The organism is Tsukamurella paurometabola, from assembly GCF_900631615.1.
In the GTDB taxonomy this organism is placed as follows: Bacteria; Actinomycetota; Actinomycetes; order Mycobacteriales; family Mycobacteriaceae; genus Tsukamurella; species Tsukamurella paurometabola_A.
In genome coordinates this window covers 504,590-559,986 of record NZ_LR131273.1, presented here as the reverse complement: position 1 = coordinate 559,986, position 55,397 = coordinate 504,590, and the positions used below count along the sequence as shown (strand labels likewise).

Below are 55,397 nucleotides of genomic sequence, written 5' to 3'. Positions count from 1 at the left end.
CGAGCGGGGATTCCTGTTCTTCACCACGCACGTCAGCGACCCGATGGTCGCGGCCGTCGCGACGACGGTGCTGGACGTGCTGGGCGACGGGGCCGCCGACGGCGTCGCGCGGGACGTCGCCGCCCGCGGGGCGCGGCTGCGCGCCGGGCTCGACGAGCTGGCGCAGCGCCACGAGGCCATCGGCGACGTGCGCGGCCGCGGCCTCATGCAGGGCATCGAGCTGGTCCGCGACCGCGAGTCGAAGGAGCCGGCGAACGAGCTGGGCCTGGCGGTCACGCAGCGCTGCTACGACCGCGGCCTGCACATGAACGTGGTGCAGCTGCCGGGCATGGGCTCGATCTTCCGGATCGCGCCGCCGCTCACGGCCTCCGACACCGAGATCGACGAGGGGCTGGAGATCCTCGACGGGGCGCTGCGGGGGTAACCCCCGGAGGCCCGGCGGAAAAAATTTTCGGCGGGACCGATGAGTTCCGGTGACGAGGCCCGTCTAACCATGTGACGGTGTTCGAGAGCGGATGCCGCAGACCCCAGGAGCGACGCCATGCACAAGATGATCTTCGTGAACCTGCCCATCGCTGATATCCAGCGCTCGCGCGACTTCTTCACCGCCGTGGGCTACACCATCAACGAGCAGTTCAGCGACGAGAACGCCGTCGCCGTGGAACTCGGCGAGAACATCGCTGCGATGCTGCTCAAAACCGATTTCTTCGGCACCTTCCACGAGTCCACCACCGCCGCGCCGGGCGTCAAGGAGACCCTCATCGCGCTCAGCGCGGAGAGCCGCGAGGAGGTCGACGAGATCGTGAACCGGGCCGTCGCCGCCGGCGGTAAGGAGGGCCGCTCGGAGGACCACGGCTTCATGTACGGCCGCGCCTTCGACGACCCCGACGGCCACGGCTGGGAGATCATGTGGATGGATCCTGCGGCCGCCGCGGGCGATCCCGAGGGCGCGCAGGGCTGACATGACGGTCACCGACACCGGCTTCGACGAGGTCACCGCGCCGCTGCGCGCCGAGCTGCTGGCGCACTGCTACCGCATGTCGGGCTCCGCGTCCGATGCGGAGGACCTCGTGCAGGAGACCTATCTCCGCGCGTGGAAGGCGTTCCACCGTTTCGAGGGCCGGAGTTCGGTGCGCACGTGGATGTACACGATCGCCACCAACGTGTGCCTCTCGGCCGCGAAGGCCCGGCGGGTGCTGCCCGTCGGGCTCGGCGGCGAACCGTCCAACCCGCTGGAGCCGGTCGCGCCGTCGACCGAGGTCCTGTGGCTGCAGCCGCTCCCGGACGCCGCGCTCGGCGATCCGGGGGAGGCCGCCGTCGCCCGGGAGGGCATCGGGCTCGCGATGGTCGCGGCGCTGCAGGTGCTGCCCGCCAAGCAGCGGGCCGCGCTGATCCTGCGCGACGTCCTCGAGTTCTCGGCCGCCGAGACCGCGGCGGCGCTGGAGACCACCGTGGCGTCCGCGAACAGCGCGCTGCAGCGGGCCCGGGCGTCCATCGGCGACGGTGCCGCCCGCGACGGCCGGAAGGCCGCAGAGCTGGATGAGCGCGAGAAGCAGGTGTGGGACGAGTTCTGCGCCGCCTTCGAGCGGCACGACATCGACGGGGTGGTGCGCATCCTCGCCGCCGACGCCACGTGGGAGATGCCCCCGATCCCGGGCTGGTACCGCGGTGCGGAGGCCATCGGCGAGCTCTCGCGCACGCAGTGCCCGGCGCAGGTCGCCGGCGATCTGCGGATGATCCCGACGGTGTGCAACGGCCTGCCCGCCGCGGCGATGTACCTGCGCGATCCCGGCGCAGATGTCTGGTTCCCCTTCCAAATGGACGTGCTGACGTTCACCGACGGCGCGCTCACCCACGTCTCCGCCTTCCTCGACCCGGCGGAGCTGTTCGCGCTCGCCGGTCTGCCCGCATCGCTGGGGCCGGCCGAGCTGCGCTGAATCAGGGGCTGCGCCGGCCCCGCCCGAGCCGCTGCGAGAGGAGCGTGGCCGTCTTCTGGTCGACTCTCGGATCCTGTCCGTTTCGGACATCCGGTCCGAAACGGACAGAATCCGAGAGTCCGCGGATCGGCGCACTGTACCCTTGCGGCTCGACCTCGTCGGCGCCGCGTATTTCGCGGTCCTCGCCCGGTCGGTGGCCCATGGTCGTACCGTGACCAGCGGCACGTGGACTTCGGGGGGAGCCATGCAGAACTTCCAGGAACGGGTGATGCCGCTGCGCGATCGGGCGCTCCATGCGGCGGCGGTGCGGGTCGGGCTCGAGTTGGTCGCACGCGACGGACTCGACGGCGCGACCTTGACGGAGCTCGCGCGCCGCCTGCGCCTCCCGGGCGAGGAGCGGGTCTCCGAGCGCACGCTGCGCCGGAAGTACGGCAACACCGCGCGGCTCCTGTTCGGAACGCCGTGGTGGCTGCCGGAGCCCGCCGACGCGGTGCGCGCCGTGCTCGCCCCGCGCCCGCGGCGCACCGAGGGCCCGGTGTGGCCGAGCGGGCCGGAGGCCGACTCAGCGTCGGCCGTCGTCGACGACTGCCGCTGCGAGAACGGCATTCCCGCGCGCGACCCGCGGGGCCGACCGGCGTGGTGCGCTTGCGAGGACGGGCGCACCGACGACACGTGGCCGGACGCGGCGTTCTTCACCGACGCCGGCCTTGACGATCCCCTCGGGGACCTCGCTCGCACCTCGCCGGAACCGATAGCGCTCCGCGACCTCCTCCACGACCTGCACGTGGTGCTCACCGGACACCTCGTCGCGACCGGGTGGGCGGCGAACCTTCCCTGGATCCTCGACCTGCGGGAGGAGCGGCCGGAGGTCGCGGCGTGGCTCGCGCTCGCGGAGGCGACGTGGGCGGAATCCCTGGGTCGGACCATCGCCCGCGTCTTCGACCTCGACGCGACCGGGGGCGCCGCGGCGGCGGCCGCCTTCGGCGCGGTCGCGCGGGAGCTCGCGCCGCTGGTCGGCGAACTCGGCGCCGCCCACCACCGCGCCGCGCGCGGCGCGCGACCGGTCGCGGCAGCCACATCGGCCGAGACAGACCTGGGCGCGGCCCGCGCCCGCGCGTTCGACGTCCTCGGCACCGTGGTGTCCGTTCCGGACAGAATCGGAGAGTCGCGCGGCAGGAGCACCGTCGTACCCGGCGGGATGTACGCCACGCTCCCGAACCGTGCCCGCCGCCCGGGCGCTACGGGATGAAGCGGTAGCCCATCCCCGGCTCGGTGACGAAGTAGCGCGGGTGGGACGGGTCCGGCTCCAGCTTGCGGCGCAGCTGCGCCATGTACACCCGCAGGTAGTTGGTCTCGCGCGAGTACGACGGCCCCCACACCTCGTGCAGCAGGGTCTGCTGCGAGACGAGGCGGTCGGCGTTGCGGACCAGCACGTCCACGATCTTCCACTCGGTCGGGGTGAGGCGCACCGTCGCGCCGTCGCGGGTCACCGTCCGGGCTTCGAAGTTCACCTCGAAGGCCTCGGTCTTCGCGGGGGCCGGGGCGTCGACGAGGCCCGTCCGCCGGACCTGTGCGCGCACGCGGGCGAGGAACTCGTCCATCGCGAAAGGCTTGGTCACGTAATCGTCGGCGCCGATGTCCAGCGATTCCACCTTGTCGTCGCTGCCGTGCCGCGCCGAGAGCACGATCACCGGCGACGTGCAGAACTCCCGCAGCTTGGCGAGCACCGCGGTGCCGTCGAGGTCGGGCAGGCCCAGGTCGAGAACAACCACGTCGGGCGTCCGCTCCCGCGCGATCTGCAGCGCCGAGCGACCGTCGGACGCCGTCTCCACCTCGTAGCCGCGGGCCTTGAGGTTGATCCGCAGGGTCCGCAGGATCGCGGGTTCATCGTCGACCACCAGAACGAACGTCACGAGATCACCTCATCACTCGACACCGGCTGCGCGGCGGGCAGGTCCACGATCATCGTCAGGCCACCGCCCGGGGTGTCCTCCGCCGTGAGTGTGCCGCCCATCGCCTCGGTGAGCCCGCGGGCGACCGCGAGCCCCAGCCCGATACCGTTGCCCGCCGGGGCGTCGCCCATCCGCTGGAAGGGCTTGAACATCGCCTCGCGCTGCTCCTGCGGCACGCCCGGACCGTGGTCGCGGACGTGCACCTGCAGCCGGTCCCCGTCCGGGGTGTGCACACCGGAGACGCCGACGGTGACGGGGCCACCGCGCGAATGCCGCACGGCGTTCTCCACGAGATTCGCCAGCACCCGCTCCAGCAGGCCGGGATCCGCGAGCGCCGTGGGCGTCGCATCCGTGTCGTCGCAGGCGAAGTCGAACGCCAGGTCGGCGTCGGGGAGTGCGGTCCAGATGGCGGGCAGCACCTCCTCGATCCCCACCTCGCGGGTGAGCAGCGTCAGCGAATCGGACTGCAGGCGCGACATGTCGAGCAGGTTCCCCACGAGCGAGTCCAGGCGGTCGGCGCTCTCCTCGATCGTCGCGAGCAGTTCGGCCTCGTCCTCGTCGGACCACTCCACGTCGTCGCTGCGCAGCGACGAGACCGCGGCCTTGATCCCGGCCAGCGGCGTCCGCAGGTCGTGCGAGACCGCGCTGAGCAGGGCGGTCCGCGCCCGGTTGCCCTCGGCGAGGGCCCGGGCCTGCTTCGCCTCGGCGCTGAGCGCCTCCCGGTCCAGCCGCGCCGCCGCGTGCGCCGCGAACGCGACGAGCAGGCCGTGCTCGGAGGCGCTGAGGCGGTCGCCGTCGACCACGAGCGCGACGGTGTCGCCGACCATCGCGGCGTCCGTGCCGTCCTCCGGCGTGAGGGGCGACTCGCGCCGCCCCGCCACCAGCTGCCAGGGGGAGTCGGCGTCGTCGCGCCGCAGCAGCGAGGCGCCGCGCAGCCCGAAGGTCACGATGGCCTCGTCCAGCAGGGCCGGGATCTCCTCGTCGGCGCTCTCGGCCGCGAGCAGGGTGTCCGCCAGGCCGCTGAGCACGTCCGCCTCGGCGCGCGCCCGCGCGGCCCGCGCGGTCTGCCGGGCGGCCAGCGACACCACCGACGCCACCGCGATCGCCGTCAGCACGAACATCGCCACCGCGAAGACGTTCTCGCCCGACGCCACCGTGAACGTGTAGAGCGGCGGCGCGAAGTAGTAGTTGAGCAGCACCGAACCGAGGAGCGCCGCGGGCACCGCCGGGCGGATACCGCCGACGAGGGCCACCGCCACCGTCAGCATGAGGAACAGCATCAGCTCGGTGGGCAGCGAATGCCACTGCCGGGTCTGCGCGAGCAGCGCCGTGAGGATCACCGGCCCGGCGATCGCCAGCGCCCAGCCCGCGACGGTGCGCCGCCGGCCGAGCAGCGCGGGATCCGGGCCGTCGATGCGGGGGAGCAGCCGGCGGCGGCCGGCGCCCGCGGCCCGCTCGTGCGTCACCACCTGCACGTCGATGTCGCCGGAACCCTCGATCACCGCGTCCGAGACCGGCCACCGCACTAGCGAGGTCAGCGCGCGGTGCCGCGACTTGCCGAGGATGATGCGGGACGCGTTCACCGACGTCGCGTACTGCAGGATCGCGGCGGCCACGTCGTCGCCGGTGACGATCTGGAAGGTGCCGCCCAGCGACTCGGTGAGCTGCCGCAGCTGCGTCAGCGCGGCGGGGGAGGCACCCGACAGTCCGTCGCTGCGCGCCACGTACACCGCCCGCAGCTCGCCGCCCGCGCCCCTGGCCGCGATCCGGGCGCCGCGGCGCAGCAGCGTCCCGCCCTCGGGCCCGCCGGTGAGCGCGACGACGGTGCGGTCGCGGGTGGGCCACGCCGCCGAGATGCCCTGCTCGGAGCGGTACTGCTCGAGCCGCTCGTCCACGCGGTCGGCGAGCCACAGCAGCGCGAGCTCCCGCAGCGCCGTGAGGTTGCCGACGCGGAAGAAGTGGGAGAGCGCGGCGTCGACCTTCGACGGGTGGTAGATGTTGCCGTGCGCCATGCGCCGCCGCAGCGCCTCGGGCGTCATGTCGACGAGTTGCACCTGCTCGGCGCGGCGGACCACGGTGTCGGGGATCGTCTCGCGCTGCCGCACGCCGGTGATCGACTCGACCACGTCGCCCAGGGACTCGAGGTGCTGGATGTTCACCGTGGTGATCACGGTGATCCCGGCGTCGAGCAGCTCGGCGATGTCCTGCCAGCGCTTGGAGTTCTTCGAGCCGGGGGCGTTCGTGTGCGCGAGCTCGTCGACGAGGACCACCGTCGGATGCGCGGCGATCACCGCGTCGACGTCCATCTCCTCGAGTACCGCGCCGCGGTACTCGACCCGCCGCCGGGGGATCACCCGCAGGCCCTGGACCTGTGCCTCCGTCTGCGGCCGCCCGTGGGTCTCCACGTAGCCGACCACCACGGACGTGCCGCGGGAGGCGCGGCGCGCGCCCTCGGTGAGCATGGCGTAGGTCTTGCCCACCCCGGGCGCGGCGCCCAGGTAGACGCGCAACTGCCCCTTCGGCATCTGTCCCCTCCTGTCGGGCCGGGCTACTTCGCCGTCGCGAGATCGGTGAGCGCGAGGTTCAGGTTCACCACGTTAACGCGCTCCTCGCCCAGGTAGCCGAGCTGCCGCCCCTGCGTGTGCGCGGTGACCAGCGCGGTCACCCGCTCCGGGGCGAGGCCGCGCGCCTTCGCGACCCGCGCCGCCTGCTGCCGCGCGTAGGCGGGGGAGATGTGCGGGTCCAGGCCGGAGAAGCTCGCCGTGACCGCGTCCGTCGGGACGTCCGACGGTGCCACCCCGTCCTCGGCGGCGACCTTGGCGCGCCGCTCGGAGATGAGCGCGAGCAGTTTCTCGCTGTTCGGCCCGAGGTTGGTGCCGCCGGAGGCGAGGGTGTCGTACTCGCCCGCGGAGGGACGCGGGTGGAACCACTGCGGACCGTCGAACTTCTGCGCCAGCAGCTCGGACCCGACGACGGTCCCGTTCTGCTCGACCTGCGAGCCGTTCGCCTGCGCGCTGAAGGCGACCTGCCCCACGCCCCAGATCGCCAGGGGGAACAGGGCGCCGAGGACGACGGTCATGACGATCAGCATGCGCAGGCCGGCGAGCAGCTGGCGCGGTGTGGAACTCAACATGTCAGTGCCTTTCGCGATGATGCGTTAGGAGAGGCCGGGCAGGAGCTGGACGACGAGGTCGATCAGCTTGATGCCGAGGAAGGGGACCACGATGCCGCCGAGGCCGTAGATCGCGAGGTTGCGGGCCAGCAGCTTGTCGGCCGACTTGGCGGTGTACTTCACGCCGCGCATGGCCAGCGGGATCAGCGCGACGATGATGAGCGCGTTGAAGATCACCGCCGAGAGGATCGCCGACTGCGGGCTGTGCAGGCGCATCACGTTGAGCACGTCGAGGCCCGGCGCCAGGGGCACGAACATCGCGGGGATGATCGCGAAGTACTTCGCGATGTCGTTGGCGATGGAGAACGTGGTCAGGGCGCCGCGGGTGATGAGCAGCTGCTTGCCGATCTCCACGATGTCGATGAGCTTCGTCGGGTCGGAGTCCAGGTCGATCATGTTCCCGGCCTCCTTCGCGGCGGAGGTGCCCGTGTTCATCGCGACGCCCACGTCGGCCTGCGCGAGCGCCGGCGCGTCGTTGGTGCCGTCGCCGGTCATCGCGACGAGGCGGCCGCCCTCCTGCTGCTGCTTGATCAGCGCCAGCTTGTCCTCGGGCGTGGCCTCGGCGAGGTAGTCGTCGACGCCCGCCTCCTCGGCGATGGCCTTCGCGGTGAGCGGGTTGTCGCCGGTGATCATCACGGTGCGGATGCCCATCTCGCGCAGCTGCGCGAAGCGTTCCCGCATGCCCGCCTTGACCACGTCCTTGAGGTGCACGACGCCCTGCAGGGTCGGGGCCGCGCCCGGCTCGGCGTGCGCGACGACGAGCGGGGTTCCGCCGGACGCGGAGACCTCGTCGACGGCGAGCCGCACGTCGACGGTGCCGATCGCCTCCGCGACCGCCTCGCCGAGGGTCTCACCCGGCCCGTCGACCCGGTGCTCGGCGGCGACCCAGGCCAGCACGGCCGCCGCGGCGCCCTTGCGGATGCGGGTGCCGTCGGGCAGGTCGACGCCGGACATGCGCGTCTGGGCGGTGAACGGCACGACGGTGCCGAGGCGCACCGTCGGGACCTCGTGGCCGTGCGCCTGAGCCAGATCGACGATCGACCGCCCCTCGGGCGTCTCGTCGGCCAGCGAGGCGAGCAGCGCGTGCCCGGCGAGGGCGTGCTCGTCGACCCCGGCGACGGGGTGGAACGACGTGGCGCGACGGTTGCCGTAGGTGATGGTGCCGGTCTTGTCGAGCAGCAGCGTCGAGACGTCGCCCGCGGCCTCGACGGCGCGGCCCGACTTGGCGATCACGTTGCGCTGCACCAGGCGGTCCATGCCGGCGATGCCGATAGCGGAGAGCAGCGCGCCGATCGTCGTGGGGATGAGGCAGACGAGCAGCGCTACGAGCACCACCACGTCGACCGCGCCGCCCGAGTAGATCGCCATCGGCTGCAGCGTCGCGACGGCCAGCAGGAAGATGATCGTGAGCACCGTGAGCAGGATGTTCAGGGCGATCTCGTTCGGCGTCTTCTGCCGGTTCGCGCCCTCGACGAGGCCGATCATCCGGTCGATGAAGCTCTTGCCGGGCTCGGTCTTGATCTCGACGACGATGCGGTCGGACAGCACGCGGGTGCCGCCGGTGACGGCGCAGCGGTCGCCGCCGGACTCGCGCACGACCGGGGCGGATTCGCCGGTGATCGCCGACTCGTCGACGGTCGCCATGCCCTCGACGACGTCGCCGTCGCCGGGGATCACCTCACCGGCCTCGACGATCACGAGGTCGCCCACGTGCAGCTGCGAGCCGGGGACCTGCTCCTCGCCGGACGCGGTCCTCCGGCGCGCGACGGTCTCCGTCTTGGCCTTGCGCAGCGACTCCGCCTGTGCGCGGCCGCGGCCCTCGGCGACGGCCTCCGCGAGGTTGGCGAAGAGCACCGTCGCCCAGAGGAAGACGGCCACGGACCAGGCGAACACGGACGGGTTCACGATCGCCAGCGCGGTGGTGTACACCGAGGCGATCCACACCACGAAGACGACGGGCTGCCGGATCTGCGTGCGCGGGTCCAGCTTCGCGGCCGCGCGGGGCAGCGCCGACTTCAGCTCGGCGAGCGAGAACGCGGAGCGCCGCTTCGGTGCCGGGGTGACGGCCTTCGGGTCCGACGGGGTGGGGGTGCCGGTCAGCGTGTGCGTCACTGGGTGACCTCCGAGATCGGTGCGAGCGCGAGTGCGGGGACGAAGGTCAATCCGGCCACCAGGACCACGACGCCCACGGTGAGGCCCACGAACAGCGGGCGGTGGGTGGGGATGGTGCCCGCGGTGGCGGGCACGGGGTGCTGCTCGGCGAGCGCACCGGCCAGGGCGAGGATCGCGACCATCGGCGCGAACCGGCCGAGGAGCATCGCGGCGCCCAGCGTGTAGTTGAACCACGGGGTGTCGACGGCGAGGCCGGCGAAGGCGCTGCCGTTGTTGTTCGCGGCCGAGGCGTAGGCGTAGAGGACCTCCGACAGGCCGTGCGCACCGTCGTTGGTCATGGCGGCGACGCCCTGCTCCTGGACCACGGTGGCAGCGGTGCCGACCAGCACGAGGGCGGGCATCACGAGGATGTACAGCGCGGCGAGGGTGATCTCGGGGCGGCCGATCTTCTTGCCCAGGTACTCGGGGGTGCGGCCCACCATCAGGCCGCAGAGGAAGACGGTGAGGACGGCGATGACGAGCATGCCGTAGAGGCCGGATCCCACGCCGCCGGGGCTGATCTCGCCGAGCAGCATGTTCACCAGCGCGGCACCGCCGGCGCCGGGGGTGAGGCTGTCGTGCGCGGCGTTCACGGCGCCGGTCGACGTGCTGGTGGTGGCGGTCGCGAACAGGCCGGTGCCCCACTGGCCGATCCGCAGCTCCTGCCCCTCGAGGGCGGCGCCGGCGGCCCTGCCGGCCGCGCCCTGGTTGCCCAGCTGGGAACCGACGGAGATCGCGGTCGAGGCCGCGAAGATCACGGCCATGGAGCCGAGGATCGCGTAGCCCTGCCGGTGGTTGCCGACGAGGTTGCCCAGCATGCGGGGCATCGCGACCGGGATGAGCAGGATGAGGAAGATCTGGAACAGGTTGGTCGCGGCCGTCGGGTTCTCGAAGGCGTGCGCCGAGTTGGCGTTGAAGTAGCCGCCGCCGTTGGTGCCGAGCAGCTTGATGACCTCCTGGCTCGCGACGAGGCCGCCGGTGAGCACCTGCTTCTGCCCGTCGAGCCCGACGATCTCGTGCCGCTGCCACAGCGTCTGCACCACGCCCTGGGCCAGGAGGATGACGGCGCCGATCACGGCGATCGGCAGCAGCACGCGCAACGTGATGCGGGTGAGGTCCACCCAGAAGTTGCCGAGCCGGTCGGTGCGGGAGCGGACGAAGCCGCGGATCAGCGCGACGGCGACGGCGATGCCGACGGCCGCGGAGACGAAGTTCTGCACCGCGAGGCCGATCGCCTGCGCGATGAGGTTCATGGCGCTCTCGCCGGAGTACCACTGCCAGTTGGTGTTGGTGACGAAGGAGATCGCGGTGTTGAGCGCCTCGTCGAGGCGCCACTGCTTCGGGGAGACGCCGGGCAACCAGCCCTGCACCAGCAGCAGGATCGTGAGCGCGACGATGCTGACGGCGCTGAACGCGAGCGCGGCCACCGCGTAGACGCGGTAGCCCTGCTCGGCCTCGGGGTCGACGCCGACGAGACGGTAGACGACGCGCTCGACGCGCCAGTGCTTCGGCGTGGTGACGACGTGCGCCAGATAGTCGCCGAGCGGACGGTACGCGATCGCCAGTGCGGCGACGAGGGTGCCGATCGTCAGCAGACCGGAGAGGGTGCCGCTCATCAGAAGCGCTCCGGGCGCAGCAGGGCGTACAGGAGGTACGCCAGGGTGAGGATCGTCGCGGCGAGCGCCAGCGCGTTGGAGATGTCCATGGGCTCCACCAGACCACCGGGAACGATGGTTCTCCTGCCGCGTTAACGCCCCCGATGCGGGTCTTGACGCGTTCTTAGCGGATGATGTTTCGGTGACTGAATCACCCGCCGCAGGCTCCACGCAGACGACGCAGCGGGTGCCCCCGGAGGTCTGGGTCCTCGTCGCCGCGAGTTTCGTGATCGCGCTCGGCTACGGCGTCGTCGCGCCCGCGCTGCCCGCCTTCGCCCGCACCTTCGACGTCGGAATCGGCGCCGCCTCCGCCGTCGTCAGCGCCTTCGCGATCATGCGGCTGGCCTTCGCCCCGGCCACCGGCCCGCTGGTGAGGGCGTTCGGCGAGCGCTGGATCTACATGACGGGCCTGCTGATCGTCGCGGCATCGACCCTCGCGGTCGCCTTCGCGCAGAGCTACTGGCAGCTCATGCTCTTCCGCGGACTCGGCGGCGTCGGCTCGGTGATGTTCACCGTCTCGGCGATGGGCCTGATGATCCGCATCGCGCCCGCCGAGATCCGTGGCCGGGTCAGCGGCGTGTACTCGTCGAGCTTCGTGCTCGGCGGCATCTGCGGCCCGCTGCTGGGCGGCGCACTCGTCGGCTTCGGCCTGCGGGTGCCGTTCGTCGTCTACGCCATCGCGCTCGTCGTCGCGACGCTCGTCGTGGGCATCGCCCTGCGCGGCAGCACCCTGGCCGGGCGCGCCGAGGAATCCTCCGAACCGGGCACGACGGTGCGCGAGGCCCTCGCGGACTCCGCCTACCGGGCCGCCCTGTTCACCGCGGTGGTGTTCGGCTGGGTCTACTCGATGCGGGTCTCCCTGCTGCCGCTGTTCTTCGCGGCGGTGCTGGATCAGCCCGCCGCGATCGCCGGCTACGCGCTGGCCGCCTACGCCGCGGGTGACGTGCTCGCCATGTTCCCTGCGGGGCGCGCCTCCGACCGCTACGGCCGCCGCCCGTTCATCGTGACCGGCATGCTCGTCATCGCGGCGGGCACGGTCGCGCTGGGCTTCACCGACTCCGTGCTCGTGGCGTTCCTCGTCACCGTCGTCGCCGGGATCGGGACGGGCCTCGTCGCGCCGACGATGCAGGCCTCCCTCGCCGACGTGCTGCAGGGCAAGGGCCGCAGCGGCGGCGCGCTCTCGACGTACCAGATGGCGCAGGACGCGGGCACCATCTCCGGGCCGCTGCTCGCGGGCGCGATCGCCCAGTACCTCGGCTTCACCTGGGCCTTCGCGATCACCGCGGGACTATGCGTCCTCGCCGCCATCGCCTGGACGCTGGCGCGGGAGACCCGCGTCGCCGCGGCGGACTGACGACGACGCCCGGCGGGCCGCGTCAGCTCTCGTGTCGTGCAGCCCTCGCACCGGATCGGCGACTCTCGGATTCCGTCCACTCCGGACGTCCAGTCCGAACCGGACAGAATCCGAGAGTCCGGTTGTGCGACGGTCGTCCGAGCCACGTGCCACCGCGGGGGCGAACGCCCACCACGCCACGACGCTCGCGAGGAGCAGTCCGGCGCTGCACGCCAATACCGCGACCTCGAATCCGGCGGCAAAGGCGTCCCGTCCGCTGCTGTGCAGGAAGGAGGGGAGGGTGTCCGTCCGCCCGCTCACCGGAGCGGCCGTGTCGACTCGGTGCGCGGGCTCGACCAGGCGGCACTGTCGGACGCGAGAGAGCAGGTCTACTGCCAGCTGGGCAACCAGAGTTCGAGGCGCCACCACCACATCGGTATGGGGGTCGCGGTGAGGATCGGCCACAGCCAGGCGAAGTTGAGCACCACGATCGTCGCGTACAGCACCACCAGCCAGCGGCCGAGCTGCAGCCGCTCGAAGCCGAAGTAGCGCGCGCGTCCGTCCAGGCCCAGTACCTCGCGGCAGATCAACGCGATCATGATGCACAGGAAGGGCATGAGGGTGAGCGCGTAGAAGTAGTACATCTGCCGGTCGAGGTTGACGAACCAGGGCAGGTACGTCGCGAAGTACATGGTCACGGGCGCGGCGTAGGCCCAATCCCGCTTCACGAACATCTTCCACAACGCCCACAGCACCACCGGCACCGCGATCCAGGTGAGCGCGGGCGTGCCGACGGCCATCACGGCGCGGACGCACGGCCCGTCGCCGCACATGCCGCCCGACTGGTCCGCGGTGTAGTGGTAGAGCATCGGCCGCAGGCCCATCGGCCACGTCCACGGCTTCGACTCCCACGGGTGGTGGTTACCGGCGGAGTTGGTCAGGCCGTCGTGGAAGTCGAGGATCGTGGTCTCGTAGTAGAACAGGGAGCGCAGCGCTGCGGGCACCCAGCCGAAGGGCCCGTCCGCACCGACCTGATTTCCCACCGCGTACCGGAACACCGAGGTCTCGGAGGTGAACCAGGGCCAGAAGGTGCCGAGGTAGACCAGGATCGGGACCACGCCGAGCGACATGCCCGACGGGATCAGGTCGCGCAGCAGCACCCCGCGCCACGGGCGCAGTACGCCGTACTCGCGGCGGTTCGCCACGTCGAAGGCCAGCGACAGCGCCAGGACGCCGATGAGGAAGTAGAGGCCCGACCACTTCACCCCGCACGCCAGGCCCACCATGATCGCGGCGGAGAAGCGCCACCAGCGGAAGCCCAGCCGCGGCCCGTACAGCGAATCGGTGATCCGCTCCTCGAGGGCCGCGCGGTGCAGCCGCTCCCGCATCTGGTCGCGGTCCACCAGGATCATCGAGAACGCGGCGAAGCCGAAGAACACGAGGAAGATGTCGAGCAGCGCGACGCGCGAGGAGACCATCGTCAGGCCGTCGCAGATGAGGAACAGCCCCGCCAGGCCGCCGATCAGCGTGGACCGCGACAGCCGCCGCGCCGCGCGGATCACGAGGAACACGAGCAGCGTGCCGCACACCGCCGACATGAACCGCCAGCCCAGCGGGCTGTACCCGAACAGCCACTCGCCGATCGCGATCATCCACTTGCCCACCGGCGGGTGCACGATGAGCCCGAAGCCGGGATTGTCCTCGATCCACTGCCCGCCCGAGAGCACCTGCCAGCCCTGCGGCGCGTAGTGCTTCTCGTCGAAGACGGGAGTCTGGACGGGCGTGCTGCCGATGAACCCGTCGTTGCTGGGATAGCCCAGGTTGAAGAACCGGGTGGCCGCCGCGACCGCGGTCAGTACCAGCGTCACGGTCCAGCCGAAGGCGCGGTCGGTGGCACCGAACACGGCGGGTGGGAGCCGCGGCCCGGGGCTCACCATCTCGCGGTCCTCGCTACGCCCCTCGGGCATCGCCACAGCTGTCACGCGACCCATCGTAGGGTGTGTGCTGTGGGAGCAGAGGACGCGCGCGGCGCACTGATCGTCGCCGGAGTGCCGATGGGCAACCCGGGTGACGCCACCGCGCGACTGGTCGCGGCACTCGGTTCCGCCGACGTGATCGCCGCCGAGGACACGCGCCGCGCCCGCTCCCTGGCCGCGTCCCTGGACGTCGAGCCGCGGGGCCGGATTCTCAGCTTCTACGACCACAACGAGGCCGGTCGCATCCCACAACTGCTGGCCGCGCTCGACGCCGGCGAGACCGTCCTGCTCGTCACCGATGCGGGCATGCCGTCGGTCTCCGACCCCGGGTATCGCCTGGTCGCGGCGGTCGTCGAGGCCGGGCACCGGGTCACCTGCCTGCCCGGTCCGTCGGCCGTCACCACCGCGCTGGCCCTGTCCGGGCTGCCCGTCGAGCGGTTCCTGTTCGACGGTTTCGCCCCGCGCAAGCCCGGTGCCCGCCGGTCGTGGCTCACCGAGCTCGTGACGGAACGTCGCGCGGCGGTCTTCTTCGAATCGCCGCACCGCCTGGCCGAGACCCTCGCCGACGCTGCGGAGGTCCTCGGAACCGGGCGGCGCGCCGCGGTGTGTCGCGAGCTCACCAAGACCTACGAGGAGGTCCGGCGGGGCACGCTGGGTGAACTCGCCGCGTGGGCGGCCGACGGGGTGCGGGGCGAGATCACCGTCGTGGTCGAGGGCGCCGCCGCCGTCTCCGCGAACCCCGAGGACCACGTCGCCGCGGTACTGCGCCGCGTCGAGGCGGGGGAGCGGCTCAAGGACGCCTGCGCCGCTGTCGCCGCGGAGACCGGGGCCTCCAAACGCGAGCTCTACGAGGCGGCGCTCGCCGCCCGCTGAACCTCCGACTCGGGCGCCGCCGGCCGGGTCAGGATCAGGCGCAGCACCCCGACCACGACGATGCCGCCCACCGCGAGGTCGAGGTAGTGGCAGGCCATCGCACCGAGGTAGGTCGGGCCGCCCCACGCGTTGACGGTGAAGTTCGGGTCCAGCCCGGCCAGCACCTGCACGCCCGCCCGGAACGCGGCGAAGACCAGCAGGAACAGCAGCGGCGAAGCCAGCACCAGCCGCGCCGGCGTGAGGGCGGGCGTGCGGGCCGGCCACCGTCGCGCCCGGATCCCGAGCACGAGGAACGCCCCGACCACCGCGACCACCGCGTGCTGCGGCCACGCCGCGGTCCACGGCACGAAACCGGCCACCACCGGGTCGCGCCGGGTGTAGAGGTAGCCGCCGAAGACGAGCCCGGCGGCGAAGGCCACCGCCAGGAGCAGCAGGAAGCGGCGCAGGGCCGGGGAGCGCAGGTCGATCATGCGGCCAGTGTCGCCGCCCGTGGCGCGGCGCGTCGTCACCCGTACGGGGGAGATGCCCGATCGGCGCGGCCCGCTCGCTCCGCTCCCGGCGCCGGGTACCCGACGATCGACGCCGCCTTGTCGAGGCACTCGCGCCACTCGGCGTCCGGCTCGGAGTCGATGGTGATACCACCGCCCACGCCGAGCCGCAGGGCACCGTCGCGCGCTTCGACGGTGCGGATCGCGACGCTCAGGTCCAGGCCCGTCAGCGGGTGGTCGATGCCGATCGCTCCGCAGTACGTGCCCCGCGTGTGCCGCTCCCACGCGGTGATCCGCTCGCGGGCGGAGAGCTTCGGGGTGCCGGTGACCGACGCAGGTGGGAAGGTCGCGTCGAGCAGATCCGCCCGGGTGGTGCCGGGCCGCTGCCGGGCGGTCACCGTCGAGACCAGGTGCCAGACACCGGGCGCGGGCTCGACCCGCAGGAGTTCCGGGGTCCGGACGGTGCCGGTCTCCGCGACGCGGCTGAGGTCGTTGCGCACCAGGTCGACGATCATCACGTTCTCCGCGACGTCCTTGACGCTCGCGCGCAGGTCCTCCGGCGGCCGGGTGAGCGGCAGCGTGCCCTTGATGGGCCGCTCGATCAGGAGCCCGTCGCGCTCGGAGAGGAAGGTCTCGGGGGAGAAGGAGGCGACGGCGCCCCAGTCGCCCTCGAGGTAGGCGGCCTTGGCGGGGCGCGTGCCGGCGGCGACGTCGGCGAACAGGTCCAGCGGGTCGCCGGTGAGCGCGCCGTCGAAGCGGGTGCACACGTTCACCTGGTAGACGTCGCCGGCGCGGATCGCCTCCTGGCAGGCGAGGACGGCCGCACGGTGATCCGCGCGGTCGGGAGCGGTCCAGGTGGCGGACCACGGGCGCGCGGCGGGCGCGGCGTCGGGAACGGGGAACGCCGGATCGGTGCAGGTCCACCGGCCGTCGTCGTCGAGGAGGAGCAGCGGCCCGGGATCGCCGCCGAGGACCTCCGGCACCAGGCGGGGCTCGTCGGTGGTGTCCGGGTACCCGACGATGCCGAGCCACGGCGCACCGTCGGGCGCGATGCCGGGCTCCACGCGGGGCGACGGAGCGATCACGGCGCGGAAGCCGCCCCACGCGCCGAGCAGCGCGCCGGGCCGGTGGCCGCGGTCGCGGAGCGCGCGCAGCATGTCGACCGGATGCACCGAGCCATCCTGTCACGCCGCACCGCGGCGATCCGGGGGAGGAATGGGGGTTTCACCGGATGTGCCCGGACGGGTCGGGGCGGAAGAGTGGATCTCGGCCGGCGGATCTCTCCCACCCACCCGATCCGCCCGCCACCCGAACCACGGAGGAGGAACGATGAACCCGGTGATCGACGGCGGCACGGCCCTCGGCGGGCGGCTCGCGTGGGTGCACGTCGCCCACGGCGACCGCAGCCAGGTGCGGTTCTACGCGGAGGGCGAGTACGCCGGTACCGCGACCGCGGTGCCGACCGTCGACACCGAGGTCATCGGCGTGGACTACGACGTGGTCTACGTCCGCTACGGGCGCGACATCGCCCGCTTCCGCCTCGATGAGACCGGCGCCGTCATCGCGCTGGACGCGGTGCCGGCGTCCGTCCTCGCCGGCTGACGGGCAGTCCGCGCTCGTGAACGCCTTCCGGCTACGCGCGCAACGTCGGACATAGGCGCTGTATGCGCTGAGATGAGTTGCTGAGCGGCGCGACCCCCGCGATGTCGATGGGCGGCGCCGCTGTGGCGCACATTTCAGCGGGTATCCCGGGTAGCTGGGCGTCACGGCGTGAAGTCGACCGGCCGGCGGTGATCGCCGGCGACGATCTTGCGGGCGATCGCCGCTTCGACCTTCGGGAACTGGTGGAACACCTGCTGGTAGGACAGACGTAGCACCTCGAATCCCAGGATGTGCAGGGCCAGGTCCCGCTCGCGATCCGCCTCGATCGCTTGGCCCGAGTGGTGCTCCTCGCTATCGCATTCGATCACCAGGCTCCGCCCCACCAGGATGTCCACGTAGCCGACGCCGGGAAGGAACACCTGCGTCCGGTACTCCAACCGCTTGCGCCGCACGTGCAGACGAACGCGGGTCTCGGTGCCGGAATCTGCACTGCCGTCTACGGCGGCGAGGGCCCGGTGCACCCGGCGCGGCGCCTCGCGCAGGACACCGGCCAGCTCGGCGGGCTGCATCAGTTTCCGGTGCAGGATCGAGTCGAGGACGGCGACCAAATCATCGCCCCGGATGCAGCCGACGACTGCACGGACTGCGGTCTCGAGATCGTCCACCGCGCGGGGCGGATCGCCCAGTCCGCTGCCGCAGGCGTGGTACGTGCTGTGAGGTCCCGACGACTTCCGTCGGCACAGCCGGACGTGCAGTCCGCGCGCCGACTCGGGCACCCAGACCTTCTCGCGCGCCAGGACGGACATGCAGCTCAGCGCGCCGCCCAGCCGGACGGCGCGGGCGACATCCGGATCCGCCCCGGTCTCCGCGTACCACCCCGGGCGCAGTCGCTCCAGGCGTTCGGCATGGACGGCGACCCGGATCGCCCTGTCGGTCCAATCCGAATCCAGGAGCTCCTCGCGTGTGTGCACCCCGTGTTCCCCCATGGGGTGATGCTGGCGCAGCGGACCCGGGCGGACAGTTCCACCGGACGCCGCCTGTGGAAGGACTCGGAGTTTCCACAGGGGGTTGACGCGCGCCCGGGAAACGTGCTTGCCGGACCGCCTCCGGGCACCGATAAGCTGGGCGCACCATGGCTGCAGACAAGGCTTTCTACATCACCACGGCGATCGCCTACCCGAACGGCGTGCCCCACATCGGGCACGCCTACGAGTACATCGCCACCGACGTGATCGCGCGGTTCCAGCGCCTCGACGGCTACGAGGTCTTCTACCTCACCGGCACGGACGAGCACGGGCTGAAGATGCAGCAGACCGCCGCCAAGGAGGGCATCGAGACCAAGGCCCTCGCCGACCGCAACGCCGCTGCCTTCGAGGCGCTGCAGCGGGCCGTCGGCTCGACCTTCGACCGGTTCATCCGCACCACCGACGCCGACCACTACGAGGCGTCGAAGGCCATCTGGCAGAAGATGGTCGACGCGGGCGACATCTACCTCGGCAAGTACTCCGGCTGGTACTCCGTGCGCGACGAGGCGTACTACGCGGAGGACGAGACCACGGTCACCGAGGACGGCACCCGCGTCGCCACCGACACCGGCACCGAGGTCGAGTGGACCGAGGAGGCGTCCTACTTCTTCAAGCTGTCCGCGTACCAGGACCGGCTGCTGGAGCTCCTCGATCGCGAGGGCGGCTACCTGGAGCCGGCCACCCGCCGCAACGAGATCGTCAGCTTCATCAAGGGCGGCCTCAAGGACCTGTCGATCAGCCGCGACACCTTCGACTGGGGCGTCCCTGTGCCCGGCGACCCCGACCACGTCATGTACGTCTGGGTCGATGCGCTGACCAACTACCTGACCGGTGCCGGCTACCCGGACACGGACTCCGAGCGGTTCCGGACGTTCTGGCCGCCGAAGCTGCAGATCATCGGCAAGGACATCATCCGCTTCCACGCCGTCTACTGGCCCGCGTTCCTCATGAGTGCGGGGATCGAGCTGCCCGAGCGCGTCTTCGCCCACGGCTTCCTGTTCAACAAGGGCGAGAAGATGAGCAAGTCGGTCGGCAACGTGGTCGACCCGCACGCCCTCATCGCCGAGTACGGCCTCGACGCGCTGCGCTTCTTCCTGCTCCGTGAGGTCAGCTTCGGCCAGGACGGCAGCTACAGCCACGAGGCCATCGTCGGCCGCATCAACGCCGATCTCGCGAACGAGCTCGGCAATCTCGCGCAGCGCTCGCTGTCGATGATCAACAAGAACTGCGCGGGCACGGTCCCCACACCGGGCCCGTTCACGCCCGACGACGAGGCCCTGCTCGCCCGGGCCGACGGTCTGCTGGCGACGTCCCGGCGGCACGTCGGCGACCAGGCCCTGCACCTCTACCTCGAGGCGATCTGGGAGGTGCTCGCCGAGACCAACCGGTACTTCTCCGCACAGGAGCCGTGGAAGCTCAAGGCGAGCGACCCCGAGCGCATGGGCACGGTGCTCTACGTCACCGCCGAGGTGGTCCGCCAGGTCGCGCTGCTGCTGCAGCCGGTGATGCCGGAGTCCGCGGAGGAACTGCTCACCCTGCTGGAGCAGCCGAAGGACCAGCGCACCTTCGAGGCCGTCGGCACCCGCCTCGTGCCCGGCACCGCCCTGCCCAAGCCCCAGGGCGTCTTCCCGCGGTACGTCGAGCCCGAGCCGGAGGCCTGAGCGGTCGTGGGGAAGAAGAAGCCGCCGCCTCCGCTGCCCGCACCGCTGCCCGGCCTGGTCGACGCGCACACCCATCTCGACGGCTGCCGCGCCCGCACCCCCGAGGCCGTCCGCGAGGTGGTCGACCGCTCGGCGTCCGTCGGCGTCGACCGGGTCGTCACCGTCGCCTGCGACCTCGAGCAGGCGCGGTTCGTCATCGAGGCGAGCCGCTGGGACGAGCGGGTGTTCGCCGCCGTGGCCCTGCACCCGACGGACGCGCACCAGCTGGAGCTCGACGGTGCGCCGGCGGAGCTCGAGCGCCTCGCGTCCGATCCGCGCTGCGTGGCGATCGGCGAGACCGGGCTGGACTGGTACTGGCTCGGGAAGCGGGAGGACGTCGCGACGCCGGCGCAGCAGCACGCGGCCTTCGAGTGGCACATCGACCTGGCGAAGCGGCTGGGCAAGCCGCTGATGATCCACAACCGCGAGGCCGACGCCGACATCCTGCGTGACCTCGAGCGCGTCGGCGCCCCGGAGACGGTGATCTTCCACTGCTTCTCCGGCGACGCGGCGATGGCGCGGGAGTGCGTGGACCGCGGCTACGTCCTGAGCTTCTCGGGCACGGTCACGTTCACCAACGCGACCGAGCTGCAGGAGGCTGCGCGTCTCGTTCCGGACGGTCAACTGCTCGTCGAGACCGACGCGCCGTATCTCACACCCCACCCGTACCGGGGTACGCCCAACGAGTCGTACTGCATCCCGTACACCGCCCGATACCTCGCTGACCTGCGCGGAGTCGCCCCGGAGGAGATCGCGGCGGCGACGACGGCGACCGCGGAGCGTGTGTTCGGCGCCACATTCGCGGGCGCGAAATGAACAGAAGCTGGCACGTCTCCGGCTTCTCCGTTACCGTACTGTGATGTAACGGCGACCGAAACGTCGCCGACCGCCATACCTGCAGTCCACCCATGGGAAGTCACCAGTGCCTGAGCTCGACGCAGACGACAACACCACCACGGTGGATCAGCCCACCTCGCACGCACGTCGCGGCGCCTTCGGCGCCACCCGGGAACGCACCGCGGAGTTCGACGTGACCCAGGTCTTCGCCCGGTTCAGCGACATCGAGGCGCGTCCCCTCGATCCGGCGACGGACCGCGAGATCATCGACCTCGAGGCCGAGGTCTACGGCGACGACGCCGTCGCGGAGGCCGAGAGCCTGGCGCTCGAGGCCGAGGAGAAGTACAACGCGGAGCACCCGCAGCCCGAGGCGCCCGCCGTCCTCGACGCCGACGCCGACGGGGCTCCCGAGCCCGCCGCGCAGGCATCGGCGGACGACGGCAAGTCCGGCGTCCTCGACGGGCTCTCCGCCAAGCTCGAGAACACCCCGGTCCGCGCCGTCACCGGCGCCATGCTCGTCGCCCTGATGGCCTCCGGTGGCACCGCCGCCGCGCTGTACCAGGACTTCACGGTCACCGTCGACGGGCAGACCCGCGAGGTCTCCACGATGAGCCGCTCGGTGAAGTCGATCCTCGGCTCCGCGGGCATCGCCGCCGGCGCCGACGACCGGGTGAGCCCCGGCCTCAGCGAGACCGTCAAGCCCGGTCAGCCGATCTCCGTGCAGCACGCCCGCGACATCGCCGTCAACGTGAACGGCAAGGTCCGCACCGTCAAGACCACCGACACGACGATGGGTGCCGCGCTCGCCGCCGCCGGCCTCGGTGATGCGAAGAACTTCGTCTCCCTCCCGCTCGACGCGCAGGTCCCGCTCGACGGTGCCGCCGTCTCGGTGGTGACGCCCGTCGCCGCCACCGTGATCGACGCGGGCGGCAAGGTCTCCGCGAACGCGGCCGGCCGCACCGTCGGCGAGTACCTCGCCAAGATGGGAGTGCCGCTGATCCAGCAGGACTCCGTCAAGCCCAGCGCCAACACCCCGGTCACCCCCGGCATGACCATCTCGGTCAACCGGAACCGGACCGCCACCGTCACGGTCACCGAGCCGTACACGGCGCCGCCGAAGAAGGTCGACGACCCGAAGCTGATCAACGGCAAGACCGAGATCAAGGACCCGGGCAAGCCGGGTAAGCAGGAGGTCCAGTACCGCGAGAAGGTCGTGGACGGCAAGGTCGTCTCCCGCGAGCGGATCGGGTCCAAGGTCCTCGACGCGGGCGTCGCCGGCGTCACCGCCGTGGGGACCGCCCCCGGCGCGCCCTACGTCCCGCCGGGCTCGGTCTGGGACCGCCTCGTGCAGTGCGAGTCGACCGGTAACTGGTCGATCAACACGGGCAACGGCTTCTACGGCGGCGTCCAGTTCGACTACGGCACGTGGCTGCGCCACGGCGGCGGCAAGTACGCCCCGCGCGCGGACCTCGCCACCCGCGAGGAGCAGATCGACATCGCCCGCAAGACGCTCAAGGCGCAGGGCTGGGGCGCGTGGCCGTCCTGCTCGGCGCGCCTCGGACTGTCCGGCAATTCGGAGTAGCTCGGTAGAGTCACACCGGTGACCGGCGCCGAATTCAAGAATCAGGCACGACTGCTCGGCCCCGCGGAGATCCGCGGCCTGGCCGAGCAGTTGTCCGTTCGTCCCACGAAGACGCTGGGGCAGAACTTCGTGCACGATCCGAACACGGTCCGCAAGATCGTCGCCGCGGCCGACGTGCGGCCCGACGATGTCGCGCTCGAGGTGGGGCCGGGCCTCGGGTCGCTCACCCTCGCGCTGCTCGACGCCGTCTCCTCCGTGACCGCCATCGAGATCGATCCCGTTCTCGCGGAACAGCTCCCGAAGACGGTGGCCGAGCGCGCCCCCGAACTCGCCCGCAACCTCACGGTGATCGGCGAGGACGCGCTCACGGTGACCGGTGCGCAGGTGTCCGCCGCGGGGTCCCCGACGGTGCTCGTCGCGAACCTCCCGTACAACGTCTCGGTGCCGGTGCTGCTGCACCTGTTGGCGGAGGTCCCGACGCTGCGCACCGTGCTCGTGATGGTGCAGCTCGAGGTGGCGGACCGGCTCGCCGCGGCGCCGGGGTCGCGCGTCTACGGCGTCCCGTCGGTCAAGGCGGCGTACTACGGGCGCGTGCGTAAGGCGGGCACCGTCGGGCGGGCGGTGTTCTGGCCCGAACCCAACGTCGAATCCGGGCTGGTGCGGATCGACCTGCACGGCCCCGACGGCCGGCCCGACGTGGACCGCGCCCGCCTGTGGGCGGCGGTCGATGCGGCCTTCGCGCAGCGCCGCAAGACCCTGCGCGCCGCGCTCGCGGGCTGGGCCGGATCTCCCGCCGCGGCCGAGGAACTGCTGGTCGCGGCCGGTATCGACCCGCGTGAGCGGGGCGAGAAGCTCTCGGTCGAGCAGTTCTCCGCGCTCGCCGCCGCTCGGCCCGCGGCGCCCGCCCCGTAGTCTGGACCGCGTGCTTTCCGTGGTTCCGACCCCCCTGACCGTGCGGGCGCCCGCCAAGGTGAACCTTCACCTCGGGGTGGGCGACGTGCGGCCCGACGGCTTCCACGAGCTGGTCACCGTCTTCCAGGCGCTCTCCCTGCACGACGATGTGACCCTCACCCCGTCGGACGCGCTGTCGCTCCACGTGACGGGCGACGGGGCCCGCGACGTGCCGACGGACCCGACCAATCTCGCCGCGCGGGCCGTGGTCGCGCTTGCCGAGCGGTACGACCGGGACCCGAACATGCGCATCGACATCGCCAAGGGCATTCCCGTCGCCGGCGGCATGGCCGGCGGTTCCGCGGACGCCGCGGCCGCGCTGCTCGGCGCCGCCACGCTGTGGGGGCTCGACATCGGCCGCGACGAGCTCGACGAGGTGGCCGCGACGCTCGGCTCCGACGTGCCCTTCTCCCTGCACGGCCACACGGCGCTCGGCACCGGCCGCGGCGAACGGCTCATCCCCGCGCTCGCCCGCGGCGAGTTCCACTGGACGCTCGCCCTCGCGCGTGACGGGCTGAGTACCCCCGCGGTGTATCACGAGCTCGACCGGCTGCGGGAGGCCGGCGATCCGCCGCGCGCGGGTAGCCCCGACGCGTTGCTGGCCGCTGTGGCCTCGGGCGATCCGCACCGCCTCGCGCCGCTGCTGGTCAATGACCTGCAGGCCGCGGCCCTGTCGCTGCAGCCGGGCCTGCGGCGCACGCTGCGCGCGGGCATGGAGGCGGGCGCGCTCGCGGGCATCGTCTCCGGCAGCGGCCCCACCTGCGCCTTCCTGTGTGCGAGTGCCGACGACGCGGTCGACGTGGGCACCGAACTCGCCGGCGCCGGCGTCTGCCGGACGGTGCGTGTGGCCTCCGGTCCCGTGCCGGGCGCCACCGTCGTGCCGTAGGCGCGCGCTCCCTCTCGTTCTCTCCTCTGATCGGGGTCGTCGCGGCCTTGCGTGATACCCCTAGGGGGTATACATTCAGGTTCAGATACCCACTAGGGGTACCCCTGACCGAGGAGGAATCATGGACGGCCGGACGACGCGGCGATCGATGAACCCGGCGGCGAAACTCGCGATCTACGGCGCTGGCCTCGTGGTGGCCTTCGGCGGCGCGTACGGCATCGCCGGCGCGGTGGTGCCCGACGGCGCCGTCGCGCAGTGGAACGCGCAGGCGGACCAGGGGCACGGCGGGCACGGCGCCCCGGCGGCGGCCGCTCCCGGCGCCGCGGCCCCGCTCAAGGGCGTCGCCCTCAGCACCGACGGGCTCACCCTGTCGCCCGTCGGGGCGCCGCGCGCCGTGGGCGAGGCGGGCACCCTGAGCTTCCGCATCGAGGACGCCGCCGGTGCCCCCGTCACGGCGTACACGACGACGCACGAGAAGGACCTGCACCTCATCGCGGTCCGCTCCGACGGCACCCTGTTCCGGCACGTGCACCCGACCCTCGACCGCGCTACGGGCACCTGGTCGGTGCCCTGGAGCTGGGCCGACGCGGGCACGTACCGGCTCTACGCCGATTTCGCGCCCGCCTCCGGCTCCCCGGTCACGCTCTCGCGCACCGTCGAGGTCGCGGGTCGGTACACCCCCGCCGACCCGGCGCCCTCGCGCATCGCCCGGGTCGACGGCTTCACCGTCGCGCTCGACGGCGACCTCGTCGCCGGCGCGTCGAGCCCCGTCACGCTGCGGGTCACGCGCGACGGCGCGCCCGTCACGGCGCTGCAGCCCTACCTCGGGGCCTTCGGCCACCTCGTCGCGCTCCGCCAGGGCGACCTCGCGTTCCTGCACGTCCACCCCGAGGGTGCCGAACCGAAGCCCGGCGACACCGGCGGGCCCGCCATCGCCTTCCAGGCGCAGGCCCCCACCGCGGGGCGCTACCTGCTCTACCTGGACTTCCAGGTCGACGGGGTGGTCCGCACCGCGAGCTTCGTGCTCGACGCGGCCGCGCCCACCGCGCCGCAGACCCCGGCGTCCGCACCCGCATCCGCCGCGCCGGCCGACGGCCACGGCGGGCACTGACCACCACCGAGGAGGAGAGGAATCGATCATGAGCACACCCGGCACCACCGGCGGCGCGCCCATCGAACTGGACATCGGTGGCATGACCTGCGCCTCGTGCGCGAACCGGATCGAGCGGCGCCTGAACAAGATCGACGGCGTGAGCGCCACGGTCAACTACGCCACCGAGAAGGCGAAGGTGCTCGCGCCCGAGGGCGTCGACGCGCAACGCCTGATCGACGAGGTCGCTGCCGCCGGGTACCGGGCGACGCCGGTGGGGACGGCACCGTCGAACCCGGAGGGGGACGACGCCTCCCCGGCCGATGCCGAGCTGGCGTCGCTGCGCACCCGGCTCCTCGGCGCCGTCGTGCTCGGCGTGCCGGTCATCGCCATGGCGATGGTGCCCGCGCTGCAGTTCACCTCCTGGCAGTGGGCGTCGCTGGCCCTGGCATCGCCCGTGATCCTGTGGGGCGCATGGCCCTTCCACAAGGCGGCGTGGGCCAACCTCAAGCACGGCACGGCCACGATGGACACCCTCATCTCGATGGGCACGCTGTCGGCGTTCCTGTGGTCGCTGTACGCGCTCTTCCTGGGCACGGCGGGGGAGCCGGGCATGAAGCACCCCTTCAGCCTCACGCTCGCGCCGTCCGACGGTGCCGCGAACATCTACCTCGAGGTGGCCGCCGGCGTCACGATGTTCATCCTCGCGGGGCGCTACTTCGAGAAGCGCTCCAAGCGGCGGGCGGGGGCGGCGCTGCGCGCGCTGCTCGAGCTCGGTGCCAAGGAGGTGTCCGTCCTGCGCGACGGGGCCGAGGTGAAGATCGGCGTCGACGAGCTGCGCGCGGACGACGAGTTCGTCGTGCGGCCCGGGGAGAAGATCGCCACGGACGGCGTGGTCGTCTCCGGCACCTCCGCGGTCGACGCCTCGATGCTCACCGGCGAATCGGTGCCCGTCGAGGTCGGCCCCGGCGACGCGGTCACGGGTGCCACCGTCAACGCGGGCGGGCGCCTCGTGGTGCGGGCCACCCGCGTCGGCGCGGACACGCAGCTCGCGCAGATGGCACGGCTCGTGGAGGAGGCGCAGACCGGTAAGGCCGAGGTCCAGCGCCTGGCCGATCGGATCTCCGGCGTCTTCGTGCCGATCGTCATCGCGATCGCCGCGATCGCGTTGGGCGGCTGGCTCGGCGCGGGCTTCCCGGCCTCCGCGGCCTTCACCGCCGCGGTCGCCGTGCTCGTCATCGCCTGCCCGTGTGCGCTGGGCCTGGCCACCCCGACGGCGCTGCTCGTCGGCACCGGCCGTGGTGCGCAGCTGGGCGTGCTCATCAAGGGCCCCGAGGTCCTCGAGTCGACCCGCCGCGTCGACACCGTGGTGCTCGACAAGACGGGCACCGTGACCACCGGCCGGATGACCCTGGTCGACGTGATCGCCGAGGAGGGCGTCGACCGGCTCGACGTGCTCCGCTACGCCGGCGCACTGGAGGACGCCTCCGAGCACCCGATCGCGCAGGCGATCGCCAAGGGGGCGGCCGCGAAGCTCGGATCGCTCGCGCCCGTCGAGGGTTTCGCGAACATCGAGGGGCAGGGCGTGCAGGGCGTCGTCGACGGTCACGGCGTGATCGTGGGCCGTGAATCGCTCCTCGCCGACTGGGCGCTGCGCCTGTCCGACGGGCTCGCCGCGGCCAAGGCGGACGCCAAGGCGCAGGGCGCGACGGTCGTTGCCGTCGGCTGGGACGGTGCCGCGCGGGGGATCCTGGTCGTCTCCGACACCGTGAAACCCACCAGCGCGGAGGCGATCCGGGAACTGCGGGCGCTGGGCCTGACACCCGTGCTGCTCACCGGCGACAACGAGGCCGCCGCCCGGAGGATCGGCGCGGAGGTGGGCATCGACGAGGTGATCGCCGAGGTCATGCCGCAGGACAAGGTGACCGTGGTGACCAGCCTGCAGGCGCAGGGCCGCGTGGTGGCGATGGTCGGCGACGGCGTCAACGACGCCCCCGCACTCGCCGCCGCCGACCTGGGACTGGCGATGGGCACGGGCACGGACGTCGCGATCGAGGCCGCGGACATCACCCTGGTGCGCGGTGACCTGCGCGCCGCGGTCGACGCGATCCGCCTGTCGCGCAGCACGCTCCGCACGATCAAGACGAACCTGTTCTGGGCGTTCGCCTACAACGTCGCGGCCATCCCGGTGGCGGCCCTGGGCATGCTCAACCCGATGCTCGCCGGCGCGGCGATGGCCTTCTCCAGCGTCTTCGTCGTCGGCAACAGCCTGCGCCTGCGCGGATTCCGCAGCGCCGCGGGGCCGGAGGCGGCGACGCCGCCGGTGAGCCCCACGACCACCTGCCCGGTCATGGTCGGCAATCCGGTGGTCAAGGCGGACGCCGAGGCGGCCGGGCTGTTCCGCGATTACGACGGCGAGCGGTACTTCTTCTGCTGCCCCTCGTGCGCCCCGAAGTTCGACGCCGACCCGGCGAAGTACGCGGCGAACGTCGCCTGAGCCCGAGTAGTGCAGCGCCGGCCGGCGCGCGGATCATCCGCGCCTCGGCCGGCGCTGCGCCGTGATCGCGTCGACGAATTCCATCTGAGCGCCCGGCCGCGGACATATGCGTCGCGCCGGCTACGAGGAGTGGAATGTCGTGAGCGGCCGCCTACTCCAGCGCCTCCGACAGCTCCAGCCAGCGCAGCTCCTGCTCCGCGAGCTCGTCCTCCAGCGCGGAGATCTTCTTCATCTCCTCGGCGAGGCCCGCGTAGTCGCCCTGATCGTGCTCGGCGAGTGCCAGTTTCGCCTTCTCGACCTGCTCGGTCAGCTTCGTCATCCGGCGCTCGACGGAGGCGACCTCCTTCTGCGCGGCCCGCAGCTCCGCGCCGCTCAGCCCGGGCTCGGCGGGGGTGGCGGTCACCGTCGAACCCGCACGGCCGGAACCGGATCCCGAACCCGCACCGTGCTGAGCGCGCCGCAGGGCCAGGTACTCGTCCACGCCGCCGGGCAGGTGCCGCAGCCGCCGATCGAGGATGCCGTACTGCTGGTCGGTGACGCGCTCGAGGAAGTAGCGGTCGTGGGAGACGACGATGAGCGTGCCCGGCCACGAGTCGAGGAGGTCCTCCATCGCGGCCAGCATGTCGGTGTCCAGGTCGTTGGTCGGCTCGTCGAGGATGAGCACGTTGGGCGAATCCAGCAGGATGAGCAGCAGCTGCAGGCGACGCTTCTGCCCGCCCGAGAGGTCCTTGACCGGCGTCGAGAGCTGCGCCGATGCGAAGCCCAGCCGCTCCAGCAGCTGCGCCGGCGTGAGCTCCTGCGCCTTGGAGCCGCTGCCCACGGTGAAGCTCGTGGCGAGGTTCGCCAGCACCACCCGTACGGGATCGTCCCAGTGCTGTTCGAGTTCGTCGAGGCGCTGCGTCAGCGTCTGCACCTTGACGGTCTTGCCGCGCTTGACGGTGCCGGTCGTGGGCTGCACCGCACCGTCGATCAGCCCGAGCAGCGTCGACTTGCCCGCGCCGTTGACGCCGAGGATGCCGGTGCGCTCGCCGGGGGCGATGCGCCACTCGATGTCGCTGAGCACCTGCTTCTCGCCGTAGCTCACCGAGACGTCGAGGATGTCCACGACGTCCTTCCCGAGCCGGGAGACCGCGAGCGACTGCAATTCGGTCTTGTTGCGGATCTCCGGGACGTCGGAGATGAGGGCGTTCGCCGCGTCGATCCGGAACTTCGGCTTGCTCGTGCGGGCGGGGGCGCCGCGGCGCAGCCAGGCCAGCTCCTTGCGGGCGAGGTTCTGCCGCTTCTGCTCGATGGACGCCGCCTGCCGGTCGCGCTCCACGCGCTGCAGGATGTACGCGGCGTAGCCGCCCTCGAAGGGCTCGACGATGCGGTCGTGCACCTCCCACGTCGCGGTGCAGACCTCGTCGAGGATCCACCGGTCGTGGGTCACCATGAGCAGGCCGCCCTGGTTCGCGGGCCAGCGGTTCTTGAGGTGGCCGGCGAGCCACTCGATGGCCTCGACGTCCAGGTGGTTGGTCGGCTCGTCGAGGATCAGCACGTCGTGCTCGCCGGCGAGGAGCTGCGCGAGCTGCACGCGGCGCCGCTGACCGCCGGACAGCTCGCCGAGCCGCGCGTCCCACGGGAGGTCGGTGAGCAGGCCGGCGATGACGTCGCGCACCTTCGGGTCGCCGGCCCAGACGTGCTCCTCGGTGTCGCCGACGACGGCGTGCCCGACGGTGTCGTCGTCGTCGAACAGGTCGGTCTGGGTGAGCACGCCCACCCGGACCCCGCCCCGTCGGGTCACGCGGCCGGAGTCGGGCTCGCGGGTGCCGGCCAGCATGCCGAGCAGGCTGGACTTGCCGTCGCCGTTGCGGCCGACGATGCCGATCCGGTCGCCCTCGTTGACGCCGAGGGACACCGAATCGAAGACCGTCTTGGTCGGGTACTCGAGGTGCAGCGCGTCCGCGCCGAGAAGATTCGCCATCGCGGGTCCAGGTTACGCGGGCACCTGCCATACTGATTTAGTTGGATATGCGACTAAACGCGAGGAGTGGGCTGTGAGCGACGCCGAGATCGTCACCACCGTGGCCGGGGGCACCGGCCACATCGAGCTGAACCGTCCGAAGGCGCTCAACGCGCTCACCATGGACATGGTCCACGCGATCGACGCGGCACTGCAGGCCTGGGAGTCCGATGACGCCGTGACCCGCGTGCTCATCACCTCCGCCTCGCCCAAGGCCTACTGCGCGGGCGGCGATATCCGCGCCATCCGCGATCAGGTGGTGGCGGGGGAGGACTTCACCCCCTTCTTCCGCGACGAGTACGACATGAATCTGCGCCTCGCGGAGTTCCCCAAGCCCGTGATCGCCCTCATCGACGGCGTGAACATGGGTGGCGGCGTGGGCGTCTCGATCCACGGCTCGCATCGCGTGGTCTCCGAGAAGGCGCTGATCGCGATGCCCGAGGTCGCGATCGGCTTCCTCCCCGACGTCGGCGCCACGTACCTGCTGGGCCGCCTCCCGAAGGGCGTCGGTGAGCTCATGGGTATGACGGCGGCCCGGATCGGCGCCGGCGACGCGCTGGCCGTCGGGCTCGCGACGCACTTCGTGCCGTCCTCGGCCATGCCGGACGTCAAGGCCGCCCTCCTCGCCGGGGAGGAGCTCGACGGTGTGCTCGCCCGCTTCGGCGACACCGCCCCCGCTGCGACGCTCCCGCTCGACGAGATCGCCGACGTCTTCGGCCGCGACTCCGTGACCGAGATCCTCGCCGGCCTCGCGACGACCTCCGGCGCCTGGGCCGACACCGCCCGCGAGCAACTGGCCACGGCCTGCCCCACCTCGGTGTTCGTCACCTTCGATCTGATTCAGGAGTCGCGCGACCGCACTCTGGCGCAGTGCCTCGCCGAGGAGGCCGTCGTGGGTGCCCGCCTCGTCCGTCGGCCCGATTTCGTGGAGGGCATCCGCGCGGTGCTCATCGACAAGACCCGCGACCCGCAGTTCTCGCCCGCCACGATGAACGACGTCGAGGAGCGCGAGATCGAGGCCCTCCTCGGCTCCTGACGCCCGGCGGGTTCGCTCGTGGCGCTCCCTAGCGGGGCGGCCACCTCCCCAGGTCCATGGACGTAGGGAGTGCACGACACGCGAGGGCGCTGCACGTCCCGCTAGGGAGCGCCGACGGTGCGGGGCGGGGGTCGACGGTGCCGGGCGGGCTGGGGAATCGCGCTCTATGACATCGTGACCGCTGGTGCCAAACCGGACAGGGCTGATGTCCGATTTGGCGCCGATGGTCACGATGTCATAGACCCGCGATCGCCCCTCCTCCTCTCCGCGACCATCGCGCTCGGCTGCGTGGGCAGTGGCGATACAGTGCACTGATGGATGAACCGGCCGAGGTCGCTCTGCAGTTGTGTTGTCTCCTGTGGGCCCGGCCCGGACTCGAGAGCGCACTCACCGAGTACGAGGATGCCGTGCTGGCGTTGCTCCCTGAGCATGGCGGCATCGTCGTCCAACGGGCCATCGGGGCGGGCGGCGACGGGCAGCCGAACGAAGTTCAGTTGTACCGCTTTCCGGATCGATCCGCGCTCGATGGCTACCTCTCGGACCCGCGGCGTCTCGCGCTCACCGGTGAACGCGACCGGGTGATCGCGCGCACCGAGCTATTCCCCGTCTCGTTCTGATCGCGCGGGCCAGTCGTCCCCGACTGGCTATGTACGGCGCCGCCGGTCGTCGCCGACGATGCTGTCCATGATCGTTTCGTGGACCGCCGTGGCGGGAATGGTGGTGACGGCGTTGGCGATGGTGCTCACGCCGGGGCCGAACATGATCTACCTCGTCTCGCGCAGCATCAGCCAGGGTCGCACCGCGGGCCTGATCTCGTTGGCGGGCACCGGGGTGGGCTTCGTCGTCTACCTCACCCTCGCGAACGTCGGGCTCGCCGTGGTGTTCGTCGCGGTGCCGTGGCTGTTCATGGGCTTCAAGGCCGCCGGCGCGCTGTACCTCGGCTACCTCGCCTTTCAGGCGCTGCGGCCCGGAGGGCGGGGGCTGTTCGAGACCGCGGACCTGCCGCGTGATTCGAACGGCAAGCTGTTCCGCATGGGGCTCGTCACCAACCTGCTCAATCCGAAGGCGGCGATCATGTACCTCGCGCTGATCCCGCAGTTCATCGATCCCGCGCGCGGGCACACCGCGGCGCAGGGATTTCTCCTCGGCGGCGTGCAGATCACGGTGTCGATGCTGGTCAACGCCGCGATCGTGGTCGCGGCGGGCGCGGTGGCCGCGCTCATCGCACGGCGCCCGTCGTGGGCCGCGTGGCAGCGCCGGATCACCGGCACCCTGCTCGGCGCCGTCGCGCTGCTCCTCGCCCGCGAGGTCCCGCAGCGCGCCCGCGTGTGAGTGCGTTCCGACACCGACGGTGAATCGATTGGCGGCGAAGAACGTCGATCGAGATGCGATTCAACGGCGGTTTCCGGCGTCAGCCCACCTGGTAGGTGCCGGTGGCGCTCGCGACCAGAACGTCGCCGGTCTGCGAGAACATGTCGCACCGCACGTGGCTGGTCCTCCGGCCGGTGGACAGGCGGTGTGCGCGCACCCGCAGGCCGTCCTCGATGAGCGGCGCGATGAAGTTCACCGACAGCGAGGCGGTGACGCCGCGCAGTTTGTCCGGCACGGGGCGGCCGGCCCAGGCCGCGACCATCACGCCGATGTCCGCCGCCGCGGCGATGAGGCCGCCGTGCATCATCGTGCCGACCGTCGTGAGCTCCGGCCGGTACGGCACGAGAAGTGTTGCGGCGCCGTCGGTGATCTCCTCCAACTGCACGCCGAGCAGCGCCACGAAAGGCGACGCGGGCACGAACTGCTTCATGATCTCGGAGCCGTCGGCGGCGGCGTCGAGCTGATCAGGTGAGATGGCCATTCGTTGTTCTCCTAGTTGAACTATGAAAACGAAGTATGTCTAGGATAGTGCCATGGAATCGCTTCTGACGGAACCCTCCGACAAGCGCCGCCGCCGCACACGCGCCGCGCTCCTCGACGCCGCCCGCGCCCTCTACGCCCGGCCTCAGGGATATCGGGGGACCTCGGTCGACGAGCTCGCTGCGGCCGCCGACGTCGCGCTGACCAGCATCTACTCGAACTTCCCCGGCGGGAAGGCGGACCTGTACGCCGTGCTCGCGTGCCGGATCGGCCGCGAGCACGTGGCCGCGATGGCGGCGGCGGTCGGTACGGCGACGGGGGCCGACGCCGCGCGGCTCGCCTTCGACGAGTATCTCGACTTCCACCGTCGCGAGCCGATGGCCTTCCGGCTGCTCGGCCTCACCGACGTGCACGGCGAGGGCTCGGAGACGGTCCGCGCCGCCCGCCGCGAGGTCCGCGGCTACCTGTCGCAGGCCCTGGAACTGGTGATCGGCGCCGTCGGCGAACCCGCGGGTCCGGCGCGGGCCGAGGTGATCCAGTGCTGGGCCGGCATCAACGGTCTCCTCGCCCTCGCCGCGCGCGGCCTGATCGGGACGACCGAGGCGGAGGTGTTGATCGCCGACGTGCGCCGCCGGTCGGAGTCGCGGCTGGAGGCGTCCCGATGACGCCGGGCGAGCTGTCGCTCGGGCGGCGGCTCGTTCTGATGGCGCAGGCCGCGGCGATCGCCGGCGTCAGGATCCCGCAGGCGGCGGCAGGGCCGCGTGGGGATCTGGGCCGGGACCGCGGCCCCACCTCGCTCCCCGGCGGCGCGGACGCCGCGCGAGCGTACGAGCTCGCCGTGGGGACGCTGGACGCACCGGTACTCGCGCACAGCCTCCGCTGCTGGGAGTGGGCCCGCGTCCTCGCGCCGGCGCCGGTCGACGAGGAGGAGCTGTTCATCGCGTGCCTGCTCCACGACCTGCACCTGGGTGGGCCCGAGGACACGCGGTTCGGCTGCTTCGCCGCGCACGGCGGATCGACGGCGCGGTCCCTCGTCCCGGGCCCCAGCGGCGAGCGGATCGCACGGGCCGTCGAGCGCCACTTCGACCCGATCGCCTCCCGCGAACCGCTCGCGGGAGCCCTGCATGACGCGGCGCACCTCGATGTGGCCGGATACCGTGCGGCGGAACTGGATCGACGGTTCGCGGAGATGGTGTGCGCGCACTACCCCCGCGACGGCTTCGCAACGGCCTTCCTCGCCGCGATCGCCCATGAGGCGGCGGTGCGGCCGCGCTCAGTGGCCGCGGCGATGCGATGGGCGGGGATCGCCCTGCCGGTGCGGCTCAATCCCCTCGACCGGCTGCCCGGTCCCGTCCCGCGCTGACGGCAGGTGATGCCGGCCGGTCTCAGTCGGCCGCGGCGACCAGGGGTTCCAGCGTCAGTGCCGGGTGCTCCTTCTCGATGTACTGCAACCGCCACTTGTCGGAGAACAGGGCCAGCAGCGCACCGTCGTTGCGCTCGAAGACCTCCACGCCGCGCTGCCGGTTCAGCTCGTCCGCGCTGGCGGAATCGGTCCGGCGCGCCACGGAGTAGCCCAGGTGCTCGACCTGCACATCGACGTTGAACTCCGTCTTCATGCGGGCGACCACGACCTCGAACTGCATCGGCCCGACGGCGGCCATCACGGGGGAGGCGTCGCCGCGGACGTCGTTGCGCAGCAACTGGACCACGCCCTCGGTGCCGAGCTGCTCGATGCCCTTGCGGAACTGCTTGTACTTACCGGCCGAGTCGGCGCGGACCACGGCGAAGTGCTCCGGCGCGAACGAGGGGATCGGCGGGAACTGGACCTTGGCGCCGTCGTACAGGGTGTCGCCGGGGGAGAGCGCGTTGGCGTTGACGAGGCCGACGACGTCGCCCGGGTACGCGGTCTCGACGGTCTCGCGGTCGCGGCCCACCACCGTCATCGCGTACTTGGTCGCGAAGGGCTTGCCGGTCTGCGCGTGCTGGACGACCATGCCGCGCTCGAACTCGCCGGAGACGATCCGCATGAACGCGAGGCGATCCCGGTGCGCCGCGTCCATGCCCGCCTGCACCTTGAAGACGACGGCGCTGAACGGGTCGGTCACCTCGCGCTCGGTGTCATCGATCGCGGTTCGCGCGTGCGGCGCGGGCGCGAGCTCGACGAGGGCCTCCAACAGTTGCCGCACACCGAAATTGAGGATCGCCGAGGTGAAGATCACGGGCGAGGTCTGGCCCGCGAGGAACATCTCCTGGTCGTGGCTCTGGCCCATCTCGGTCATGAGGTCCGTCTCCTCGACCGCCTCGGCCCACACGTCGCCCTCGCGGTCGAGCGCGGCGTCGGTCGAAAGGTGCTCCTCCGGAGCGATCTTCGCGCCGCCGGCGGTGCGGGTGAAGTGCACGTACTCGTCCTTGCGCACGTCGCGCAGTCCGCGGAAGTCGCCCGCGATGCCGACGGGCCAGTACAGCGGCGTGGGCGTGAGGCCGATGCGCTCGGAGATCTCGTCGAGCAGCTCCAGCGGCGTGCGGCCGGGCCGATCCCACTTGTTGATCACCGTGATGACCGGTATCCCGCGGTGGCGGCACACCTGGAAGAGCTTGAGCGTCTGCGGCTCCAGGCCCTTCGCGGCGTCGATGAGCATGACCGCCGCGTCGACGGCCGTCAGCACGCGATAGGTGTCCTCGGAGAAGTCGGCGTGGCCGGGGGTGTCCACCAGGTTGATCACCGACGGCTCGGCGTCCTCGGCGGCGCCCGACGAGGTGTAGTTGAACTGCAGCGCCGTCGAACTGACGGAGATGCCGCGCGCCTTCTCCATCTCCATCCAGTCGGAGACGGTCGACTTGCGGCCGGCCTTGCCGTGGATCGCGCCGGCCTCGTTGATCACCCGGGCGTGCAGCGCCAGGGCCTCCGTCATCGTCGACTTGCCCGCGTCGGGGTGGCTGATGATGGCGAAGGTGCGGCGGCGGGAGACCTCGTCGGCAATGGAACTCACGGGGAGCCAGTGTACCCGTATCCGCAGGTAGATCCCGTCGCGGTCACGCGGGACGCGAAAGGGCGTAGACCACGTGGTCCGGCGGGTCGACGGGGTTGTCGGGCGGGATGTCGGCGTGACCCACCAGGGTGAAGCCGGCCCGCTCCAGCGCCCGCCAGGAGCGGCGGTTACCGGCCGCGACGGAGACCACGACCCGCTCGCCGCCCAACTCGGTGAAGATCACCTCGCACATCGCCGCGATCATCGCCGTGCCGAGGCCTCGCCCGGTGGCCGCCGGGGAGCCGATCAGGTAGTCGATGCCGTAATCGGCCGGGCCGAGGTCCACCAATGACGCGACCGCGGCGGTCTCGGGCTCGTCCGCGTAGTCGATCCACCGCTGCCGCTGGATCAGGCCGAAGGGGGTCCGGGCATCGTCGCGGGGAGCGGGCCCGCCCGCTCCGTTCCCGGCCTCCAGCCCGAGCCAGTCCTGCGAGGGCTCGGCACCGTCGACCGACGGCCCGAAGTCGCGCTCGATCGCCTCGGGGGAGGTCTCGTGGTGCCACCAGCGCCGGTTGTGCGGCTCGGCGAGCCACGACGCGAGGAGGGGGAAGTCCGCGCGCGTGACCCGCCGGAAGGTGATCACCAGGCGTGCACCGTGTTCTGCGCGGGCTCGAGACCGTCGCGGATCAGCAGCTCGACGGCGTCCGCGGCGTTCGTGACCAGCAGCGGCACCTCGGGCTTCTCCGCCTTGGCGAAGGGCTTGAGCACGTAGTCGGCGGGGTCCTGACGGCCCGGCGGCCGACCGATCCCGGCGCGCACCCGCAGGTAGTCCTTGGTGCCCAGGTGCTGCGTGAGGGAACGGAGCCCGTTGTGGCCGCCCTCGCCGCCGCCGCGCTTGAGCCGGACCAGGCCGAAGTCGATGTCCAGCTCGTCGTGCACGGCGATCACGTCGGTGGGTTCCACCGAGTAGAACCGGGCCAGGGCAGCCGTGGGCTGCCCGGAGAGGTTCATGAAGGACTGCGGCTTCGCCAGGTACACCTGGCGGCCGACGAGCCGCGCGCCCGCGACCTCCGCCCCCGACTTCTTGTGCCGGGAGAAGGAGGTGCGGGCGCGCGAAGCGAGCTCGTCGACCACGTCGAAGCCGATGTTGTGCCGGGTCCCGGCGTACTTCTCGCCGGGGTTGCCCAGCCCCACGACGATGAGTGGCCGGTCGGTCATGGCAGTTACTCGGCAGCCTCGTCGGCGGCCTCGGCCTCGTCCTCATCGGTCTTGACCGCGGCGATCTCGGTGATGTTGATGACCAGCGCCTCGGCGTCGGTGACCAGCGAAGCGCCCGCGGGGACCTCGAGCTGGCCGGCGGTGATCTGCGTGCCCGCCTCGAGGTTGTGGACGTTGAACACGATGTGCTCGGGGATGTTCAGCGCGTCGGCCTCGACCTCGACCTCGTTGAGGTCCTGCGCCACCTGGGTGCCGCCGGCGGGCTCGCCCTCGATCACGACGGGCACGGAGACGGTGACCTTCTCGCCCTTCTTGATGACGAGGAGGTCGGTGTGCTCGATGTAGTTGCGCAGCGGGTGGACCACGACCTGCTTGGTCAGCGCGAGCTGCTCCTTGCCGTCGACCTCCAGGTTGAGCACGGCGTTCGTGCCGTCCTTACGCAGGATCGCGGCGAAGTCGCGCGCGACGACGGTGAAGTGCTGCGGCTCGGTGCCGTGGCCGTAGAGGACGACGGGCACGAGGCCGTCGCGGCGGGCGCGCCGGGCGGCGCCCTTGCCGAACTCGGTGCGGACGGTGGCGACGAGCTTGTTGGTCTCGGACATGAGACTCCTTCGGTGCGGTGTAGCGGCCCCGGCGATGCCGAGGCGGTCCGCACTGCGCCACGCGGACTCCGCGGGAGGAAGTGCCGTTCGCGTCGATCACGGCGGCCCGGGGCCGCCCTCGCCGAGAAGGTCGCCGCAGAGTCTACCGAACGGCCCGCTCAGGAGCGAAATCGAAGCTTCTTCAATCCGTCATGTCCAGTTCGCGCGGCGTCCACGCCACATGGGCACCATCGATCCCGTGAACAACGCCCCGCTGTGGTCTCCGCAGGACGTCGCGGAGCGCTTCGTCGACGCCCTGGGCAGCGGTGACTACGACATCGCCGAGCACCTGCTGGCCAAGGACGTCGTGTACCGGCGCACCGGCGGCCGCCCCCTGCGCGGTCGCGCCGCGGTCGCGCGCCACTTCCGCTGGCACGCCCGCACTCGCGTCGCGATGCAGGCCGTGCTGCTGGCGTCGGAGCAGACCGCCTGCGCGGTCGCCGTGACCGAGCGGGTCACGGCCCTCGTCTACGGGCCGCTGCGGGTCCAGTTCCAGGTCCGGGGGACCTTCGAGGTCGACGGTGGTCGCATCATCGCCTGGCGCGACGAGGCCGACGTGCGCGCGGTGGCCCGGGCCGCGGCCCGGGCGGTGGCGGGCGTGTTCTACGCGCCGGCCCGGCCCACCCTGCCGCGCGCGGTGATCTGATCCGTCGCGGACGGACGGGAAGGATCGCGCGGTGGGCGGCGTTGCACGGGCCATGACGACTGTGGGTGAGTTGGGGATCTGGCGCGGCGCGACGCAGGTCGACGGTGCCTTCGCGACGCGGGCCGAGGAACTGGGCTACGGCACGCTCTGGTTGGGCGGATCGCCCGGCGGCGACCTCGCCGTGGTGGACCCGCTGCTGGAGGCGACGCGGAACCTCGTCGTGGCGACGGGCATCCTCAACATCTGGCAGGACGACGCCCGCGCGGCGGCCGCTGCCTTCCATCGCATCGAGAAGCTGTTCCCCGGCCGGTTCGTGCTCGGCATCGGTGCCGGGCACCGCGAGGCCACCGCCGACTACCGCACCCCGTACCAGGCGCTCGTCGACTACCTCGACGTCCTCGCCGCGGAGGGCGTGCCCGCGGAGCGGACGGTGCTCGCCGCGCTCGGCCCCAAGGTGCTGCGGCTCGCCGCCGACCGCACGGCCGGCGCGCACCCCTACCTCACCTCGCCCGAGCACACCCGCCGCGCGCGGGAGATCCTCGGCGCCGGGGTGCTGCTCGCACCCGAGCAGAAGGTCGTGCTCGACGAGGACGACGCGCGCGGCCGCGAGACCGGCAGGAAGACCGTCGACTTCTACCTCCGGCTCCGCAACTACGTCGCCAACCTGCGGCGGCTCGGCTTCGACGACGCCGACCTCGAACGCCCCGGCAGTGACCGCCTCATCGACGTACTCGCCGTGCACGGGGACGGTGACGCGATCGCCGCGGGTGTGCGCGCACACCTCGATGCGGGCGCCGACCACGTCGCGGTGCAGGCGCTCGGCGACGATCCGTGGCCGGCCCTGGAGGCGATCGCTCAGCGCCTGCGCTGACCCCATCGAGCAGCGCTCCCGCGGACGGTGGGGCACGATGGTGGCGTGGACCTGAAAGCCGAAGCCGCTGCCAACCTCGCCGACTTCACGAAGGAGTCGTTCACCGACGCCGGCGTGACCCACGACGTGTACCGGAAGGGCTCGGGCCCGGCGGTGATCGTGATCGCCGAGATCCCCGGGATCACCCCCAAGGTGCTCGACTTCGCCCGGAGGGTGGTGGACGCCGGTTTCACGGCCGTGCTGCCGCACCTGTTCGGAACGCCCGGCCTGGACGCCGCCAACCCGAAGGCCATCGGCTACGCGGGGACGGCGAAGAGCATGGCGAAGCTGGTGGGCTCGCTGTGTGTGAGCCGCGAGTTCACGATCCTCGCCACGGGGAAGTCCTCCCCGGTCGTCACCTGGCTCCGTGCGCTGGCGCGCCAGGAGCACGTGCGCTGCGGCGGCAAGGGCGTCGGCGCGGTCGGGATGTGCTTCACCGGCGGGTTCGCGCTCGGCATGGCCGTCGACGACGTGATGCTCGCGCCCGTGCTCAGCCAGCCCTCGCTGCCGTTCCGACCCATCCCGGGCACCGGTCGCACGATCGACATCTCGCCGCAGGACCTCGACACCGTCAAGGTGCGGTGCGCCAAACAGGGACTCAAGGTCATGGGCCTGCGCTTCACGGGCGACCGCATGGTGCCGGGTGAGCGCTTCGACTTCCTCCGCGAGCAGCTCGGCGACGGCTTCATCGCCGTGGAGATCGACGACGCCGATGCCAATCCCGACGCCCTGACCCCGCCGCACTCCGTCCTCACCGAGCACCTCATCGACGAGCCCGGGCAGCCCACACGGCAGGCACTCGACGACGTGATCCAGCTCTTCCGCGACACCCTCCCGGCCGGGGCCTGATCGCGGGCGCAGACGCGAGCACCCCGCCGGGTGCGCGCCCTTCCCGCGGCGAGCGATCGTCACGGAGCGGCCATCAACGCTTTTACGTGCCATTACCATCTATTTGCTATTGCTAGTCTCGGCCCCATCATGGAGATCACTGGGGTCCACTCCGACCGCGCCGGCGACGACTTGGGCCTCGCGTTCAACCGCCTGCGGCGCCATGCCGTCATCAGCGACGTGGTGTGGCGCTACGCCGTCGCCGGATTCACGCTGTGCGTCGGGATGTTCGGGGCGGTGATGATCTTCACGCCCGAAGGTGCGGGCGACTCCACCCCGCGCACGATCACCCTCGCCCTGCTGTGCGGCACCGGGATACCGGCGGCCGTCGCCGTGAGTCGGCTGCCGGTGACGTCCCTGTGGTGGAGCCCGTGCCCACGGCGGAGAAGGATCAGCACGCTGTTCGTCCTCTACGCGGACGTCGCGGTCACGAGCATCCTGGTGCTGTACAACAGTCCGGCCGCCGCGCTCGCCGGAACGGTGCTGTTCGCGACCGTCGGCGCCTACGCCGCGCACTTCCTGGCGACGCGCGCCCTGGCCATGCACCTCGTCTTCTCCAGCGCGGTGATCGTGTACCTGGGGGTCCGCGTCGTCCAGGTGTACGCCGCGACCCCGCTCGCCGTCGGCGCGCAGGTCGCCGTCAGCGTCCTCGGGATCAGCGGCGTCGTCGTCCTCAACTACCTCTACACGGTGCACCTCAAGCAGCTGATCAGGGCGAGCCTGACGGCGTCGTCGACCGACGCGATGACGGGCCTGTTGAACCGGACCGGCTTCCGCGATGCGGTCGACGAGGTGCTGCGGTCGGATGAACGACGCCTCGCCGTGTGCATGATCGACGTCGACCGGTTCAAGCACATCAACGACGCGTACGGACATCTCGCCGGCGATGCCGCGCTCCAAGCGGTGGCGACCGCCCTGCAGCGAGCCGCGCCGCGGCACGCGCTGGTCGCCCGAATCGGCGGCGACGAGTTCGCCGTCGTCGCGCCCATGAGCGCCCCCGGATTGGAGGCGGTCCTGGGCGCCGTACGGGAGAGGCTGCCCACCCTGGCGAACGGTGAGCGGATGTCGATCAGCGCGGGGATCGCGTCGGTGGATCTCCCCGCTCGCGCGGTGCTGTCGACCTTCGACGACCGCAGCAGGTTCTTCCACGCGATCATCGAGTCGGCGGACGATGCCCTTCGCAGCAGCAAGGAGGCGGGCGGTGGTCGCACGACCCGCCGGCCTCCGGGTGGCCCCTCCTCGGCCTGACCGCCGGGGGCGCCCGGAGGGCGGTGCGCTAGGAGATGCCCTCCTCCTCGGCGATCACGTTCTCGCCGTCGTCGTCGAGGTCCGCTCCCACGGCCTCACGCGCGTCCAGTTCCGCCTGCTGGGCCTCGGCGGCGGCCTCCTCGGGGGTCTCCGCGAGGGCGGACAGGTCCGTTTCGTTCGGATCGCTCATTCCAGTCGCTCCTGTTCCTCACGCTCGAGCCGGTCGCGCTCCTCCTGTGCGCGCTTGCGCTCGTGCTCGATCTCTTCTTCTCGGGTGTTCTTGTCGCTCATGCGTTCTCCTTCTCGGAATCGGACGACGCGGCCGCCTCGTCGGTGCCGTCGGCGGCGGGCAGGGAGCCCTCGGACACGGATCCGTCGGCGTGCTTCTCCACCACGGACAGCACGAGGCCGTCGTCGTCGGCGTCCACGCGCACCGTGTCGCCGGGCACGATGTCGCCCTTGAGCAGCATCGAGGAGAGGCGGTTGTCCAGCTCCTTCTGCACCGTGCGGCGCAGCGGCCGGGCGCCGAACTGCGGCTGGAAACCCTCCTCCGCGAGCCAGTCCTCGGCCTTCTCCGTCACGTCCAGTTCCACGTCCTGGCCGCGCAGCAGCCCGCGCGTGCTCTGCAGGATCAGCTCGACGATGTTGCGGATCTGCTGCTTGTCGAGGCGGTGGAAGATCACCGTGTCGTCGATGCGGTTGAGGAACTCGGGCCGGAAGTGCGCGTGCAGGCGCTCCTTGACCTTCGGCACCACGGATTCCCAATCGTCCTCCGGTGCTTCGAGGATCAGGTCCGCGCCGATGTTGCTGGTGAGGATCACGATGGTGTTCTTGAAGTCGACGGTGCGACCCTGGGCGTCGGTCACGCGGCCGTCGTCGAGCAGTTGCAGCAGGATGTTGAAGACGTCCGGGTGGGCCTTCTCGATCTCGTCGAAGAGGATCACCGAGTAGGGCTGTCGCCGCACCTTGTCGGTGAGCTGACCGGCCTCCTCGTAGCCCACGTAGCCGGGAGGAGCGCCGACGAGCCGGGAGACCGTGTGCTTCTCCTGGAATTCGCTCATGTCGAAGCGGATCAGCCGGTCCTCGTCGCCGAAGACGGTGGCGGCCAGCGCCTTCGCGAGCTCGGTCTTGCCGACGCCGGTGGGGCCGAGGAACAGGAACGAGCCGATCGGTCGGCTCGGATCCTTGAGCCCGGCCCGCGCGCGGCGGACCGCCTCGGAGACGGCGACGACCGCCTCGTCCTGCCCGACCACCCGCGCGTGCAGATCGTCCTCCAGGCGGAGCAGCTTCTCCTTCTCCTCCGAGGTGAGATCGGCGACCGGAATACCGGTGCGGCGCGAGACCACCTCGGCGATATCGGTGACGGTCACATCCGGGTCGCTCGGTTCACCGTCCGCGGAGATGGTCTTCAACCGCTCCTCGGCCTCGGCGATCTTGACCTTGAGCTCGTCGGCGGTCTTGTAATCCTCGTCCGCGACGGCGCTGTCCTTCTCCCGGTTCAGGCGCGCCAGCTCGTCCTCGACGGTGCGGGTCCCCTGATCGGAGGTCTTGGTGCGCAGCCGGACCCGGGCGCCGGCCTGGTCGACGAGGTCGATCGCCTTGTCCGGCATGAACCGGTCGGTGATGTACCGGTCCGAGAGCTCGGCGGCGGCGACGAGCGCGTCGTCGTCGTAGTGCACCTGGTGGTGCTCCTCGTAGACATCGATGAGGCCGCGCAGGATCTCGATGGTGTCCGCCACGGTCGGCTCACTCACCATCACGGGCTGGAACCGGCGTTCGAGGGCGGCGTCCTTCTCGATGTACTTGCGGTACTCGTCGATCGTGGTGGCCCCGATGGTGTGCAGCTCGCCCCGCGCGAGCGCGGGCTTGAGCATGTTGCCGGCGTCCATGGAGCCGTCGCCCCCGCCGCCCGCGCCGATGATCGTGTGCAGCTCGTCGATGAACACGACGAGCTCGTCGGAGTGCTCGCGCACCTCGTCGAGCACCTTGGTCAGCCGCTCCTCGAACTCGCCGCGGTACTTGCTGCCCGCCACCATCGAGCTCAGGTCGAGCGCGATCACCCGCCGGCCCGCGAGGGTCTTCGGCACGTCGTCGTTGACGATGCGCTGGGCCAGGCCCTCCACGATCGCGGTCTTGCCGACACCGGGATCGCCGATGAGGACCGGATTGTTCTTGCGGCGGCGGGAGAGGATCTCGATGGTCTGCTCGATCTCCTCGGCGCGGCCGACCACCGGATCGACCTTGCCCGCTCGGGCCTCGGCGGTGAGGTCACGGCCGTACTCGTCGAGCGTCGGGGTGCTGCTCGGTCCCTGCGGGGCCGGTGCCTGCTGGCCGCCCTTCCCGGGCTTGCCGCCCTTACCCGGCACCGACTGGCCCGAGGAGATCCCGCCGCCCGCGAGGGTCTGCGCTGCAACGGTGTCCGGGTTGTCGGCGATGCCGAGCAGGATGTGCTCCGGGCCGACGTACGACTGCCCGGAGTGCGCCGCCTGCTGCTGGGCCACGCGCAGCGCGCGGCGGGACGCCGGGCTGAGCGAGGGCGCACCGTCGGCCCCGCCGGGATTCGCGCCGGCCTTCGCGGCGGCCTCCATCGCGGAGGCGACGCGGTCGGGATCGAGGCCGACGCGCACGATGATCTCGCGGGTGGGCTCGTTCACGGCAGCCGCGTAGAGCAGGTGCTCGGGGGTGATCTCGCTGTTGCCCCAGTCGGCCGCGGCGACCTGGGCCTCGGCCAGCAGGTTCTTCGCCTGATCGTTGAGCAGGCGGTTCAGGTCGACCCGCTGCACCGACGGCCGCCCCACCGAGTTCCCGAAGAACCGCTGGAAGATGTCGTCGAAAACGCCGTCGAGTTCACTCATGGAAAAGCCTTTCTGCGGTTATTCGGGTGGGGTGGCCGATGGTTCCGGCGGTATCAGGAGGTGAGCGGGACCGATGCCTCCGCGGTGTAGGCCAGGAACGTGAAGGTCTCCTGCAGGTACAGCTGGACCGTCGCCGCGTCGTGGCTGAGGTAGCCGATCTCGACGTCGGTGCCCAGCCGCAGCTCGTAATCGCCGCCGCGGGTGGTCAGCACGAAGCCGCCGTCGATCGCGGGCGCCCAGATGATCTCGCCGTCCACGAGCCGCTTGAGCTGCTCCCGGATCGGATAGCCGTGGTCGGTGGTCTCGCTGATCGAGGTGTACACGTCGGCGGAGAGCAGCACCGAGTACGGCCCGTCGACCCCGGCGAGCCGCAGGTCCTCGAGCGCGCTCGCGACGGCGTCCGGAACGTCGATCGGATCGCTCGGCAGCGCGATGGCCTTGTTCGACGAGGAGGCGCGCAGGCCGTCGATCGACGCCGCGGCGTAGCCCTCGAAGACGGCGCGGTCCTCGGCGTAGGCGAGCTGCTTGGCCGCGGCCTTCACCGGATCCCAGTCCGCGTCCTGCGCGCCGCGCTCCACCGAATCGACGGCGTCGCGGGTCACGGTGAAGGGCACGCGCAGCCGCACCAGCGGGCGGCTCTCACGCAGCTGCGCCTGCACGCCCTCGGCGGGGCCGTCGACGGGCAGGAGGCGGCCGGTGCCGACCGCCGCGGCCTCGGGGCCGTCCGGGCCGGTCACGTCGACCACGCGGCGGCCGGCGATGTTGCGCTTGAAGGTGCGCGACGCCTCGGTCTCGATCTCCTCCCACGCCTCGGGGGTGACCGGTGCGAGGTGACGGTGCAGGTTGTTCATGACGTACCTTCCTTCAGGCTGCCGATGCCGAGCGAACCGTCGGCGGGGGCGGGTGGGGTCGTGCCGGTCGGTGCCGCCGACGGTGCGCCGCCGGCGGTCGGGAGGTCGGGCGGGCCGTCGAGCCAGTCGCCCGACGGGGTGAAGAACAGACAGCCGGTGAGGGCCGTCGAGAAGTCGAGGATCCGGTCCGTGTTGCCGGGCGGATCGCCGAGGAACATGTTGCGCAGCATCTGCTCGGTGACACCGGGGTCGCGCGAGTAGCCGATGAAGTACGTGCCGAACTCGCCCTTGCCGAGCTCGCCGAACGGCATGTTCTGCCGCACGATCTGCAGTTGCTCGCCGTTCTCGTCCTCGATCACGTTGAGCGCGATGTGGGCGTTCTCCGGCTTCACGTCGTCGTCCATCTCGATGTCCTCGAGCTTGGTGCGGCCGATCACCCGCTCCTGCTCCTCGACCGAGAGCGCGCGCCACGCCGCCATGTCGTGCAGATACTTCTGCACGTGCACGTAGCTGCCGCCGGCGAAGTCGGGGTCCTCGTCGCCGATCGCTGTGGCGGCCACGGCCGCCGCACCCGCGGGGTTCTCGGTGCCGTCGACGAAGCCGAGCAGGTCGCGGTCGTCGAAGAAGCGGAAGCCGTGCACCTCGTCGACCACCGTGACCGCGTCGCCGAGCGCGTCGAGGACGCGCCACGACAGCTCGAAGCACATGTCGAGCGTGCTCGCCTTGACGTGGAACAGGATGTCGCCCGGTGTCGACGGGGCGCTGTGCCGCGGACCGTCGAGCGGGACGAACGGGTGCAGGCCCTTCGGTTTGGGGCCGGAGAACAGGCGGTCCCAGGCGTCGGAGCCGAAGGACGTGGTCAGCGACAGCTGCTTGTCCGGGTACCGGAAACCGACCGAGCGGGTGAGCCCGGAGAGGTTGTCGAGCGCGTCGTGAACGTGGTCCTCCCGGCCCGGTCCGACTGTCACCACGACGAACATCGCGGCTTGGGTCAACGGCGAGATCACTGCTTGATTCGGGACCACGATTTTCACCCTAACTCAGGTCTGGACGGTGTGACGGGGGAAGAACGATCGGTGCATCGGGACGTGAAAAGCAGAGCGTGCGATGATGGTCCACGCACCGATGTCGATGCCGAATCGACCGTAATAGGTGGTGTTCGCGGGACCGGAGGGAGTCGAAGATGACGTGGATCGCAGTGGTGGTACTGGCGGTGGCAGCGCTCGCGGGCGTCGTGGCCGCGTGCGTGATCTCCACGCCCCGCCGCCCCGCCTCGGACGCCACCTACACGACCAACGCCCTCCTCGCCGCCGGCGCGGTCAGCGGCGCCGCCGTGTGCGCGATCCTCGCCGCGGTGTTCGCCGCCTACGCCTGACCCCGCGTGCGGCGTCCGGTGGAGGTGCGCGTCCCCGAGCGCTACCGGCCCGACCTGCGCGACAGCGGCCACGCGCTCCGCGTCGCGATCGCCCTTCTCATCCCCGGCCTCGCACTCATCGCCTGGGGCCGACCCGAGCTGCTGATCTACGCGGAGTTCGGCGCGTTCGCGGGCATGTACGGCCGCGGCGAGGTGGGCCGGCCGCGGATCGTGCACCAGGTGCAGGCCGGTGGGCTGCTCCTCGCGGGGGAGGCGCTCGGGATCACGCTCGCGCACCATCACGCGCCGCCGTGGGTGCTCGTGGCCGTCGGCGTGGTCTTCGCCACCGTCTGCTCCGTCCTGTCCGACGCGGTGCGCCTGCGCCCCGCGGGGCCGTTCTTCTTCCTGTTCGCGATGGGGGCGACCGCGACGCTGCCGGCGGGGCTGGCCCCGCCCTGGCAGGCGCTCGCGATCTGCGCGGCCACGGTCGTCTTCGCGATCGTGGTCGGCGCGATCGGCCGGCCCGACCCCTTCCGTGGGCGTCCCTGGTGGGACGGCATCGCGATGGTGCTGCGCCGGCCCGCACCCGGCGTGGGGATCCACGCGCTGCGGTACGCCCTCGCCGTCGGCCTCGCGGGCGGCGCCGGCGTGCTGCTCGGCGTCGACCACGCGAACTGGGCGATGGCCGCCGCCGCGGTCCCGCTCGCCGTGATCGACGCGGGCCGGCCCTCCGACGCCGAGACCGGGCTGGTGATCACCCGGGCGACGCACCGCACCATCGGCACCTTCGTGGGGCTCGCGGTGGCCGCGGCGCTGCTGGCGCTCGACCCCGGGCCCGCCGCGCTGGCGCTGGTGGCGATCGCGCTGCTGTTCCCGACGGAGCTGTACATGGCGCGGCACTACGCCGTCGCGATCGGCTTCTTCACCCCGCTGATCATGCTGATGACGGAACTGGCCGATCCCACGGACCCGGTGCGGATGCTGCTCTACCGCGGCATCGACACGGTGATCGGCGTGGTGGTCGGCGTCGCCGTCGCGCTCCTGGTGCGCAGCCCGGCCGAGCGGCGCGGCCCGGCCGAGCGGCGCGGCTGAGGCGTCGCTCCGGGCCGGGACGCGCACCGTCGGCGATCAGACCTGGGCGCCCGGGCTGGCGGAACCGTCCGCGGTGTAGGAGCTCGCCCCCACACCCGCCAGCGCGCCGCCGTCCACGATGAGGTACTCGTCGCGGATCGGCGAACCGGCGAAGAAGTCCTCGAGGATCTCCCGGGTGCCCGCGGCGTACCGCGCCTGCGCGGACAGGGTGGTGCCGGACACGTGCGGGGTCATCGCGTGGTTCGGCATGGTGCGCCACGGGTGATCGACGGCCGGCGGCTGCGGGAACCAGACGTCGCCCGCGTATCCCGCGAGCTGCCCGGATTCGAGCGCGGCCACGATGTCGTCGCGGACCACGATCTCGGCGCGCGCCGTGTTCACGATGTAGGAGCCGCGGCGCATCGTCGCCAGGAGGTCGGCGTCGAACATGTGATACGTCTTCGGGTGCAGCGGGGCGTGGATGTCGACCACGTCCACCGAGCGCACCAGCGACTCCACCGACTCGTGGTACGTCAGGTTCAGCTCCTGCTCGAGCTCCAGCGGCAGGCGCCGGGTGTCGAAGTAGTGCAGTCGCACGCCGAACGGGGCGAGACGGCGCATCACGGCCTGCCCGATGCGGCCGGCGGCGATGATGCCCACGTCCATGCCCTCGAGGTCGTAGGCGCGCTCGACGCAGTCGGCGATGTTCCAGCCGCCCTCGATGACCCACTTGTACGAGGGGACGAAGTTGCGCACCAGCGTGAGGATCTGCATGACGGCGTGCTCGGCCACGCTGATCGAGTTGCTGTAGGTGACCTCGGCGACGGTGATACCGGCCTTGATGGCGGCGTCCAGGTCGACGTGGTCGGATCCGATGCCCGCGGTGAGCGCGAGCTTGAGGTTCGGAGCCTTCGCGATCCGCTCGGCCGAGAGGTAGGCGGGCCAGAAGGGCTGCGAGATGACGACCTCGGCCTCGGCGAGGTGCCTCTCGAACTCGGGGCCGTCCTTCTCGGAGGTCACGACCAGCTCGTGGCCGGCGGCCTCCAGGTACTTCCTCAGGCCCAGCTCCCCGGACACGCAGCCGAGCAGCTCGCCCGGCGTGAAGTCGATGGCGGCGGGGGAGGGGATGGTCTGGCCGCCGGGGTAGGCCTCGATCAGCGGAATGGAGTCGCGGGCGTACTCGGGCGGGTAGCCCGTCACCGGGTCGGGGTACAGGACACACAGGATCTTCGCCATGATCACTCCTTGAATGGGCGAGGGGGAGAATGGATTTCGTCCCTCTGCATCCACTCTCGCGCGTCCCGTCGCGCACGTCCAATACGGGGATCCGCTCGCCCGATAGGCGGCACCGATCACCGCAGGCCGGGCCTCAGTGGGCGCTCTGCGCGCTCTCCGCGAGGGCCCGCGCGAGCACCGATTCCGGCTCGCCGGCGCCGCGCACGAGGGCGACGGAGGTGGCGAGCTCGCCCGCGTCCTCCAACTCGACGGTTCGCGTCCCCGACGGTGCGCGGTACGTGGCGATCCACGCCCGCGGCACGATCGACGCCCACCGCCCCGCGCCCACCATCGCCAGCAGGGTGGCGACGGAGTCGGCCTCCAGGCGCGGCGAGAGCCGCACCCCGTGGGTTCGGGCCGCCGCGTCGACCAGGTCCCGCCCGTGCATGCCCTCGTGCAGCAGGCACATCGGCAGTTGCGCGGCGTCCGCCCATGGACACGGCCCGTCGCCGTCGGGGAGGAGGTCCTCGCGGGCGATGAGCGCGAGCCGGTCGGTGTACAGCGGCGTCACCGACAGCCCGTCGACGTCGACACCGTCGGGGTAGACGATGCCGGCGTCCAGCTCGAACCGGCGGATCCGCTCGACCACGTCGGCGGAGCGCAGGCCCGCCCGGACCCGGACCCGGACGAGCGGATGCGCGGCGCAGAAGGGGTCGGTGAGGAGCGCCGCGGACGTGGCGGCGGCGGGGATCACCCCGAGGCTCAGCTCCCCGGTGAGACCGGTGCGCAGGGCCGTGACCTCGTGTTCCAGTGCGTCGCGGTCGGCGAGGATGCGTCGCGCCCAGGGCACGAGCCGCTCGCCCTCGGGGGTCAGGCCCTCGAAGGAGGAACCGCGCAGGACGAGCGGCACCTTGAGCTCGTGCTCCAGCTTGCGGATCGCCTCGGACAGAGCGGGCTGCGAGACGTAACACGCGCTGGCCGCGCGGGCGAAGTGCCGCTCACGGGCCAGGGCGACGAAGTACTCGAGCTGCCGGAAGAGCATCGCCCTTCGCTACAGGATCTCGTCGACGGCCTCGGTCGGGCGCGCCATCCGGGTGCCCTTCTCCGTCACCACGAACGGCCGCTCGATGAGCTTGGGGTGCGCCACCATCGCGTCGAGCAGCGCGTCGTCGGACGCGTCGGCCAGGCCGAGGTCCTTGTACTCGGCCTCTCGGGTGCGGACGGCCTGCCGGACGGTGAGCCCGGCATCGTCGATGAGCTTCTTCAGCTCCGCCTTCGACGGCACCTGGTCGAGGTACTTGACCACCGTCACCGTCGCGCCCGCCTCCTCCAGCCGGGCCAGCGCCTGGCGGGACTTGGTGCAGCGGGGGTTGTGGTAGATCGTCGCGTCCATATCGGCCAATCTAGTCGGTCCTAGCCGAGGACCGTCAGCGAGACGCCGACGGAGTCGCCGTCCTCGAGGCCCTCGGCGGTGCGGACGGCCTTCTTGATCGGAAGGACGTAGGTGCCGCGTGCGGAGTCGGGGAAGATCGAGGTGGCCCATGTGGTCCCACCGATCGTCACCGAGACGCGAACGCTCCCGAACCCGGGCCGGGAGCGATCGACGGTGTCGGCGATCTCGTCGGCCAGGTGGTTCGGGAGCGCGACGAAGCGGCAGGCGGCGAAGACCTCCGAGAGCCAGATCTCGGCGCGGAAGTCACCCCGCACGCCTGCCACCGGACGTCAGGCGTTGCCGTTGAACAGGCTCGTCACCGAGCCGTTCTCGAAGACCTCGTTGATGGTGCGGGCCAGCAGCGGGGCGAGCGAGAGCACGGTGAGGTTGTCGAAGTGCTTCTCCGGAGGGATCGGCAGGGTGTTGGTCGCGATCACCTCACGGGCGCCGCAGTTCGCGAGGCGCTCGGTGGCGGGATCGGAGAAGACGCCGTGCGTGGTCGCGATGATCACGTCCTTCGCACCGGCCTCCTTGAGCACACCCACCGCGCCGGCGATGGTGCCGCCGGTATCGATCATGTCGTCCATCAGCACGCAGGTGCGGCCCGCGACGTCGCCGACGACGCGGTTGCTCTTGACCTGGTTCGGGACGTTGGGGTCGCGCGTCTTGTGCACGAACGCCAGCGGCGCACCGTCGAGCGCGTCGGCCCACTTCTCGCCGACCTTGACGCGGCCGGCGTCGGGGGAGACGACCACCATGTTGTCCGTGCCGTACTTCTCGCGGACGTACCCCGCGAGGATCGGCTGTGCATGCATGTGGTCGACGGGGCCGTCGAAGAAGCCCTGGATCTGGTCGGTGTGCAGGTCGACGGTGATGATCCGGTCGGCGCCGGCGGTCTTGAGCAGGTCCGCCACCAGGCGCGCGGAGATGGGCTCGCGGCCGCGGTGCTTCTTGTCCTGGCGGGCGTACGGGTAGAAGGGCAGGACGGCCGTGATCCGCTTCGCGGAACCGCGCTTGAGGGCGTCGATCATGATCAGCGTCTCCATGATCCACTGATTGACCGGGTAGGGCGCGCTCTGGAGGACGAAGGCGTCGCTGCCGCGCACGGACTCCTCGAAGCGCACGAAGATCTCGCCGTTGGCGAAATCGCGTGCCGTCTGCGGGGTGACCTGCACACCGAGCTCGTCGGCGACCTGCTGCGCCAGCTCGGGATGGGCACGACCCGAGAACAGCATCAGGTTCTTCTGGTTATCGATCCAGTTGTTCACTGCTCGTCAATCCTCGCGATAGCCTGCTGGGCCGCCTCGGCAGAGCTCGTGCCCGGACGCCGGTGCAGGACCCATTCGTCGATGTTCCGCTGATCCGCGGCGGAGACCGCCAGGGCTCCCGGCGGCACGTCGCGCTTGATCACGGTACCCGCTCCGGTGTACGCGCCGTCGCCCACCTCCACCGGCGCGATGAGCATCGTGTCCGATCCGATGCGCACGTGGTCGCCGATCGTCGTTCGGTGTTTGTTCACCCCGTCGTAATTCACCGTCACCGTCGCGCAGCCGATGTTGCTGCCCTCGCCGATGGTCGCGTCGCCGATGTAGCTCAGGTGCGGGATCTTGCTGCCCGCGCCGATCTGCGCGTTCTTGGTCTCGGCGAAGGCGCCGATCTTGCCCTTCGGTCCGAGGTCGGTGTTCGGCCGCAGGTAGCTGAACGGCCCGACGGTCGCGTTCTCGCGGATCACCGACAGGTGCACCTCGCTGCGCAGTACCGTCGCGCCGGCGCCCACCTCGGTGTCGATCAGGGTCGTGTCGGGGCCGATCACCGCGTCCTCGGCGATGACGGTGGCGCCGCGCAGGTGCGTGCCCGGCTGGATCACCACGTCGGGGGCGATCTCGACGTCGACGTCGATGTAGGTGCTCTCCGGGTCGACGACGGTGACCCCGTTCAGCTGGTGCCGCTCGACGATCCGGCGGTTCAGTTCCCGACCGAGCCGGGAGAGCTGGATCCGGTCGTTGCAGCCTGCGACCAGCATCTCGTCGTCGACGTGGTCGCCGCGCACCAGCTGGCCGGCTGCGCGGGCGATGCCGATGACGTCGGTGAGGTACAGCTCGCCCTGGGAGTTGTCGGGCCGCAGCTGGGCGAGTGCGGCGACGAGCTGCGCGTGGTCGAACGCGTACACGCCGGAGTTGATCTCCGTGATGGCGAGCTGCTCGGGCGTCGCGTCCTTCTGCTCCACGATCTGCGTGACCTGCCCGTCCTGGGTGCGCAGCACGCGCCCGTAGCCGGTGGGATCGGCGACCGCGGTGGTCAGCACGGTGACGGCGGCGCCCGCGCCACCGGTGTGCGTGTCCAGCAGCGCGCGCAGCGTCGGGGCGTCCAGCAGTGGCACGTCGGCGGCGGTGACGACGACGGTGCCGGCGAAGTCGGCCGGGAGCGCGCGCAGGCCCGCCTGGACGGCGTCGCCGGTGCCGCGCTGCTCCTCCTGCACCGCGACGAGGATCTCGTGCTCCAGCTCGCCCGCGGTGGCGAGTGCGGCCGCGGAGACCCGGTCGCGGTCGTGGCCGACGACCACCACGAGGTGCTCCGGCTCCGTGCCCGCGGCGGCGTGCAGGGCGTGTCCCAGCAGCGTGCGGCCCGCGATCGCGTGCAGCACCTTCGGGGTCTTCGACCGCATCCGCGTTCCCGCGCCCGCGGCGAGGATCACCACCGCTGTACCGTTCGCCATCGCTGCTCCTGAGGTGTCGTCCGTGTCGTGCGTTCGCGTCGAGCGTCGGCTGGAATCCTACGAGAACCGCCCGAGTGCAGCGTCCGTGGCACAATGCTTGACGACGGTTCCGGGCTCCCGCCCGGACCCGATCTCCCGTGGTGTAATCGGCAACACTTCTGATTTTGGTTCAGACATTTCAGGTTCGAGTCCTGGCGGGAGAGCAGTACCTGGCGTCACGGCTGCTTCGCCCGCTCCCACGACGCGACGGGCCCCGGCACCGTCCGAAAGCTCCCGTGCGGATCCGGCCGCTCGATGGTGCGCCACCGTTCCGCCACGTCCGGGCTCCGGGCTTCCAGTTTGGCCCGGAGGTGCGCCCATTCCAGGTCCAGCTGTCCGGCCGTCACGTCGATCCGGGCGACGGCCGCGCCAGGCTGGTCGATGCGGGTGCGGTCGAAGTTGTAACCGCGGGCGTCGGCTTCGTCGGCGAGGGCGGCGAGGTACGCACCCACTGCGGCGAGCGGATCGGGCGCCGCGCGGAACCGCTCCAGCTGGGGGTGCTGGGTGTAGCCCTTCGTGCGCCCGGCGAGGACTGCCTGCGCCAGCAATGTCTCCCTCCAGCAGGCGATCAGCGCCTGCCGATCGAGGTAGCGGGGGTGTATCGACCAGATGCGCATGCCCCCACGCTATCCGGCCGGGTCCGGGAACCGTCGCCCGTGCCGGTTCGCCCGAAATGTCCCGCGCACCAACCGGGGTGCAAGGCGAGGACAAGGTCGCGGTGGCTGACTGACGGCATGAACCCGTACGAGCAGAACCCGGCGCAGCAGCCTGCCGGCCCGTCCTACCCGCAGCAGCCCTACGCGGGGCAGGGCTATCCGCAGCACCCCTATGTCCAGCCGCAGCCGTACCCGCAGGGGCCCGTCTTCCAGGCGAAGTTCCGCAGGCACACGGGGCTGCTGATCCTGGCCCAGTGGCAGGACTCCTGCGCCACGGGCGACTACCAGCAGATCCGCGCCGCCTACCGCGCAGCGCAGACCCACAACCTGCTCGCCGGTTGGTGGGGTGTGATCTCCCTGCTCGTCTACAACTGGATCGCCCTCCTCGGCAACGTCTCCGAGATGAACCGCATCAAGCAGCAGGCGCGGGCCGCGGGACTCGAGGTCTAGCGGCCCGCGCCTCGGCGGGATCGCGCGCCCGGGGACGCAGGCGATCGGGTCTAGTCCGGCTCCTCCCAGTCGTAACCGATGCCGGTGTCCACCTCCACGCATTCGAGGGTGTCGCCGTTCGACGCGAGGACGCGCTGTCCCTCCTGGGTGGGGGTGCACGAGTCGTACATCGACGGCGGGTCGGCGGCGGCGACGGCGGGAGTGAGCGCGAAGGCCGAGATCGCGAGGAATCCGGCGGCGGCGAGGGACTTTCGGCGGATGTTCATGGTTCGACGGTGCGCCCCGAACCTGGGGATCCGGTGTCAGCCGGGTGCGCCTTCACTGCGGGTTCTTCGCGCCCGTCGTCACTCGGGGAGCGGCCGCCGCCGATCCGGTCTGCACAATCAAGTGTGACGAGGTGCACATCGCGGGCAATGCGCAGGTGGCGGGGTGTTCTGCTGATGCTGAACCGACTTTTCTGGCGCGGCCATTGACAGGAATAGTTACCCGCCATAGCGTGAAATCTGTTCGACACGACATAGATTTTCGGATGGGAGCGCGAGATGAACGACACCCGAGCCACCCAGGCACGAGTCCCGCGCCACCCCGTCGAAGCGGCTACACCGCTGGTCCTCCACCCCCGAGGTGGTGTCGTGATCGTCACCCTGCTGGTGCTGACTGCGAGCGTCATGATGGCGCCTCTCGTCATGCACCTCGTGGGTGTCCCGATCGGCTGAACGGCCGTCGAGCAGCACAGGCGAACCCGATGCGAAGGAGAGCACGATGAGCTTCACCGACGACGCCAAGAACAAGGCGCAGGACATCAAGGGCCGGGCCAAGGAGACCGTCGGCACCGCGTTCGACGACCCCCAGCTCAAGGAGGAGGGCCGCGGCGACCAGGCCGAGGCCTCGATCAAGGACAAGATCGCCGGCGCCGCCGACAAGGTCAAGGAGGGCGTCGACGAGGTGAAGGACAAGCTCTCGGGCAACTGACCGCCCGAGACCCCGACGACGATGGGAGCTGGACATGATTCGACGGATCGCGCGACCCCTGCTCGGTTCGATCTTCGTCTACACCGGGTACACCGGCCTGACGAGCGACCCCGGGCGGAAGGCGGACACCGTCGCCCCGCTGGTGGAGAAGGCCACTGAGGCCCTTCCGGATTCGACGGCGATCCCGACGAGCGCCCGGAGCTGGGTGCGGATCAACGCGGGTGTCCAGCTCGGCGGCGGCCTGCTGCTCGCCACCGGGCGGGCGCCGCGGGCCGCCTCGCTGGCCCTCGCGGGCACCCTCGTGCCCGCGACGGTCGTCGACCACCCGTTCTGGGCGGAGGCGGACCCGGAGGCGCGCCGCGAGCAGCAGCTGCACTTCGTGAAGAACCTGTCGCTGCTGGGTGGCCTGTTGATCGCGGGCTTCGACACCGAGGGCAAGCCGGGTGTCACGTGGCGCGCCCGCCGGGCGGCGGAGCGCGCCTCCGCGCGAGTCTCCGACACCGTCGCGGCGATCACGCCCGGCCACGACGACGGCGACACCTGGCAGGACAGGGCCCATGCCGCCCAGGAGTACGGCGCCGCCGCGATCGGCAGGGCGAAACCCGCCGTCGCGGGGGCCGTCGAGAAGGCGAAGCCCGCGATCGCCGATGCCGTCGAGCGTGCCAAACCT

Annotated in this window: 56 protein-coding genes, 1 tRNA gene and 1 pseudogene (2 of these 58 running past the window's edge); 30 read left to right on the top strand and 28 right to left on the bottom strand. The window is 71.4% G+C overall.

Annotated features, from left to right (window positions below):
* The 4 genes from ELY19_RS02895 to ELY19_RS02880 all read left to right on the top strand — a co-directional run.
* Positions 1-424, top strand: the end of a protein-coding gene (locus ELY19_RS02895; RefSeq protein ID WP_126194858.1) for an aspartate aminotransferase family protein. It extends 863 nt beyond the left edge of the window; 424 of the gene's 1,287 nt are visible here — the last part of the coding sequence; its start codon lies off the left edge, out of view; the stop codon is at positions 422-424.
* 117 nt (positions 425-541) lie between these two features.
* Entirely contained in the window at positions 542-961 is a 420-nt protein-coding gene (locus ELY19_RS02890; protein WP_126194857.1) for a VOC family protein, read from the top strand.
* 1 nt (position 962) lies between these two features.
* Positions 963-1,937: an RNA polymerase subunit sigma-70 gene (locus ELY19_RS02885; protein WP_126194856.1), complete on the top strand. Its 975-nt coding sequence runs from the start codon at positions 963-965 to the stop codon at positions 1,935-1,937.
* A gap of 244 nt (positions 1,938-2,181) precedes the next feature.
* The gene (locus ELY19_RS02880) at positions 2,182-3,186 is read left to right on the top strand and encodes a hypothetical protein (protein ID WP_126194855.1); all 1,005 of its coding nucleotides are present in this window, start codon (positions 2,182-2,184) and stop codon (positions 3,184-3,186) included.
* Here ELY19_RS02880 and ELY19_RS02875 read toward each other — a convergent pair.
* The 6 genes from ELY19_RS02875 to ELY19_RS02850 are packed head-to-tail and all read right to left on the bottom strand — an operon-like array spanning position 3,176 to position 10,917.
* Positions 3,176-3,850, bottom strand: a complete 675-nt coding sequence (locus tag ELY19_RS02875; protein WP_126194854.1) for a response regulator — start codon at positions 3,848-3,850, stop codon at positions 3,176-3,178. The two genes, ELY19_RS02880 and ELY19_RS02875, sit on opposite strands and share 11 nt — an antisense overlap.
* A complete protein-coding gene (locus tag ELY19_RS02870) occupies positions 3,847-6,414 on the bottom strand; it encodes an ATP-binding protein (RefSeq protein ID WP_126194853.1) in 2,568 nt (855 codons plus the stop codon). The genes ELY19_RS02875 and ELY19_RS02870 overlap by 4 nt, the downstream gene beginning before the upstream one ends.
* 23 nt (positions 6,415-6,437) lie before the next feature.
* Positions 6,438-7,022, bottom strand: a complete 585-nt coding sequence (gene kdpC / locus ELY19_RS02865; protein ID WP_126194852.1) for a potassium-transporting ATPase subunit KdpC — start codon at positions 7,020-7,022, stop codon at positions 6,438-6,440.
* A gap of 24 nt (positions 7,023-7,046) precedes the next feature.
* Positions 7,047-9,173 (bottom strand): potassium-transporting ATPase subunit KdpB, encoded by a 2,127-nt coding sequence (gene kdpB, locus ELY19_RS02860; RefSeq protein ID WP_197715973.1) that lies wholly within the window; start codon positions 9,171-9,173, stop codon positions 7,047-7,049.
* Positions 9,170-10,828 carry a potassium-transporting ATPase subunit KdpA gene (gene kdpA / locus ELY19_RS02855; RefSeq protein ID WP_126194851.1) on the bottom strand — a complete coding sequence of 553 codons (1,659 nt, stop codon included), beginning with the start codon at positions 10,826-10,828 and terminating at the stop codon, positions 9,170-9,172. Before kdpA ends, kdpB begins: the two co-directional genes overlap by 4 nt.
* Positions 10,828-10,917, bottom strand: a complete 90-nt coding sequence (locus ELY19_RS02850) for a potassium-transporting ATPase subunit F (RefSeq protein WP_074850389.1) — start codon at positions 10,915-10,917, stop codon at positions 10,828-10,830. The genes kdpA and ELY19_RS02850 overlap by 1 nt, the downstream gene beginning before the upstream one ends.
* Before the next feature lie 92 nt (positions 10,918-11,009).
* On the opposite strand from ELY19_RS02850, the gene ELY19_RS02845 reads away from it, so the two are divergent.
* Positions 11,010-12,221: an MFS transporter gene (locus ELY19_RS02845; RefSeq protein WP_126194850.1), complete on the top strand. Its 1,212-nt coding sequence runs from the start codon at positions 11,010-11,012 to the stop codon at positions 12,219-12,221.
* Between the two features lie 368 nt (positions 12,222-12,589).
* Here ELY19_RS02845 and ELY19_RS02840 read toward each other — a convergent pair whose 3' ends face one another.
* On the bottom strand, positions 12,590-14,191 hold the full coding sequence (locus tag ELY19_RS02840; RefSeq protein WP_197715972.1) for a dolichyl-phosphate-mannose--protein mannosyltransferase: 1,602 nt from the start codon (positions 14,189-14,191) through the stop codon (positions 12,590-12,592).
* A gap of 63 nt (positions 14,192-14,254) precedes the next feature.
* Here ELY19_RS02840 and rsmI point away from each other — a divergent pair, with 63 nt between their 5' ends.
* Entirely contained in the window at positions 14,255-15,049 is a 795-nt protein-coding gene (rsmI, locus tag ELY19_RS02835; RefSeq protein ID WP_232015613.1) for a 16S rRNA (cytidine(1402)-2'-O)-methyltransferase, read from the top strand.
* Here rsmI and ELY19_RS02830 read toward each other — a convergent pair.
* Positions 15,022-15,519: a hypothetical protein gene (locus ELY19_RS02830; protein ID WP_197715971.1), complete on the bottom strand. Its 498-nt coding sequence runs from the start codon at positions 15,517-15,519 to the stop codon at positions 15,022-15,024. The genes rsmI and ELY19_RS02830 overlap by 28 nt on opposite strands.
* A 35-nt stretch (positions 15,520-15,554) precedes the next feature.
* On the bottom strand, positions 15,555-16,709 hold the full coding sequence (locus ELY19_RS02825) for an aminodeoxychorismate synthase component I (protein ID WP_227967144.1): 1,155 nt from the start codon (positions 16,707-16,709) through the stop codon (positions 15,555-15,557).
* A 157-nt stretch (positions 16,710-16,866) separates the two neighbouring features.
* Here ELY19_RS02825 and ELY19_RS02820 point away from each other — a divergent pair, with 157 nt between their 5' ends.
* Entirely contained in the window at positions 16,867-17,139 is a 273-nt protein-coding gene (locus ELY19_RS02820) for a hypothetical protein (protein WP_126194848.1), read from the top strand.
* 161 nt (positions 17,140-17,300) lie between these two features.
* On the opposite strand, the gene ELY19_RS02815 is transcribed toward ELY19_RS02820, so the two are convergent.
* Positions 17,301-18,125 carry an endonuclease domain-containing protein gene (locus ELY19_RS02815; RefSeq protein ID WP_126194847.1) on the bottom strand — a complete coding sequence of 275 codons (825 nt, stop codon included), beginning with the start codon at positions 18,123-18,125 and terminating at the stop codon, positions 17,301-17,303.
* A 146-nt stretch (positions 18,126-18,271) separates the two neighbouring features.
* Between ELY19_RS02815 and metG the strand changes: the two genes are divergently transcribed.
* From metG to ELY19_RS02780, 7 genes are all read left to right on the top strand, one after another.
* Positions 18,272-19,825 (top strand): methionine--tRNA ligase, encoded by a 1,554-nt coding sequence (metG, locus tag ELY19_RS02810; protein WP_126194846.1) that lies wholly within the window; start codon positions 18,272-18,274, stop codon positions 19,823-19,825.
* A gap of 6 nt (positions 19,826-19,831) precedes the next feature.
* The gene (locus ELY19_RS02805) at positions 19,832-20,680 is read left to right on the top strand and encodes a TatD family hydrolase (protein WP_126194845.1); all 849 of its coding nucleotides are present in this window, start codon (positions 19,832-19,834) and stop codon (positions 20,678-20,680) included.
* 106 nt (positions 20,681-20,786) lie between these two features.
* Positions 20,787-22,283 (top strand): resuscitation-promoting factor, encoded by a 1,497-nt coding sequence (locus tag ELY19_RS23965; protein WP_126194844.1) that lies wholly within the window; start codon positions 20,787-20,789, stop codon positions 22,281-22,283.
* An 18-nt stretch (positions 22,284-22,301) separates the two neighbouring features.
* Positions 22,302-23,195, top strand: coding sequence for a 16S rRNA (adenine(1518)-N(6)/adenine(1519)-N(6))-dimethyltransferase RsmA (rsmA, locus tag ELY19_RS02795; RefSeq protein WP_126194843.1), 894 nt, complete (start codon positions 22,302-22,304; stop codon positions 23,193-23,195).
* Between the two features lie 10 nt (positions 23,196-23,205).
* Positions 23,206-24,120: a 4-(cytidine 5'-diphospho)-2-C-methyl-D-erythritol kinase gene (locus ELY19_RS02790; RefSeq protein ID WP_126194842.1), complete on the top strand. Its 915-nt coding sequence runs from the start codon at positions 23,206-23,208 to the stop codon at positions 24,118-24,120.
* 148 nt (positions 24,121-24,268) lie between these two features.
* Positions 24,269-25,231: a DUF8832 domain-containing protein gene (locus ELY19_RS02785; RefSeq protein ID WP_126198662.1), complete on the top strand. Its 963-nt coding sequence runs from the start codon at positions 24,269-24,271 to the stop codon at positions 25,229-25,231.
* A 28-nt stretch (positions 25,232-25,259) separates the two neighbouring features.
* On the top strand, positions 25,260-27,707 hold the full coding sequence (locus tag ELY19_RS02780; protein ID WP_126194841.1) for a heavy metal translocating P-type ATPase: 2,448 nt from the start codon (positions 25,260-25,262) through the stop codon (positions 27,705-27,707).
* Positions 27,708-27,858: 151 nt separating this feature from the next.
* Here ELY19_RS02780 and ELY19_RS02775 read toward each other — a convergent pair whose 3' ends face one another.
* A complete protein-coding gene (locus ELY19_RS02775; RefSeq protein ID WP_126194840.1) occupies positions 27,859-29,670 on the bottom strand; it encodes an ABC-F family ATP-binding cassette domain-containing protein in 1,812 nt (603 codons plus the stop codon).
* A gap of 73 nt (positions 29,671-29,743) precedes the next feature.
* On the opposite strand from ELY19_RS02775, the gene ELY19_RS02770 reads away from it, so the two are divergent.
* The 3 genes from ELY19_RS02770 (at position 29,744) to ELY19_RS02760 (ending at position 32,077) form a co-directional block, all read left to right on the top strand.
* Positions 29,744-30,745: an enoyl-CoA hydratase/isomerase family protein gene (locus ELY19_RS02770; protein WP_227967143.1), complete on the top strand. Its 1,002-nt coding sequence runs from the start codon at positions 29,744-29,746 to the stop codon at positions 30,743-30,745.
* 314 nt (positions 30,746-31,059) lie between these two features.
* Positions 31,060-31,362: a hypothetical protein gene (locus ELY19_RS02765; RefSeq protein ID WP_126194838.1), complete on the top strand. Its 303-nt coding sequence runs from the start codon at positions 31,060-31,062 to the stop codon at positions 31,360-31,362.
* Positions 31,363-31,432: 70 nt separating this feature from the next.
* Positions 31,433-32,077, top strand: coding sequence for a LysE family translocator (locus tag ELY19_RS02760; protein ID WP_197716028.1), 645 nt, complete (start codon positions 31,433-31,435; stop codon positions 32,075-32,077).
* 79 nt (positions 32,078-32,156) lie between these two features.
* On the opposite strand, the gene ELY19_RS02755 is transcribed toward ELY19_RS02760, so the two are convergent.
* A complete protein-coding gene (locus ELY19_RS02755; protein WP_126194836.1) occupies positions 32,157-32,597 on the bottom strand; it encodes a PaaI family thioesterase in 441 nt (146 codons plus the stop codon).
* A gap of 52 nt (positions 32,598-32,649) precedes the next feature.
* Here ELY19_RS02755 and ELY19_RS02750 point away from each other — a divergent pair, with 52 nt between their 5' ends.
* Together ELY19_RS02750 and ELY19_RS02745 are read left to right on the top strand one after the other, a co-directional pair.
* On the top strand, positions 32,650-33,261 hold the full coding sequence (locus ELY19_RS02750) for a TetR/AcrR family transcriptional regulator (protein WP_126194835.1): 612 nt from the start codon (positions 32,650-32,652) through the stop codon (positions 33,259-33,261).
* Entirely contained in the window at positions 33,258-33,959 is a 702-nt protein-coding gene (locus ELY19_RS02745) for an HD domain-containing protein (protein WP_126194834.1), read from the top strand. Before ELY19_RS02750 ends, ELY19_RS02745 begins: the two co-directional genes overlap by 4 nt.
* Positions 33,960-33,981: 22 nt before the next feature.
* Here ELY19_RS02745 and ELY19_RS02740 read toward each other — a convergent pair whose 3' ends face one another.
* Genes ELY19_RS02740 through ELY19_RS02725 form a run of 4 tightly spaced genes read right to left on the bottom strand, consistent with a single transcriptional unit; the run spans position 33,982 to position 37,385 of the window.
* Positions 33,982-35,586: a peptide chain release factor 3 gene (locus tag ELY19_RS02740; RefSeq protein WP_126194833.1), complete on the bottom strand. Its 1,605-nt coding sequence runs from the start codon at positions 35,584-35,586 to the stop codon at positions 33,982-33,984.
* A gap of 43 nt (positions 35,587-35,629) precedes the next feature.
* Entirely contained in the window at positions 35,630-36,208 is a 579-nt protein-coding gene (locus ELY19_RS02735) for a GNAT family N-acetyltransferase (RefSeq protein WP_126194832.1), read from the bottom strand.
* Entirely contained in the window at positions 36,205-36,783 is a 579-nt protein-coding gene (pth, locus tag ELY19_RS02730) for an aminoacyl-tRNA hydrolase (RefSeq protein ID WP_126194831.1), read from the bottom strand. The genes ELY19_RS02735 and pth overlap by 4 nt, the downstream gene beginning before the upstream one ends.
* A gap of 5 nt (positions 36,784-36,788) precedes the next feature.
* Positions 36,789-37,385, bottom strand: coding sequence for a 50S ribosomal protein L25/general stress protein Ctc (locus ELY19_RS02725; RefSeq protein ID WP_126194830.1), 597 nt, complete (start codon positions 37,383-37,385; stop codon positions 36,789-36,791).
* A gap of 238 nt (positions 37,386-37,623) precedes the next feature.
* Between ELY19_RS02725 and ELY19_RS23330 the strand changes: the two genes are divergently transcribed.
* The 4 genes from ELY19_RS23330 (at position 37,624) to ELY19_RS02705 (ending at position 41,116) form a co-directional block, all read left to right on the top strand.
* The gene (locus tag ELY19_RS23330; RefSeq protein ID WP_164711493.1) at positions 37,624-38,070 is read left to right on the top strand and encodes a limonene-1,2-epoxide hydrolase family protein; all 447 of its coding nucleotides are present in this window, start codon (positions 37,624-37,626) and stop codon (positions 38,068-38,070) included.
* Positions 38,071-38,122: 52 nt separating this feature from the next.
* Positions 38,123-38,941, top strand: coding sequence for an LLM class F420-dependent oxidoreductase (locus tag ELY19_RS02715; RefSeq protein ID WP_126198661.1), 819 nt, complete (start codon positions 38,123-38,125; stop codon positions 38,939-38,941).
* 45 nt (positions 38,942-38,986) lie between these two features.
* Positions 38,987-39,829 carry a dienelactone hydrolase family protein gene (locus tag ELY19_RS02710; RefSeq protein WP_227967139.1) on the top strand — a complete coding sequence of 281 codons (843 nt, stop codon included), beginning with the start codon at positions 38,987-38,989 and terminating at the stop codon, positions 39,827-39,829.
* 129 nt (positions 39,830-39,958) lie between these two features.
* The gene (locus ELY19_RS02705; RefSeq protein ID WP_126194827.1) at positions 39,959-41,116 is read left to right on the top strand and encodes a GGDEF domain-containing protein; all 1,158 of its coding nucleotides are present in this window, start codon (positions 39,959-39,961) and stop codon (positions 41,114-41,116) included.
* 28 nt (positions 41,117-41,144) lie between these two features.
* Here ELY19_RS02705 and ELY19_RS23325 read toward each other — a convergent pair whose 3' ends face one another.
* The 4 genes from ELY19_RS23325 to ELY19_RS02690 form a co-directional block, all read right to left on the bottom strand.
* Positions 41,145-41,306, bottom strand: a complete 162-nt coding sequence (locus ELY19_RS23325) for a hypothetical protein (protein WP_164711492.1) — start codon at positions 41,304-41,306, stop codon at positions 41,145-41,147.
* 97 nt (positions 41,307-41,403) lie between these two features.
* Entirely contained in the window at positions 41,404-43,971 is a 2,568-nt protein-coding gene (locus ELY19_RS02700; protein ID WP_126194826.1) for an ATP-dependent Clp protease ATP-binding subunit, read from the bottom strand.
* Between the two features lie 53 nt (positions 43,972-44,024).
* Positions 44,025-44,822 carry a family 1 encapsulin nanocompartment shell protein gene (locus tag ELY19_RS02695; protein ID WP_126194825.1) on the bottom strand — a complete coding sequence of 266 codons (798 nt, stop codon included), beginning with the start codon at positions 44,820-44,822 and terminating at the stop codon, positions 44,025-44,027.
* Positions 44,819-45,802, bottom strand: a complete 984-nt coding sequence (locus ELY19_RS02690; protein WP_164711700.1) for a Dyp-type peroxidase — start codon at positions 45,800-45,802, stop codon at positions 44,819-44,821. Before ELY19_RS02690 ends, ELY19_RS02695 begins: the two co-directional genes overlap by 4 nt.
* Before the next feature lie 203 nt (positions 45,803-46,005).
* Between ELY19_RS02690 and ELY19_RS02685 the strand changes: the two genes are divergently transcribed.
* The gene (locus ELY19_RS02685) at positions 46,006-46,197 is read left to right on the top strand and encodes a hypothetical protein (protein WP_126194823.1); all 192 of its coding nucleotides are present in this window, start codon (positions 46,006-46,008) and stop codon (positions 46,195-46,197) included.
* A gap of 18 nt (positions 46,198-46,215) precedes the next feature.
* Positions 46,216-47,361: pseudogene (locus ELY19_RS02680) on the top strand (FUSC family protein); the annotation flags it as partial.
* On the opposite strand, the gene ELY19_RS02675 reads toward ELY19_RS02680, so the two are convergent.
* The 6 genes from ELY19_RS02675 to glmU form a co-directional block, all read right to left on the bottom strand.
* Positions 47,305-48,483, bottom strand: a complete 1,179-nt coding sequence (locus tag ELY19_RS02675) for an NAD-dependent formate dehydrogenase (RefSeq protein WP_126194822.1) — start codon at positions 48,481-48,483, stop codon at positions 47,305-47,307. The pseudogene ELY19_RS02680 and the gene ELY19_RS02675 sit on opposite strands and share 57 nt — an antisense overlap.
* 133 nt (positions 48,484-48,616) lie before the next feature.
* Positions 48,617-49,504: a LysR family transcriptional regulator gene (locus tag ELY19_RS02670; protein WP_126194821.1), complete on the bottom strand. Its 888-nt coding sequence runs from the start codon at positions 49,502-49,504 to the stop codon at positions 48,617-48,619.
* 9 nt (positions 49,505-49,513) lie between these two features.
* Positions 49,514-49,855, bottom strand: a complete 342-nt coding sequence (gene arsC, locus ELY19_RS02665; protein WP_126194820.1) for an arsenate reductase (glutaredoxin) — start codon at positions 49,853-49,855, stop codon at positions 49,514-49,516.
* Positions 49,856-49,875: 20 nt separating this feature from the next.
* Complete coding sequence (locus ELY19_RS02660; RefSeq protein WP_126194819.1) at positions 49,876-50,169, bottom strand: DUF1905 domain-containing protein; 294 nt, start codon at positions 50,167-50,169, stop codon at positions 49,876-49,878.
* A gap of 15 nt (positions 50,170-50,184) precedes the next feature.
* A complete protein-coding gene (locus tag ELY19_RS02655) occupies positions 50,185-51,162 on the bottom strand; it encodes a ribose-phosphate diphosphokinase (RefSeq protein ID WP_126194818.1) in 978 nt (325 codons plus the stop codon).
* Positions 51,159-52,610 (bottom strand): bifunctional UDP-N-acetylglucosamine diphosphorylase/glucosamine-1-phosphate N-acetyltransferase GlmU, encoded by a 1,452-nt coding sequence (gene glmU, locus ELY19_RS02650; protein WP_126194817.1) that lies wholly within the window; start codon positions 52,608-52,610, stop codon positions 51,159-51,161. Before glmU ends, ELY19_RS02655 begins: the two co-directional genes overlap by 4 nt.
* 131 nt (positions 52,611-52,741) lie before the next feature.
* Between glmU and ELY19_RS02645 the strand changes: the two genes are divergently transcribed.
* Positions 52,742-52,813: transfer RNA gene (locus ELY19_RS02645), tRNA-Gln, on the top strand.
* Between the two features lie 12 nt (positions 52,814-52,825).
* On the opposite strand, the gene ELY19_RS02640 is transcribed toward ELY19_RS02645, so the two are convergent.
* Entirely contained in the window at positions 52,826-53,266 is a 441-nt protein-coding gene (locus tag ELY19_RS02640) for a pyrimidine dimer DNA glycosylase/endonuclease V (protein ID WP_126194816.1), read from the bottom strand.
* A gap of 117 nt (positions 53,267-53,383) precedes the next feature.
* Here ELY19_RS02640 and ELY19_RS02635 point away from each other — a divergent pair, with 117 nt between their 5' ends.
* Positions 53,384-53,755, top strand: a complete 372-nt coding sequence (locus ELY19_RS02635) for a hypothetical protein (protein WP_197715970.1) — start codon at positions 53,384-53,386, stop codon at positions 53,753-53,755.
* A gap of 50 nt (positions 53,756-53,805) precedes the next feature.
* On the opposite strand, the gene ELY19_RS02630 is transcribed toward ELY19_RS02635, so the two are convergent.
* Positions 53,806-54,021, bottom strand: coding sequence for a hypothetical protein (locus ELY19_RS02630; RefSeq protein WP_126194815.1), 216 nt, complete (start codon positions 54,019-54,021; stop codon positions 53,806-53,808).
* A gap of 276 nt (positions 54,022-54,297) precedes the next feature.
* Here ELY19_RS02630 and ELY19_RS23320 point away from each other — a divergent pair, with 276 nt between their 5' ends.
* The 3 genes in view from ELY19_RS23320 to ELY19_RS02620 are tightly spaced (at most 46 nt apart) and all read left to right on the top strand, a layout consistent with a single transcriptional unit that may run on beyond the window.
* Positions 54,298-54,471 (top strand): hypothetical protein, encoded by a 174-nt coding sequence (locus tag ELY19_RS23320; protein ID WP_164711491.1) that lies wholly within the window; start codon positions 54,298-54,300, stop codon positions 54,469-54,471.
* Positions 54,472-54,517: 46 nt separating this feature from the next.
* Positions 54,518-54,727 (top strand): CsbD family protein, encoded by a 210-nt coding sequence (locus ELY19_RS02625; RefSeq protein ID WP_068524371.1) that lies wholly within the window; start codon positions 54,518-54,520, stop codon positions 54,725-54,727.
* Positions 54,728-54,761: 34 nt separating this feature from the next.
* A protein-coding gene (locus ELY19_RS02620) for a DoxX family protein (RefSeq protein WP_126194814.1) crosses the window boundary here: on the top strand, positions 54,762-55,397 show its 5' portion. It continues 192 nt past the right edge of the window; the window shows 636 of its 828 coding nt (coding positions 1-636); its start codon is at positions 54,762-54,764; the stop codon falls past the right edge of the window.

What these genes read in the sequence shown, in the direction of transcription:
- ELY19_RS02890 (WP_126194857.1), top strand. Translation starts at nt 542, where the DNA reads ATGCACAAGATGATCTTCGTGAACCTGCCCATCGCTGATATCCAGCGC.
- ELY19_RS02885 (WP_126194856.1), top strand. Translation starts at nt 963, where the DNA reads ATGACGGTCACCGACACCGGCTTCGACGAGGTCACCGCGCCGCTGCGC.
- ELY19_RS02880 (WP_126194855.1), top strand. Translation starts at nt 2,182, where the DNA reads ATGCAGAACTTCCAGGAACGGGTGATGCCGCTGCGCGATCGGGCGCTC.
- ELY19_RS02870 (WP_126194853.1), bottom strand. Translation starts at nt 6,414, where the DNA reads ATGCCGAAGGGGCAGTTGCGCGTCTACCTGGGCGCCGCGCCCGGGGTG.
- kdpC (WP_126194852.1), bottom strand. Translation starts at nt 7,022, where the DNA reads ATGTTGAGTTCCACACCGCGCCAGCTGCTCGCCGGCCTGCGCATGCTG.
- kdpA (WP_126194851.1), bottom strand. Translation starts at nt 10,828, where the DNA reads ATGAGCGGCACCCTCTCCGGTCTGCTGACGATCGGCACCCTCGTCGCC.
- ELY19_RS02850 (WP_074850389.1), bottom strand. Translation starts at nt 10,917, where the DNA reads ATGGACATCTCCAACGCGCTGGCGCTCGCCGCGACGATCCTCACCCTG.
- ELY19_RS02840 (WP_197715972.1), bottom strand. Translation starts at nt 14,191, where the DNA reads ATGGGTCGCGTGACAGCTGTGGCGATGCCCGAGGGGCGTAGCGAGGAC.
- rsmI (WP_232015613.1), top strand. Translation starts at nt 14,255, where the DNA reads ATGGGCAACCCGGGTGACGCCACCGCGCGACTGGTCGCGGCACTCGGT.
- ELY19_RS02830 (WP_197715971.1), bottom strand. Translation starts at nt 15,519, where the DNA reads ATGATCGACCTGCGCTCCCCGGCCCTGCGCCGCTTCCTGCTGCTCCTG.
- ELY19_RS02820 (WP_126194848.1), top strand. Translation starts at nt 16,867, where the DNA reads ATGAACCCGGTGATCGACGGCGGCACGGCCCTCGGCGGGCGGCTCGCG.
- ELY19_RS02815 (WP_126194847.1), bottom strand. Translation starts at nt 18,125, where the DNA reads ATGGGGGAACACGGGGTGCACACACGCGAGGAGCTCCTGGATTCGGAT.
- metG (WP_126194846.1), top strand. Translation starts at nt 18,272, where the DNA reads ATGGCTGCAGACAAGGCTTTCTACATCACCACGGCGATCGCCTACCCG.
- ELY19_RS02785 (WP_126198662.1), top strand. Translation starts at nt 24,269, where the DNA reads ATGAACCCGGCGGCGAAACTCGCGATCTACGGCGCTGGCCTCGTGGTG.
- ELY19_RS02780 (WP_126194841.1), top strand. Translation starts at nt 25,260, where the DNA reads ATGAGCACACCCGGCACCACCGGCGGCGCGCCCATCGAACTGGACATC.
- ELY19_RS02775 (WP_126194840.1), bottom strand. Translation starts at nt 29,670, where the DNA reads ATGGCGAATCTTCTCGGCGCGGACGCGCTGCACCTCGAGTACCCGACC.
- ELY19_RS02765 (WP_126194838.1), top strand. Translation starts at nt 31,060, where the DNA reads ATGGATGAACCGGCCGAGGTCGCTCTGCAGTTGTGTTGTCTCCTGTGG.
- ELY19_RS02755 (WP_126194836.1), bottom strand. Translation starts at nt 32,597, where the DNA reads ATGGCCATCTCACCTGATCAGCTCGACGCCGCCGCCGACGGCTCCGAG.
- ELY19_RS02750 (WP_126194835.1), top strand. Translation starts at nt 32,650, where the DNA reads ATGGAATCGCTTCTGACGGAACCCTCCGACAAGCGCCGCCGCCGCACA.
- ELY19_RS02745 (WP_126194834.1), top strand. Translation starts at nt 33,258, where the DNA reads ATGACGCCGGGCGAGCTGTCGCTCGGGCGGCGGCTCGTTCTGATGGCG.
- pth (WP_126194831.1), bottom strand. Translation starts at nt 36,783, where the DNA reads ATGACCGACCGGCCACTCATCGTCGTGGGGCTGGGCAACCCCGGCGAG.
- ELY19_RS02725 (WP_126194830.1), bottom strand. Translation starts at nt 37,385, where the DNA reads ATGTCCGAGACCAACAAGCTCGTCGCCACCGTCCGCACCGAGTTCGGC.
- ELY19_RS02715 (WP_126198661.1), top strand. Translation starts at nt 38,123, where the DNA reads ATGACGACTGTGGGTGAGTTGGGGATCTGGCGCGGCGCGACGCAGGTC.
- ELY19_RS02705 (WP_126194827.1), top strand. Translation starts at nt 39,959, where the DNA reads ATGGAGATCACTGGGGTCCACTCCGACCGCGCCGGCGACGACTTGGGC.
- ELY19_RS23325 (WP_164711492.1), bottom strand. Translation starts at nt 41,306, where the DNA reads ATGAGCGATCCGAACGAAACGGACCTGTCCGCCCTCGCGGAGACCCCC.
- ELY19_RS02700 (WP_126194826.1), bottom strand. Translation starts at nt 43,971, where the DNA reads ATGAGTGAACTCGACGGCGTTTTCGACGACATCTTCCAGCGGTTCTTC.
- ELY19_RS02695 (WP_126194825.1), bottom strand. Translation starts at nt 44,822, where the DNA reads ATGAACAACCTGCACCGTCACCTCGCACCGGTCACCCCCGAGGCGTGG.
- ELY19_RS02690 (WP_164711700.1), bottom strand. Translation starts at nt 45,802, where the DNA reads ATGTTCGTCGTGGTGACAGTCGGACCGGGCCGGGAGGACCACGTTCAC.
- ELY19_RS02685 (WP_126194823.1), top strand. Translation starts at nt 46,006, where the DNA reads ATGACGTGGATCGCAGTGGTGGTACTGGCGGTGGCAGCGCTCGCGGGC.
- ELY19_RS02675 (WP_126194822.1), bottom strand. Translation starts at nt 48,483, where the DNA reads ATGGCGAAGATCCTGTGTGTCCTGTACCCCGACCCGGTGACGGGCTAC.
- ELY19_RS02670 (WP_126194821.1), bottom strand. Translation starts at nt 49,504, where the DNA reads ATGCTCTTCCGGCAGCTCGAGTACTTCGTCGCCCTGGCCCGTGAGCGG.
- arsC (WP_126194820.1), bottom strand. Translation starts at nt 49,855, where the DNA reads ATGGACGCGACGATCTACCACAACCCCCGCTGCACCAAGTCCCGCCAG.
- glmU (WP_126194817.1), bottom strand. Translation starts at nt 52,610, where the DNA reads ATGGCGAACGGTACAGCGGTGGTGATCCTCGCCGCGGGCGCGGGAACG.
- ELY19_RS02640 (WP_126194816.1), bottom strand. Translation starts at nt 53,266, where the DNA reads ATGCGCATCTGGTCGATACACCCCCGCTACCTCGATCGGCAGGCGCTG.
- ELY19_RS02635 (WP_197715970.1), top strand. Translation starts at nt 53,384, where the DNA reads ATGAACCCGTACGAGCAGAACCCGGCGCAGCAGCCTGCCGGCCCGTCC.
- ELY19_RS02630 (WP_126194815.1), bottom strand. Translation starts at nt 54,021, where the DNA reads ATGAACATCCGCCGAAAGTCCCTCGCCGCCGCCGGATTCCTCGCGATC.
- ELY19_RS23320 (WP_164711491.1), top strand. Translation starts at nt 54,298, where the DNA reads ATGAACGACACCCGAGCCACCCAGGCACGAGTCCCGCGCCACCCCGTC.
- ELY19_RS02625 (WP_068524371.1), top strand. Translation starts at nt 54,518, where the DNA reads ATGAGCTTCACCGACGACGCCAAGAACAAGGCGCAGGACATCAAGGGC.